The 57,671-nt window shown below is 69.0% G+C and carries 46 protein-coding genes and 1 pseudogene (1 of these 47 running past the window's edge); 29 read left to right on the top strand and 18 right to left on the bottom strand.

Going from position 1 to position 57,671, the window contains the following annotated elements; all coding sequences use genetic code 11:
- The 9 genes from ASF23_RS13515 to ASF23_RS13475 form a co-directional block, all read left to right on the top strand.
- Positions 1-10 carry the 3' portion of a M55 family metallopeptidase gene (locus ASF23_RS13515; RefSeq protein ID WP_055954621.1) on the top strand. It extends 824 nt beyond the left edge of the window, so only the last 10 of its 834 coding nucleotides appear in the window; its start codon lies beyond the left edge, outside the window; its stop codon occupies positions 8-10.
- Between the two features lies 1 nt (position 11).
- The gene (locus ASF23_RS13510; RefSeq protein WP_055954619.1) at positions 12-974 is read left to right on the top strand and encodes an isoaspartyl peptidase/L-asparaginase family protein; all 963 of its coding nucleotides are present in this window, start codon (positions 12-14) and stop codon (positions 972-974) included.
- Positions 975-1,118: 144 nt separating this feature from the next.
- Positions 1,119-2,087 carry a MurR/RpiR family transcriptional regulator gene (locus ASF23_RS13505; RefSeq protein ID WP_055954616.1) on the top strand — a complete coding sequence of 323 codons (969 nt, stop codon included), beginning with the start codon at positions 1,119-1,121 and terminating at the stop codon, positions 2,085-2,087.
- A complete protein-coding gene (locus ASF23_RS13500) occupies positions 2,084-2,830 on the top strand; it encodes an SDR family NAD(P)-dependent oxidoreductase (RefSeq protein WP_082474170.1) in 747 nt (248 codons plus the stop codon). The genes ASF23_RS13505 and ASF23_RS13500 overlap by 4 nt, the downstream gene beginning before the upstream one ends.
- Entirely contained in the window at positions 2,830-4,575 is a 1,746-nt protein-coding gene (locus ASF23_RS13495) for a DUF885 domain-containing protein (protein ID WP_055954613.1), read from the top strand. The genes ASF23_RS13500 and ASF23_RS13495 overlap by 1 nt, the downstream gene beginning before the upstream one ends.
- 55 nt (positions 4,576-4,630) lie before the next feature.
- Positions 4,631-5,596, top strand: coding sequence for a ketopantoate reductase family protein (locus ASF23_RS13490; RefSeq protein WP_055954610.1), 966 nt, complete (start codon positions 4,631-4,633; stop codon positions 5,594-5,596).
- 51 nt (positions 5,597-5,647) lie between these two features.
- Complete coding sequence (locus ASF23_RS13485) at positions 5,648-6,700, top strand: zinc-binding dehydrogenase (protein WP_055954607.1); 1,053 nt, start codon at positions 5,648-5,650, stop codon at positions 6,698-6,700.
- Between the two features lie 151 nt (positions 6,701-6,851).
- A complete protein-coding gene (locus ASF23_RS13480) occupies positions 6,852-7,415 on the top strand; it encodes a hypothetical protein (RefSeq protein ID WP_156364526.1) in 564 nt (187 codons plus the stop codon).
- A gap of 73 nt (positions 7,416-7,488) precedes the next feature.
- Positions 7,489-8,940 carry an NCS2 family permease gene (locus tag ASF23_RS13475; protein ID WP_055954601.1) on the top strand — a complete coding sequence of 484 codons (1,452 nt, stop codon included), beginning with the start codon at positions 7,489-7,491 and terminating at the stop codon, positions 8,938-8,940.
- Positions 8,941-9,032: 92 nt separating this feature from the next.
- Here the strand turns inward: ASF23_RS13475 and ASF23_RS13470 are convergent, their stop codons facing one another.
- The gene (locus tag ASF23_RS13470; RefSeq protein ID WP_235510899.1) at positions 9,033-10,127 is read right to left on the bottom strand and encodes a class I mannose-6-phosphate isomerase; all 1,095 of its coding nucleotides are present in this window, start codon (positions 10,125-10,127) and stop codon (positions 9,033-9,035) included.
- Positions 10,128-10,307: 180 nt separating this feature from the next.
- Positions 10,308-11,894 (bottom strand): phospholipase D family protein, encoded by a 1,587-nt coding sequence (locus ASF23_RS13465; RefSeq protein ID WP_055954596.1) that lies wholly within the window; start codon positions 11,892-11,894, stop codon positions 10,308-10,310.
- A gap of 187 nt (positions 11,895-12,081) precedes the next feature.
- On the opposite strand from ASF23_RS13465, the gene ASF23_RS13460 reads away from it, so the two are divergent.
- The 3 genes from ASF23_RS13460 to ASF23_RS13450 are packed head-to-tail and all read left to right on the top strand — an operon-like array spanning position 12,082 to position 15,081.
- Positions 12,082-13,020 carry a CPBP family intramembrane glutamic endopeptidase gene (locus ASF23_RS13460; protein ID WP_055954593.1) on the top strand — a complete coding sequence of 313 codons (939 nt, stop codon included), beginning with the start codon at positions 12,082-12,084 and terminating at the stop codon, positions 13,018-13,020.
- The gene (locus ASF23_RS13455; RefSeq protein WP_055954590.1) at positions 13,007-14,404 is read left to right on the top strand and encodes a sensor histidine kinase; all 1,398 of its coding nucleotides are present in this window, start codon (positions 13,007-13,009) and stop codon (positions 14,402-14,404) included. Before ASF23_RS13460 ends, ASF23_RS13455 begins: the two co-directional genes overlap by 14 nt.
- Complete coding sequence (locus tag ASF23_RS13450) at positions 14,401-15,081, top strand: response regulator (RefSeq protein WP_055954588.1); 681 nt, start codon at positions 14,401-14,403, stop codon at positions 15,079-15,081. The genes ASF23_RS13455 and ASF23_RS13450 overlap by 4 nt, the downstream gene beginning before the upstream one ends.
- 75 nt (positions 15,082-15,156) lie before the next feature.
- On the opposite strand, the gene ASF23_RS13445 is transcribed toward ASF23_RS13450, so the two are convergent.
- The 7 genes from ASF23_RS13445 to ASF23_RS13415 form a co-directional block, all read right to left on the bottom strand.
- Positions 15,157-15,888: a VIT1/CCC1 transporter family protein gene (locus tag ASF23_RS13445; protein WP_055954585.1), complete on the bottom strand. Its 732-nt coding sequence runs from the start codon at positions 15,886-15,888 to the stop codon at positions 15,157-15,159.
- A gap of 281 nt (positions 15,889-16,169) precedes the next feature.
- A complete protein-coding gene (locus tag ASF23_RS13440; RefSeq protein WP_156364525.1) occupies positions 16,170-16,667 on the bottom strand; it encodes a hypothetical protein in 498 nt (165 codons plus the stop codon).
- A gap of 319 nt (positions 16,668-16,986) precedes the next feature.
- Complete coding sequence (locus ASF23_RS13435) at positions 16,987-20,016, bottom strand: alpha-mannosidase (RefSeq protein WP_055954583.1); 3,030 nt, start codon at positions 20,014-20,016, stop codon at positions 16,987-16,989.
- A 43-nt stretch (positions 20,017-20,059) separates the two neighbouring features.
- A complete protein-coding gene (locus tag ASF23_RS13430) occupies positions 20,060-21,661 on the bottom strand; it encodes a glycoside hydrolase 5 family protein (RefSeq protein ID WP_055954580.1) in 1,602 nt (533 codons plus the stop codon).
- On the bottom strand, positions 21,661-22,650 hold the full coding sequence (locus tag ASF23_RS13425) for a carbohydrate ABC transporter permease (protein WP_200919366.1): 990 nt from the start codon (positions 22,648-22,650) through the stop codon (positions 21,661-21,663). The genes ASF23_RS13430 and ASF23_RS13425 overlap by 1 nt, the downstream gene beginning before the upstream one ends.
- Entirely contained in the window at positions 22,647-23,525 is an 879-nt protein-coding gene (locus tag ASF23_RS13420; protein ID WP_055954577.1) for a carbohydrate ABC transporter permease, read from the bottom strand. Before ASF23_RS13420 ends, ASF23_RS13425 begins: the two co-directional genes overlap by 4 nt.
- A gap of 73 nt (positions 23,526-23,598) precedes the next feature.
- Entirely contained in the window at positions 23,599-24,939 is a 1,341-nt protein-coding gene (locus ASF23_RS13415) for an ABC transporter substrate-binding protein (RefSeq protein ID WP_082474168.1), read from the bottom strand.
- A 243-nt stretch (positions 24,940-25,182) separates the two neighbouring features.
- Between ASF23_RS13415 and ASF23_RS13410 the strand changes: the two genes are divergently transcribed.
- Positions 25,183-26,244, top strand: coding sequence for a LacI family DNA-binding transcriptional regulator (locus ASF23_RS13410; protein WP_055954574.1), 1,062 nt, complete (start codon positions 25,183-25,185; stop codon positions 26,242-26,244).
- 80 nt (positions 26,245-26,324) lie between these two features.
- On the opposite strand, the gene ASF23_RS17940 is transcribed toward ASF23_RS13410, so the two are convergent.
- From ASF23_RS17940 to ASF23_RS13385, 5 genes are all read right to left on the bottom strand, one after another.
- A complete protein-coding gene (locus ASF23_RS17940; protein ID WP_082474167.1) occupies positions 26,325-28,076 on the bottom strand; it encodes an ATP-binding protein in 1,752 nt (583 codons plus the stop codon).
- Positions 28,073-29,287 carry a hypothetical protein gene (locus ASF23_RS18400; RefSeq protein WP_156364524.1) on the bottom strand — a complete coding sequence of 405 codons (1,215 nt, stop codon included), beginning with the start codon at positions 29,285-29,287 and terminating at the stop codon, positions 28,073-28,075. Before ASF23_RS18400 ends, ASF23_RS17940 begins: the two co-directional genes overlap by 4 nt.
- On the bottom strand, positions 29,284-30,381 hold the full coding sequence (locus ASF23_RS13400; protein ID WP_055954569.1) for a type I restriction endonuclease: 1,098 nt from the start codon (positions 30,379-30,381) through the stop codon (positions 29,284-29,286). The genes ASF23_RS18400 and ASF23_RS13400 overlap by 4 nt, the downstream gene beginning before the upstream one ends.
- A gap of 50 nt (positions 30,382-30,431) precedes the next feature.
- The gene (locus ASF23_RS13395; RefSeq protein WP_235510898.1) at positions 30,432-31,796 is read right to left on the bottom strand and encodes a hypothetical protein; all 1,365 of its coding nucleotides are present in this window, start codon (positions 31,794-31,796) and stop codon (positions 30,432-30,434) included.
- A 506-nt stretch (positions 31,797-32,302) separates the two neighbouring features.
- The gene (locus ASF23_RS13385) at positions 32,303-32,881 is read right to left on the bottom strand and encodes a hypothetical protein (protein ID WP_156364522.1); all 579 of its coding nucleotides are present in this window, start codon (positions 32,879-32,881) and stop codon (positions 32,303-32,305) included.
- 162 nt (positions 32,882-33,043) lie between these two features.
- On the opposite strand from ASF23_RS13385, the gene ASF23_RS13380 reads away from it, so the two are divergent.
- The 7 genes from ASF23_RS13380 to ASF23_RS13345 all read left to right on the top strand — a co-directional run bounded on the left by ASF23_RS13380 (position 33,044) and on the right by ASF23_RS13345 (position 41,590).
- Entirely contained in the window at positions 33,044-33,628 is a 585-nt protein-coding gene (locus ASF23_RS13380) for a hypothetical protein (protein WP_156364521.1), read from the top strand.
- A 176-nt stretch (positions 33,629-33,804) separates the two neighbouring features.
- Positions 33,805-34,884, top strand: a complete 1,080-nt coding sequence (locus ASF23_RS13375) for a LacI family DNA-binding transcriptional regulator (protein WP_156364520.1) — start codon at positions 33,805-33,807, stop codon at positions 34,882-34,884.
- A 134-nt stretch (positions 34,885-35,018) separates the two neighbouring features.
- Positions 35,019-36,383 carry an ABC transporter substrate-binding protein gene (locus ASF23_RS13370; RefSeq protein ID WP_055954556.1) on the top strand — a complete coding sequence of 455 codons (1,365 nt, stop codon included), beginning with the start codon at positions 35,019-35,021 and terminating at the stop codon, positions 36,381-36,383.
- Between the two features lie 10 nt (positions 36,384-36,393).
- Positions 36,394-37,353, top strand: coding sequence for a carbohydrate ABC transporter permease (locus tag ASF23_RS13365; RefSeq protein WP_235510897.1), 960 nt, complete (start codon positions 36,394-36,396; stop codon positions 37,351-37,353).
- A 40-nt stretch (positions 37,354-37,393) separates the two neighbouring features.
- Positions 37,394-38,308: a carbohydrate ABC transporter permease gene (locus tag ASF23_RS13360; RefSeq protein ID WP_082474166.1), complete on the top strand. Its 915-nt coding sequence runs from the start codon at positions 37,394-37,396 to the stop codon at positions 38,306-38,308.
- A gap of 248 nt (positions 38,309-38,556) precedes the next feature.
- On the top strand, positions 38,557-40,722 hold the full coding sequence (locus tag ASF23_RS13355) for a beta-galactosidase (protein ID WP_055954553.1): 2,166 nt from the start codon (positions 38,557-38,559) through the stop codon (positions 40,720-40,722).
- 613 nt (positions 40,723-41,335) lie between these two features.
- On the top strand, positions 41,336-41,590 hold the full coding sequence (locus ASF23_RS13345; RefSeq protein WP_055954547.1) for a hypothetical protein: 255 nt from the start codon (positions 41,336-41,338) through the stop codon (positions 41,588-41,590).
- An 81-nt stretch (positions 41,591-41,671) separates the two neighbouring features.
- On the opposite strand, the gene ASF23_RS13340 is transcribed toward ASF23_RS13345, so the two are convergent.
- Positions 41,672-42,184 carry a helix-turn-helix domain-containing protein gene (locus ASF23_RS13340; protein ID WP_055954544.1) on the bottom strand — a complete coding sequence of 171 codons (513 nt, stop codon included), beginning with the start codon at positions 42,182-42,184 and terminating at the stop codon, positions 41,672-41,674.
- A 185-nt stretch (positions 42,185-42,369) separates the two neighbouring features.
- Between ASF23_RS13340 and ASF23_RS18870 the strand changes: the two are divergent.
- From ASF23_RS18870 to ASF23_RS13330, 3 genes and pseudogenes are all read left to right on the top strand, one after another.
- Positions 42,370-42,981: pseudogene (locus ASF23_RS18870) on the top strand (3'-5' exonuclease); the annotation flags it as partial.
- 195 nt (positions 42,982-43,176) lie between these two features.
- Positions 43,177-44,007 (top strand): Lsr2 family DNA-binding protein, encoded by an 831-nt coding sequence (locus ASF23_RS18865; RefSeq protein ID WP_235510912.1) that lies wholly within the window; start codon positions 43,177-43,179, stop codon positions 44,005-44,007.
- Between the two features lie 91 nt (positions 44,008-44,098).
- Positions 44,099-45,334 (top strand): FAD-dependent oxidoreductase, encoded by a 1,236-nt coding sequence (locus tag ASF23_RS13330; protein ID WP_055954539.1) that lies wholly within the window; start codon positions 44,099-44,101, stop codon positions 45,332-45,334.
- Positions 45,335-45,635: 301 nt separating this feature from the next.
- On the opposite strand, the gene ASF23_RS13325 is transcribed toward ASF23_RS13330, so the two are convergent.
- Positions 45,636-48,350: an OmpL47-type beta-barrel domain-containing protein gene (locus ASF23_RS13325; protein ID WP_200919365.1), complete on the bottom strand. Its 2,715-nt coding sequence runs from the start codon at positions 48,348-48,350 to the stop codon at positions 45,636-45,638.
- 229 nt (positions 48,351-48,579) lie between these two features.
- Between ASF23_RS13325 and ASF23_RS13320 the strand changes: the two genes are divergently transcribed.
- The 5 genes from ASF23_RS13320 (at position 48,580) to ASF23_RS13300 (ending at position 52,537) form a co-directional block, all read left to right on the top strand.
- Positions 48,580-49,311, top strand: coding sequence for a TetR/AcrR family transcriptional regulator (locus ASF23_RS13320; RefSeq protein ID WP_055954536.1), 732 nt, complete (start codon positions 48,580-48,582; stop codon positions 49,309-49,311).
- Positions 49,312-49,420: 109 nt separating this feature from the next.
- Entirely contained in the window at positions 49,421-50,875 is a 1,455-nt protein-coding gene (locus ASF23_RS13315) for an MFS transporter (RefSeq protein WP_055954533.1), read from the top strand.
- A gap of 539 nt (positions 50,876-51,414) precedes the next feature.
- Positions 51,415-51,897, top strand: coding sequence for an FBP domain-containing protein (locus tag ASF23_RS13310; protein WP_055954531.1), 483 nt, complete (start codon positions 51,415-51,417; stop codon positions 51,895-51,897).
- Positions 51,898-52,079: 182 nt separating this feature from the next.
- Entirely contained in the window at positions 52,080-52,316 is a 237-nt protein-coding gene (locus ASF23_RS13305) for a hypothetical protein (protein WP_156364519.1), read from the top strand.
- Positions 52,313-52,537: a hypothetical protein gene (locus ASF23_RS13300; protein ID WP_055954525.1), complete on the top strand. Its 225-nt coding sequence runs from the start codon at positions 52,313-52,315 to the stop codon at positions 52,535-52,537. Before ASF23_RS13305 ends, ASF23_RS13300 begins: the two co-directional genes overlap by 4 nt.
- A gap of 109 nt (positions 52,538-52,646) precedes the next feature.
- On the opposite strand, the gene ASF23_RS18395 is transcribed toward ASF23_RS13300, so the two are convergent.
- Positions 52,647-52,820 carry a CsbD family protein gene (locus tag ASF23_RS18395; protein ID WP_156364518.1) on the bottom strand — a complete coding sequence of 58 codons (174 nt, stop codon included), beginning with the start codon at positions 52,818-52,820 and terminating at the stop codon, positions 52,647-52,649.
- 173 nt (positions 52,821-52,993) lie between these two features.
- Here ASF23_RS18395 and ASF23_RS13295 point away from each other — a divergent pair, with 173 nt between their 5' ends.
- Complete coding sequence (locus ASF23_RS13295; RefSeq protein WP_156364517.1) at positions 52,994-53,263, top strand: hypothetical protein; 270 nt, start codon at positions 52,994-52,996, stop codon at positions 53,261-53,263.
- A gap of 98 nt (positions 53,264-53,361) precedes the next feature.
- Here the strand turns inward: ASF23_RS13295 and ASF23_RS13290 are convergent, their stop codons facing one another.
- Positions 53,362-57,165, bottom strand: a complete 3,804-nt coding sequence (locus ASF23_RS13290; protein WP_082474164.1) for a TIM-barrel domain-containing protein — start codon at positions 57,163-57,165, stop codon at positions 53,362-53,364.
- Between the last annotated feature and the right edge of the window lie 506 nt (positions 57,166-57,671).

Genomic DNA, 57,671 nt, shown 5'->3' with positions numbered 1-57,671 from the left:
GGGTCGCTGACATGGGGCAGCTCGGTCCCGGCGAGGAGTCGATCGCACCGCCGCGGGACACCGTCCTGTTCGAGGTCCCGCCGATCGGGGACTGGTCCCTCGCGCTGCACGGCGGAGCCGGTGGCCGGATCCAGGAGCTCGCCACCGAGGAGCGCGAGGCGTTCGAGGCCGGGCTCAGCCGGGCCTGGGACGCCGGTGCCGCGGTGTTGTCCCGGGGCGGAGCCGCACTCGACGCGGTGTGCGCCGCCGTCGAGCAGCTCGAGGACGATCCACTGTTCAACGCCGGGCGCGGCGCAGCTCTGACGACGGACGGCGACGCGGAGCACGACGCTTCCGTGATGGACGGCGCCACCGGCCTGGCGGGCGCGATCGCAGCCTCCCGGCATGCCCGGAACCCGATCCTGCTCGCCCGCGCCGTGATGGAGCGGTCGGCGCACCTCTTCCTCGTGCACCCGACGCTGTCGCTCGTCGAGTCGTGGGGACTCGAGACGGCGGAGCAGGACTACTTCGTGACCGAGGCCCGACGGGCGCAGCTCGCACGCATCCTCGGCGACGGACTCGTCGCACCTCGTCATGGCACGGTCGGTGCGGTCGCACGGGACACCTCCGGGTCCGTCGCCGCAGCCACCTCGACGGGCGGCATGGCGAACCAGGAGGACGGCCGGGTGGGTGACTCCCCCGTCATCGGTGCCGGGACGTACGCCATGGACGGGCAGGCCGCGGTGTCGTGCACCGGCGAGGGCGAGGCGTTCATCCGCGGTGTGGTGTCCTACGACATCGTCGCGAGGATGCGGTACCTCGACGCCGGGCTCGCGGACGCGGTGACGGCGACGATCGCCGAGGAGCTCACGGCCGAGCACGCCAGCGGCGGCCTCGTGTCGGTCGCCGCGGACGGCCGGGTCGTCGTGGCGCACAACTCCCCGACGATGTTCGCCGCCTTCCACGACGGCAGCGGGCTCGTGCTGCGGACCTGACCTCCGCGTCTGCGGCGCTCCTCGTCCACAGCCAGCGGTGCCCCTGCGGTTGTCCACAGACGGGGGCGGACCGCTGCCCGGCACGTGTCGAGACCTGGAAGAGTCTCGATCTGCGCCCGATCCACTGAACACCTGGAGGAACCGATGCCGATCAACGACGAGATCTTCGCGCGGATGGACGAGCTGAGTCCTGCCGAGCGCAAGGTCGCGCGGGCGCTCCTGGCCTCGTGGCCGGCCGCCGGACTCGAGAGCGCGGCGAGCCTCGCACGCACCGCGGGGACGAGCACGCCGACGGTCCTCCGGCTCGCGAGCCGCCTGGGGTTCGGCAGCTACCCGGAGTTCCAGACCCGGATCCGAGACGAGATCGCCGACCACATGAACAGCCCGCTGCGGCGATCGCAGGCGGGCATCGCACAGGGCGACGGCAGCACGCTCGGGCGCGCGATCGCGGACCGGATCGCCCTCGTCGGCTCCCTCGCATCGAGTGTGCCGCCGAGCGAGTTCGACCGCGCGGTGGCGGTGCTCGCCGACCGTCCCAAGCACGTGGCGCTGCTCGGCGGGTACTTCAGCCGGTACTTCGCCATGGTGCTCGCGGGACAGCTCGACCAGATCCTGCCCAACGTCGACTTCGTCGGGGAGCCGCTCGGCCACGACGTCGGCACGTTCCTGCGGCTCGGTCGCGGGGGCGTCGCCGTGATCATGGACTTCCGGCGGCACGAGCTCGTCGCGCAGCAGGCCGCAGCGGCTGCCAAACGCCAGGGCGCCACCGTGGTCCTCATCACGGACACGTCGCTGTCGCCGGTCGTCGAGCACGCCGACGTCGTCCTGCCCGTCATGGTCGACGGCATCCCGTTCGACTCCATGGCCCCGCTCCTGGTCCTCATCGAGGCCCTGGTCGAAGGCGTGCTCCGAGCAACCGGCGAACGCGGGCTCGAACGGATGCGCCAGTGGGAGGACTCGGTGCGGATCACCCGAGCGGGCCGACCCGCGCACGCCGACGGTGCGCCGGACGACACCGGGCCACGCGAGGTCGGCGGGGGCACCGGTCCGCGCGAGGTCGGGGCCGGCACGGTCGACGCACACACGTTGGCTGCGGCCGGGAGCGAGTCATGAGCGGATCGGCGGCCGGCGCCGGCGTGGATCCGAACCGGAGGCACGACGCGCCGCTCACAGGACAGGTCGCGGTGGTCACGGGTGCGGCCCAGGGCATCGGATCGGCGATCGCAGACCGGCTCGAGTCGGACGGCGCCACCGTGCATCGCGTCGACCGTGACGAGGTCGACCTCAGCGTGACCGTCGACACCGAGGCGTGGTTCGCGGGGATCGGGCCGATCGACGTCCTGGTGAACGTGGCCGGCGGGGTCGTCGGGCAGACGCACACCCCGATCGACGAGCTCACCGATGACGCCTGGGACGCGGTGTTCGCCGCGAACATGACGACCACGCGGAACTGCACCCGCGCCGCCGCACGGGTGATGAAACAGCGCGGCTACGGGCGGATCGTGATGATCGCCTCCGGGGCCGGGCGGAGCGTCAGCCTCACCGGCATCCAGGCGTACACCGCGTCGAAGGCGGCCCAGATCGGGTTCACCCGGCAGATGGCGCACGAACTGGGACAGCACGGCATCACCGTGAACTGCATCGCGCCGGGCTTCGTCCTGTCGAACCCGACCACCGAGGCGCAGTGGGACTCCTACGGCCCCGAGGGCCAGCGGGCTCTCGTCGAGCGGATCGCCGTCCGACGCACGGGGACCGCCGACGACATCGCCCGCGGGGTGTCGTTCTTCGTCGCCCCCGACGCCGGATGGGTGAGCGGCCAGACGCTCTCCATCGACGGCGGGACCGCACTCTTCTGATGACCACCACCCCTGGAGACGCCATGACGGACAGCACGACCACAACCGCTGCCACCCGGCTTTCGGAGCTCGGCGAGGAGTACTTCGTCGCCGAGCACACCTACGACCCCTACAACGCGACCCTGCTCGGCATCGCGGAGTTCGACGGCCTCGCCGGGGACCCCTCACGCGCCGCGAGCGAGCATGCCGCACGGGTGCTCGGGGCCGTCGCGGACGAGGCCGCCGCACTGCCGGACGCCGAGCTCGACACGGCGCAGCTGGTCGACCGCGACGTCCTGGTCGCCCTCGCCCGCGGTGCCGCCGAGGACGCCCACCACGCGCTCTGGGCAGCCAACGTGTCCGCGAAGGGCTACGTCAGCCGGCAGGGCCTCGTGTTCCAGGCGGTCCCGACGATGACCGTCGCGGACCAGGACGCCGCCGACCGTTACCTGTCCCGGCTCGGCGGTCTCGGGACGATGTTCCGGGCCCTCGGCGAGCGCTACGCAGACGAGAGCGCCGACGGACGGGTCCCCACGCGGATGGGAGTCCTGCACGCGATCGAGCAGCTCGACGGGTACCTCGGGCAGTCGCTCGACGCCGATGCCCTGCTCGATCCCGCCCGGGGCGGGGCGGCGTCCGCGAGCCGCGCGACCCTGTTCGACCGGGCCAGGACCCTGCTCGACCACGAGGTCCGGCCCGGGATGGCAGCGCTGGCCGACCGCCTGCGCACCACGATCCTCCCGGCCGCTCGTGACGACGACCACGTCGGCATCACCGAGGTCCCCGGCGGGACCGAGGGCTACGCCGCTGCCGTCCGCCGACACACGACGACCGACCTGACCCCGGACGAGGTGCACCGGATCGGACTCGAGGAACTCACCATCCTGCAGCGCGAGGCCGCCGAGATCGGGGAGCGCCTGTTCGGGGAGCGGGACTTCACCGCGATCGCCGACCGACTGCGGCAGGACCCGGCACTCCGGTTCGACACGAGCGACGAGATCATGGCCATGGCGCACTCGGCGCTCGACCGGGCCGAGTCGGTGCGCGACCGCTACTTCCCGGAGGACGACATCTCGGCCTGCGTCATCGAGCCGATCAACGAGATCGACGCCGCCTCGAGTGCGCTCGGGTACTACCAGCCGCCCGCCGTCGACGGCTCCCGGCCCGGGACGTTCTTCGTGAACGCCTCGGCGCCCGCCACCCACTACCGCTACGAGTACGAGGCGCTGACCTTCCACGAGTCGGTCCCCGGGCACCACATGCAGCTCGCGATGGCACAGCGCCTGGACATCCCGCGCTACCGCCGGCACCTCGACGTCGAGGCCTGCAGCTTCAACGAGGGCTGGGGGCTCTACTCCGAGCAGTTCGCGGACGACGCCGGGCTGTACTCCGACGACCTCGCGCGACTCGGCATGCTCTCGATGCGGGCGGTGCGGGCCTGCCGTCTCGTCGTCGACACGGGCATGCACGCGAAGGGCTGGACCCGTGAACAGGCCGTGCAGTTCATGGTCACGAACACCGCCACGACCGAGGAGCACGTCCGGAGCGAGGTCGACCGGTACATCGCGTGGCCGGGGCAGGCGTTGGCGTACATGATCGGCCGGCGCGAGATCCTCCGGCTGCGATCGGGTGCGCAGGCCGCACTCGGTGCGGCGTTCGACATCCGCTCGTTCCACGGTGCGGTGCTCGGGAACGGGGCCGTGCCGCTCACGGTGCTCGCCGGGGCCGTCGGCCGCTGGCAGGACGGCGTCCTCGCCGCCCACTGACACCAATTCCCGACACCCACTGTCCGACACGATCCCGACCCTGAGGAGCCACCCCGTGGACATCACCATCATCGGCGCCGGCGCCATCGGCGGCACCATCGGCGCGCACATGGTCCGCGCCGGGCACGGCGTCCTGCTCGTCGACGCCGACACCGACCACGTCCGCGCGATCAACGACGGCGGACTCCGCATCGAGGGACCGGTCGAGGAGTTCACCGTCCAGGTCGACGCCGTCACCCCGGACGAGCTGGCGGCCCGGGTCAGCGCCGGCGGGATCGGCGCGGCCGTCATCGCCGTGAAGAGCCTGCACACCGCATCGGCCGCCGCCCTCCTGCCCGATCTGCTCACGGCGGACGGGTTCGTGCTCACCACGCAGAACGGCCTCACCGCGGACACGCTGTCCGCGGCCGTCGGTGCCGAACGGGTTGTGTCGAGCTTCATCAACGTCGGCGCGGACTACCTGGAGCCCGGGCGGATCCTGCAGGGCAACGTCGCCGCGTTCCGGATCGGTGAGCTGGCGGGCGGACCGATCACCCCGCGCGTCGGACTCCTCGCGGACTCGATGCCGTACGCCCTGCCGACCGACAACGTGCTCGGGTACCTGTGGGGCAAGGAGGCGTACGGCGCGATGCTCTGGGCGGGCGCCGTGTCCGACCTCACCATCGCCGACTCGCTCTCCCTCCCCCGGTACCGCGACCTGATGATCGCCGTCGCACAGGAGGCGATCGACCAGTCGCCCGTCCGTGTCGAGTCCTTCGACGGGTTCGAGCCCGACGACCTGCCCGGGTCGCTCGACCGCCTCGCCGCCTTCAACCGACGGAGCGCGAAGGCCCGCTCGGGCATCTGGCGCGACCTCATGATCCGGAAGCGCAAGACCGAGGTCGACGAGGTGCACAAGGACATCCAGGGGCCCGTGTTCGACCGGATCGTCACGATGATCCACGACATCGAGGAGGGCCGTCGCACCTGCGAGGCCCGGAACCTCGACGAACTCGCGGACTTCGTCGCCGCGCGGTCCTGACAGCGCACCCGTCGCCACCACCACCCCCCTTCCACACGAGGAGCACCAGCCATGCGCGCAGCCGTCTACCGAGCCGCCGGGAACGTGACCGTCGAGGACGTCCCCGACCCGTCCCTCCAGTCCGCCCCGGAAGGGTCGGCGACCGACGCGATCGTCCGCGTCCTGCGGTCCTGCATCTGCGGGTCCGACCTCTGGTCGTGGCGGGGCGTGATCCAGCGTCAGCCTGGGTCGCGGCTCGGGCACGAGTTCATCGGCATCGTCGAGGAGGTCGGGGCCGACGTCCGCACGATCGCGGTCGGCGACCTCGTCGTCGCACCGTTCCAGTGGTCCGACGGCACCTGCCCCGCGTGCCTCGACGGCATCCACACCCGCTGCGAGCACGGCGGCACGTTCGGCGCGCCGGGGACCGATGGCGGCCAGGGCGAGGCGGTCCGCGTCCCCGAGGCCGACGGGACCCTCGTGGTCGTCCCCGGCGGCGCGGACGAGTCACTGTACCCGGCGCTCCTCGCCCTGAGCGACGTCGCCGGAACGGGGCTGCACGGCGCGGTGCTCGCCGACGTCACGGAGGGCTCGACCGTCGCGGTCGTCGGCGACGGTGCGGTCGGTCTCGCGGCCGTCCTCGGCGCCCGGAACGTCCTCGGTGCGGAGCGGGTCATCCTGATGAGTCGCCACGAGGACCGGGCGGCGCTCGGACGCGCGTACGGTGCGACGGACGTCATCGCCGAACGCGGGGACGAGGGGATCGCCGCCGTGCGCGAACTCACGGGTGGCCTCGGTGTCCGGCACGTCGTCGAGGCGGTCGGGACCCCCGAGTCCTGGGCGATGTCGATCGGCATGGCTCGGGTCGGCGGCACGATCGGGGCGGTCGGTGTCCCGCACACCAGTCCGCAGCTCGGCATCTTCCAGCCGTTCGTGCAGCACCTGACGCTCCGGTTCGGGATCGCACCGGTGCGGCGGTACCTGCCCGACCTCGTCGAGCGCACCCTCGCGGGGACCTACGACGCCGGTGCGGTGTTCGACCTGACGCTGCCGCTCGAGCAGGTCGCGGACGGGTACCGCGCGATGGACGAGCGGCGGTCGATCAAGACGATGCTCGCCGGCTGACCGCTGACGGCCCGCCGGCGGCGTGCAGTGTTCTGAACACCCTCGTCCACTGCGAACACCCGACTCCGCGTGTTCCGACTGGACCCTCGTGTTCGGAACGCGCGGGGACGGTTCCGGTGCCGAAGGTCTGGCTCCGGCGTAGGTTCACCCCATGCGCGGAGTGGGGCCGATCGACGAGCGGGGACGGCTCGCGCTCGTGGGCAGCGGTCTGCTCGGCGCGGCGTTCGGGTTCCTCATGGTGGTGCTCCTCGTCACGGACTCCGCCGGCTCGCCGTCCCTGATCACCGGCATCGGCGTCCCCGCGGCGCTCGTGTGCGCCGCCGTCGGTGTGGCGATCCGGCTGTCGACGTGGCGCACCGACGGCGGCTACCCGGTCGTCGCCACGGTCCGGCAGTGGCTCGCCGATCGTCATGTCCCCGACGACGTCCCGGCAGCCGACTGGGTCCCGAAGCTCGAACGCGAGGCGGATCGGCGGTCGGCGGCGATGAGTCGGATCGTCCTCAGCGCGGTCATGCTCGGGCTGCAGGCACTCCGCCTCCCGTTCGACGGGCGCCCCGGTCATGTCGTGTACTTCGTCCTGGTCCTGGGCTTCTGGGGCGGTTCAGCCGTGTGGCAGCTGCTCGTGGTGCTGCCGCGCGCGAAGGCCGCGGCGACGATGCTCGCGCAGGGCGTCCACGGCCGCGAGACCTCCACGGAGGGCAACGTCGGGGAATGAGGTTCACGGCGGACTCGCAGCCGATCTAGAATCGGGGCTCCCCCACCTCCGACGCTCCGGGAGCCCCCACCACATGAGCACTGCGACGACCGGCCGTACCCTGAACGCCGCCGACCGCTACTTCGAGATCACGAAGCGGGGCTCCACCTGGGGCCGCGAGGTCCGTGGCGGCCTCGTCACCTTCGTCACGATGGCGTACATCGTCATCCTCAACCCGCTCATCCTCGGTGGCTTCTCCGGCGACCAGGCGGCCAAGGACATCGCCGGGCACTGGCTGCAGAACGCCCAGGTCGGTGCCGTCACGGCCCTGACCGCCGGCGTCATGACGATCCTGTTCGGGGTCGTCGCGCGCCTGCCGTTCGGACTCGCGGCCGGCCTCGGCATCAACTCGTTCCTCGCCGTCAGCGTCGTCAAGGACGTCACCTGGCCCGAGGCGATGGGACTCGTCGTCATCGAGGGCCTCGTCATCGTGGTGCTCGCGGCGACCGGGCTCCGCTCGCTCATCTTCCGCGCCGTCCCGAACCAGCTCAAGACGGCGATCAGCGTCGGCATCGGCCTGTTCATCGCGTTCATCGGCCTCGTCGACTCCGGTTTCGTGCGGTCGAGCGGCGAGGCGTCCCCGCCCGTGCAGCTCGGTGACGGCGGCTCGATCGTCACGCTCCCGACGATCACGTTCGTCATCGGCCTGATCATCATCGGCATCCTCGTCGCCCGGAAGATCCCGGCCGCGCTCCTCATCGGCATCATCGGCACGACGGTCATCGCGATCGTCCTCGAGGCGATCTTCCGCGTCGGTCCCTCGCTCGGCACGAACCCCGCCGGCTGGAACCTCAACGCCCCGGTGCTCCCGAGCGCGTTCGTGTCCCTGCCCGACCTGTCCCTCCTTGGCCAGTTCTCGTTCGGGGCGTTCGGCCGCATCGGCGGCGTCGCGGCGACGATGCTCGTGTTCACGCTCGTGTTCACGAACTTCTTCGACGCGATGGGCACGATGACCGGCCTGGCGAAGCAGGCGGACGTCGCCGCTCCCGACGGCACGTTCCCGCGCCTGCAGCCCGCGCTCATCGTCGAGGGCATCGGCGCCGTCGCGGGTGGTGCGGCGAGCGGCTCGTCGAACACGGTGTTCGTCGAGTCGGCAGCCGGGATCGGGGAGGGCGCCCGCACCGGGTTCGCATCCGTCGTGACCGGTGTGCTGTTCCTCCTCGCGATGTTCCTGACGCCGCTCACCCAGGTCGTCCCGCTCGAGGTCGCAGCCGCCGCGCTCGTCGTCGTCGGGGCGCTCATGGTGTCGCAGATCCGGACGATCGACTGGTCGGACTTCTCGGTGTCGCTCCCGGTCTTCCTGACGATCATCGTGATGCCGCTGACCTACTCGATCGCGAACGGCATCGGCGTCGGCTTCATCGCGTGGGTCCTCGTCCGGTCGTTCTCCGGCAAGGTACGCGAGATCAGCCCGCTGCTGTGGATCGTCGCCCTGGGCTTCGTCGTCTACTTCGCCCGCGGTCCGATCCAGGCCTGGCTCGGCTGACCCCGTCCTTCCGCGAAACACCAGGTTGGCCGCATGGCGCAGAGGTATTTCCCTGCGACGAGCGGCCAACGTGGTGTTCCGCGGATGGGGACCTAGGGCAGGGGCGGCATCGCGCGGATGAGGACGCCCTCACCGACCAGCTCCACCTCGCCGGCGCCGAACGGGACGAGGACGGTGTCGCCCGCCGCGACCGACAGTGAGCCACCGCTGTACCGGACGTCGAACACCCCCTCCGTCACGACGACGATGCTGTAGGCCGCCTCGAGCCGAGACGACCCCGAGACGTGGACACGCTCGGCACGGAAGAACCGGTCCGCCTCGGACGGGAACAACTGCTCGACGTCGGCACGGACCGGACGCGGGGCAGCGGCGAGGGATGCGACCTCGCTGGCGTCCCAGGCACGCCCGTCCAGCGCGGCGAGCGCCGTGGCGGGGTCGATCCCGAGCGTGGCGTCGTCGACCGTGAGCCCGTTGTAGCCGTCCCACTCCAGGAGGATCGACAGGTCGGTCGGCTGCTGCAGTTCCACGAGCGTGATACCGGGCCCGATCGCGTGCGGCACGCCAGCGGGGACGAGCAGCGTGCTCCCCGCGGCGAGCGGAACCCGGTGCATCGCGTCGAGCATCGCGTCGGCGTCCTGCTCGACGAACCACCGCGCGGCCTCCTCGGCCGACACCGGCCGGTGGAACCCGACCGCCGCGAAGCCGTCGACACCGTCCTGCACGGCGACGACCGCCCACGCCTCCGTCTTGCCGCGTGCGTCGTGGAGGTGCTCGGCCGCGAACCCGTCCGAAGGATGCAGGTGGACGAACAGCCGTTCGCCCGTGTGCAGGAGCTTGACGAGGAGCATCGCGTCGGCGCCGTACGCTGCGACGTGCTCCTGACCGAGGAACGCCACGGGATCGTCGAGGATCGCATCGCGGAGCGTCAGTCCTGGCTCGAGCGTGGTGAGCCCGACGGTCGCGGACCCGTGCACGGTCGTCGTGGAGCCGACGAAGTCCTCCGGCGTGTGCGGATCGGTGGCGTCGTACTCGCCACGCCGGAACGTCGCGATGCCCTCGCCGCCGCGGTAGGGCCGGTCCGCCGGTTGGTTCGGCTCGAGTACCGTCGGCGCCGTCGCCCAACGGCTGGACGGCGTCGACACGGGTCGGGATGCGTGGGTGGCGTCGCTGTCGTCTGCTGCAGTCATGGTGCCTCGAAGCGTAGACGCCGGTCCCGACGTCGCGTCCGGTGGATGGTGCCGATGCACCGGACGGGAGGCACGGTGCCAGACCGCGCCGTCCCTCCAGTCCGGCGGGCGGTTCCGGCATGCCGGACGGGAGGCGCGGTGCCAGACCGACCCATCCCTCCCGTCCGGAAGCGGACCGCCTCAGAACTCCGGTGTGCTGCGCAGGCGGCGCGGCCGCCCGTCCGGGTCGACCGCGAGGCGGCTGACCGGTGCCGCCCACAGGCGCTGGAGCGGTGTGACGGGTTCCGGCTGGTGGTGCCGGACACGGCCCCCGGGCCGTTCGCGGGGGAAGCCGTCCTCGTGCCAGTGGTCGAGTGCGTCTGCAGACCGGTTCCACAGGGCGAAGGCAGCCTCGGCGTCGAGGGGGCGCAGCTCGTCGGCGTCGACACCCAGGTGCTCCGACCAGAGCTGGAGTCGGAGGTCGTGGGCGAGCGGCGACAACCCATCGTCTCCCTCGGTCGTGTCGAGCACCGCGCACGTCAACTCGCTGTCCGTCGTCCACGACCGGCGGTTGAAGTTGTCCGAACCGCAGGTCATCCATGTGTCGTCGACGATGCACACCTTGGCGTGGATGTAGATCGGCGTCCCGGACTCGTTCTCGAGGTCGAACACCCGGAACCGGTCGCCTCCGGCCCGTCGCAGCATCCGGGTCGCGTCCACCTGACCGATCCGGCTCGGTGGGCCGGCCAGTGCGCCGTCGGAGTTCGGGTACCGCGGCACGACCGCGATGACGCGGAGGGTCGGGTTCCGCTCCAGTGCCTCGGCGATCCCGGCGGCGATCTCCCGCGACCACAGGTACTGGTCCTCGATGTAGATCAGGGACGCCGCGCGCCGGAACGCCTTCGCGTACGCCCGGGCGATGCTCCGTTCACCCTCGGGTGCGAACGGGAACGCGGGCTGCTTCCGCCCGTAGGTCCGCAGCAGTTGCACGACGTGCGGCCCGGCGGGTGGGGGCGGCGGCGTGGCGTCCGGCAGCGGTTTCGGGTGCCGGGGCATCCGCGCGAGGCGTTGGAGCAGCATCCGGTACGGGCTCCGGTGATCGAGCGGGGTCGGGTCGTTCCACCGCTCGGCGAACAGCGCGAGGACGTCCGTGACGACCGGGCCGCGGAGCTCGAGCGCGGCGTCGTGCCACGGCGGGGTGTCGCCGTACCGTGGGTCGAGGCTCAGCGCCTGCGGGTCGCCCCCGTGGTCGGCGTCGTCCCGCCGGCTGTGGCAGAGGTCGATCCCGCCGACGAACGCGACGTCACGGCCCGGGTCCTCGCCGTGGCGGAGCACGAAGAACTTCTGGTGGTGTGACCCGAACAGCCTCACGCGCTGGTCGAGGAGCACCTCGCCGCCGGCGTCGTTGATCTCACGGCCGAGCATGGTGTTGGCCTTGCCGCTGATCGACGACGACAGCTTCTCGCCGTGCGAGCGCCAGAGGAGCCCGCGCACCTGGACGCCGCGGCGGGCGAGCTGCGCGAGGAGGTCGCCGATCGTCGGACCGTCCGGCAGGAGCCGCTCGTCGGCGTCACCGCGCCAGTCGGTGAACCAGACGCTGTCGCCGGCGTCGAGGGCGGTGAGCTCCTCGTGCAGCCTGGCGAAGTAGGGCGCTCCGTGCACGATCGGGCGGACGAGGTTGCCGGTCGACCACGAGGTCCCGTCGCCGTCCGCATCGGCATGGACGTCCGTCGCGAGGTTGCCGCGTTCGTCGCCGCTCAGGAACCAGTCGGCAAGGCCATCGCTCATCCGCCGAACACTACGCCCGCCTCTGGTCGTTGCGCCGGCCGTTCGGTTGGTCGATCCGTGGGTCGTTCTGGGGTCGTTCCGTCGGCGATTCGTCGATCGTTCGCTCCTTCCATCGTTCGATGCAAGTCCGGCAGGTGCGTCCTTCCGCGGGTCGTCCCGTCGGGCCCGGCTTCGTAGCGTCGGAGCCATGATCAATCCCCCCGACAGCACGGCGGGTGTCCGCGGCCTCGTGGCCCGGAACCCCCTCCGCACGTTCTTCATCCTGGCGCTGGCGCTGAGCTGGCTGTCATGGGTGCCGTACATCCTCTCGCCGCACGGTCTCGGCGTCTGGGACATCCACTTCCCGGAGTTCCTCGGCTCCGCGCAGTTCACCGGTGTCCTCCCCGGGGCACTCCTCGGCCCACTCGGGAGCGCCTTCCTGGTGACCGCTGTCGCCGACGGACGCCCCGGACTCCGCCGATGGGTCGCCCGGCTGTGGCGCTGGCGGGTCGCCTGGTACTGGTACGCCCTGGCCCTGGTCGGGGTCCCGGCGCTCATCGTCGTGTCCGGTCTGCCGTTCGCCGGCGGGCAGGTGCAGGCTCCGAGCATCCTGGCGCTCACCGCCCTGGTGCCGGGGCTGATCGTCCAGCTGTTCACCACCGGCCTGTCCGAAGAGCCCGGCTGGCGCGACTTCGCACTCCCCCGCCTGCAGTCCCGGTTCGGTCCGCTCGGTGCCGCGGCGATCCTCGGGCCGATCTGGGCGCTCTGGCACATGCCGCTCTACCTCAGCGACTGGGGTGGCTGGCCGAACGCGCACTGGACCGAGCCCGTCGTCTTCGCCGCGTTCACGATCACCTTCAACGTGGTGATGATCTGGGTGTTCAACCGCACCGGCGAGAGCCTCCCCGTCGTCCTGCTGCTGCACGTCGGCGTCAACAACACGATCTCGACGCTCTGGGCCGACATGTACCCGGGGATGACCGCGGGCACGATGATGTTCGGGCTGACGATCCTGTCGACGATCGCGGCTGCGGTCCTGCTCGTCACGACACGGGGCCGGCTCGGTCTCCCCCGGGTCCCGGACCAACGACCGATCTCGACGGCCCCGGTGCCGGCACTCGTAGGATCGCACCATGGCACTCGCTGAGGCCGACGCACGACGTCGACGGACGGACGTGCTCATCGCGATCTTCACGGCGATCGTGTCCATCGGTCTGGTGATCGGACTGCCCCCGCTCGACACCGCCGACCTCGACGGGCCCGGCTCCGGGAGTTCGACGATCTACCCCGCCGTGGCGAGCCTGCCGTGGACGCTCCTCGTGGTCGCGTTGCTCGCACAGTCCGCTGTCCTCGTCGCCGCCAGACGAGCGCCACGAGCCGCCCTCGTGACGACGGCCGCGATCGCGGCAGCCGCCGCACTCGCACCGAGCACGCTGTACGGGCTCGTGGCGCTGCCGGTCGTGGTCGCGGTCGTCCTCGTCGGGCTGCGCGTCCAGCTGTCCCGGCTGTGGTCGGCGCTCGTGGCCGCCGCGGTGTTCATCGCGGTGGGTGCAGCGGCCGATGACGCAGTCGTCTCCGGGTCCTTCCGGGACGGCTGGGAGCGCGGACTCCCGGCGTCAGGGGCGCACGGCGTCCTGCAGGCCCTGAGCACGATCGCGCTGCCGCTCCTGATCGTGCTCGTCGTCCGTTCCCGTCGCGACGTCCGGGCGGCACGAACGGCCGAGGCCTCCGCCGTCGACCGCGAGAGCGACGCGCGACTGGAGGCCGCGATCTCCCGCGAACGAACTGCCATGGCACGAGAGCTGCACGACATCGCGGCCCACCACCTCTCCGGCATCGCCCTGATGTCGGCCGTGATCGACCGGCAGATCGACTCCGATCCGGAGCGCGCACACGAGGGTGTCCGGCAGGTCCGGGCGGAGAGCACCGCGGTCCTCGACGACCTCCGGCGTCTGGTCGGCCTGCTCCGCGACGACGGCCCGGCCGAACGCTCCGTCGAGACCGTGGCGGGCATCGTCGACCTGGTCGAGCGCGCCCGGTACCGCCACCCGATCGACCTCGACCTCCAGGTCTCGGACGAGCACCCGCTGGCGGTCGGCATCGGGCCGCTCGCACAGCTCGCCGCATACCGCACCGTGCAGGAGTCCCTGGCGAACGCGTCCATGCACGCACCCGGAGCGCAGTGCACCGTGAGGATCGACGATCGCGCCCCGGACCACCTCGTGGTCCGTGTCGAGAACGGGCTGCCGACCATGTCGTCGTCCGGCGGGTCCGTCACGACTCCTACCGCTGCCGGCAGGGGCGCTGTGGGCGGCGGCACTGCGGGCGGCGCCGCGGGTGGCAACGGGATCAGGGGCATGCGGGAGCGGGCGGACATCGTCGGTGCAGATCTCGTGGCCGGCCCGCGTGACGATGGCGGATGGTCGGTGGTCCTCACGGTCCGACGAGAGGACCGGGTCGTTTCCGGTGCGCTCGAGACCGCGGCAGAAGTCGCGCACGAGGCCCCCCTCGATCGGGACGAGCGATCATGAGCGACGTCATCCGGGTCCTCGTCGCGGACGACCAGCCGCTCGTCCGCGCCGGCGTCACCGCGCTGCTCGATGCCGAGCCGGACATCACGGTCGTCGGTGTCGCTGCAGATGGCGGCGAGGCCCTCGAACTCGCGCGGCTCCATCGGCCGGACGTCGCATGTCTCGACATCCGGATGCCCGTCCGGAACGGCATCGAGGTCGCCCGTGAACTCGGCGCTCCAGGGGCCGACCCCGCCGTGCCGGTGCTCATGCTCACGACCTTCGACATGGACGACTACGTGTTCGGCGCACTCGAGGCCGGCGCATCGGGGTTCCTGCTGAAGGACGCGGAGCCGGACGTCATCGTCGGAGCCGTGCGGCAGGTGGCAGCCGGCAACGGGACACTCGACCAGGCGCTCACGCGGCGCGTCCTCCGCGAGTTCGTCTCGCGTCGGAGTCTGCAACCGGTGACGGGAGACCAGGCTGACGGGGTGCTGACCGCTCGGGAACGGGATGTGCTCATGCTGTTGGCGCAGGGGATGTCGAACGAGGACATCGCCTCGGCCCTCGTCGTCGAGGTGTCAACGGTCAAGTCGCACCTCGCCCGGATGCTCCCGAAGCTCGGCGTCCGGTCGAGGTTGCAGGCGGTGGTCTGGGCCTACCAGAACCGCATCGTGGCCGTCCCCGACCCGGACTGACCGCGACGGGCATCCCGCGCCGGCTCCCGCGTGGGCAGCGGCTCCCGCTCCCGCGGGTGGGCGCCGCCGGTGGGCTCAGAGGCCGCCGGTGTGGCCGGTCAGCAGCATGCCCACCGCATAGGTCGCAGCGAGGGCGAGGGCTCCTCCGATGACGACTCGGACCGTTGCTCGGGTCCGCGCCGCACCGCCGAGGATCGCACCCGTGGCTCCGGTGATCGCCAGCGCGACCAGCACGGCGACGACGGTGATCCAGACGCGATCGGCCGCGGGCGACAGCAGCATCGCGAGCATCGGCAGCAACGCCCCGACCGTGAACGTCGCCGCCGAGACCCAGGCTGCGCGCCAGGGGCTGACGATGTCCTCTTCCGCTGCGGCGAGCGCCATCGCGGTCCGGCGTTCCCGGGCCTCGGGGCGGACGAGCTCCCCGGCGATCGCGCGGGCGACCTCCGCGGTGACTCCGAGGGACTCGTAGCGCTGGGTGAGTGCCGGCACGTCCTCGTCGTCGATCGTCGCGCGGACGGATGCTTCCTCGAGGCCGGTGCGCTGTGCGTCGCGCTGGCCGCTCACGGAGACGTACTCGCCGAGCGCCATCGAGATCGCACCGCCGACGAGGCCCGCTGTCCCGGCGGCCGCGATCGCCGCCGTGGATCCGGACGCCGCCGCGACACCGACGACGATCGCGGCGACCGAGACGATGCCGTCGTTCGCGCCGAGCACGCCCGCACGGAGCCAGTTGAGGCGACCGGCATCGGGCCGGGAGTCCGAGGAGCCGAGGTCGACGTGCGAGAGGTCCGCGATCGTGGTCATGTGCTGATGGAAGCACTCCGTGGCGACGAGCGCTAGCGAGGTAAGCCTGCCCTCACCAGGGGTTTTGGCGTGTTCACCGGGCTCAGGCCGACAGGCACATGTCCGCGACGCGCACTCCTGGCTGTGCGACGTCGACCCGTCATGCACGGCCTCGTCCTCGCACGACACCGCCCTCCGCACACGACACCGCCCTGCAGCGCGGTGTTCTGCCCACAGGGCGGTGTCATGAGGAGCCGGGTGTACCCCGGGGTGGGACTGGGTGGGCGGAGGTCGGCCGACGGTCAGTAGCCGGTCGCGGGGTTCACGCCGGTCTTCCGCGCCTTCACGTTCCGGAAGTACTCGTTCGACGGCGTGAGGAACATCAGGACCACCGCGACGATGCCCGCCACGACCCCGAGCGCGCCGACCCCGTATGCGCCGAGGACGCTCAGGAGGGACAGCGCGGTGAGGACGGTGAGGACGATGCGAGCCCAGTTCGCCCCGCGACGCATGAAGAAGGCGAACAGGACGAACGCGATCAGGAACAACACGCCGAAGACGATCGCTCCGATGACGCCGCCGGTGACGATCGTGTCCATCTGAGAGGACGACACCCCGGTTCCGCTCGCGTTCTTGACCGCCTGGTCCCGCACCGTGCCGATGCTCGCGAGGCTGATGATGATCGTGATCACGCGTGTGAGGGCGACGAGGAGGAACAGCAGGAACGCGATCTGCACCGGCCGGGGCGGAGCGATGGGCGTGGTGGGTGCGGTGGGCTGGGCGGCCGGGTACTGGGACATGGTCTCTCCTGGTTCGATGCGACGGTGCACGATGCACGATGCACGATGCACGATGCACGATGCACCGATCATCACGCGCGATCGGTGTCGCCACGCTACGGATGCAACGGGCTCGGGGGTCGACGTCTGTGTCCCGAGTGGTGGATTCTTGCGAGAAGCCGCACTGATGAAGCGCCCACCCCACCCCGACCGCCCCGTCGCGCTCGGGCACCGGGCACCCGGGCCCGCGACACCGCCCTCCGCGCACGACACCGCCCTGCAGCGCGGTGTTCTGCGCACAGGGCGGTGTCGTGGTGAGCGCGGGCGAGCCGCAGCGTGGTCAGGCCAGGGTGAACCGGATCGTCCGGACCTCGAACGCCGACAGCGACACTGCGACCGCGCCGGAGCCGTCCACCGATGCGTCCGCTGCCTGCGCGGGGTCGGTGATCGGACCCTCCAGCAGGGTGACGGTCGAGGCCGATGTGACCGGCGCCGACACCGTCACGGTCCCCGACGCACGCTGCCCGACGGGCTCGTACACGCGGACGACGAGGTCGCCCGAGCGGTCGTCGGCGAGCTTGACGCTCGACAGCACGAGGCCGCCGGACACCGACACGAGGGGCTCGAACCCGTGGTCGCCGGACACCGTGCGTGCGTCGAGGTTCAGGCGCACACCCTCGGCCGTCGTGTCCGCGAGGGTCGCTCCGACCACGAACCCGTACCGGTGCGTCTGGACGCCCTGGTCGGTCTCGGGGTCGGGGAACCGCGGCGCACGGAGCAGCGACAGTCGCACGGTCGTCGTGACGTCACCGTCGACGGCGTCACGCGAGACGTCGTACCCATGGATCGAGTCGTTGACGAGCCCGACTCCGAAGCCGGGCTCCTCGACGTGCACGTAGCGCTGCATCGAGGTCTCGAACTTCGCGGCCTCCCACGAGGTGTTCTGGTGCGTCACCCGCTTCTGCGCGCCGAACTGCGTCTCGGCGATGGTGTGCTCGGCGCGGACGTCGAGCGGGAACGCCACCTTGAGGAACTTCTCGGTCTCGCGCCAGTCCGTGACCTGCGCGATCTGGAGCGTCCGGGACCCGGGCGCGAGCGAGAGCGTCTGCGTGATCGTCGACTCCGAGAACACCCGCTCGACGACGATGCGCGCGACCCCGTCGTCCCCGAGGTCAGCACTGATGCTCGACACGTCCCGCAGGTCTTCGACGCGGTTCTTGTAGTACCGGTCGACGTCCCAGGCGTCCCACATGTTCGGGAAGTCCTGGTGCAGCTGCAGCAGGTTCCCGACCTGCCCGGGCGCGATCGCGTCCCTGCCGGACGCGAGGTCGACGGCGGAGGTGATGAGTCCCTCCCGGCTGATCGCGATCCGGACCACGTCGTTCGACAGGACATGCCCGTCATCAGAGCTGTCCAGCTGCACCGCAGCGTCGGTCGACGATGCGACGACGGTCGCGCCGAGCGCGGGCGCACCGGCCTGGAGGAACGGGGCCGGGTTCACGACGACGCTCGCGTCCCCGGAGCCGACCAGTGCGCGCACCGCCTGGCTGATGATCGCCGTGAGCCGGTCGGCGATCCGCGCGTACTGCTCGACGGCCTCGCGGTGGACCCAGGCAATCGAGGTGCCGGGCAGGATGTCGTGGAACTGCTGCAGGAGGACCTGCTGCCAGAGCGCGTCGAGCTCCTCGTACGGGTACTCGAACCCGGCCTGCAGTGCCGCCGTCGCGCACCAGAGCTCGGCCTCGATGAGCAGGTGCTCACTCCGACGGTTGCCCTGCTTCGTCTTGTGCTGCGAGGTGAGAGTCGCGCGGTGCAGCTCGAGGTAGAGCTCGCCGACCCACACGGGCGGGTTCGGCATCTCCGAGCGAGCGCGGTCGAAGAACGTGTCGGGGTGCTCCCACGCGACGCGGGCGCTGCCCTCGAGATCGGCGAGCCGCTCCGCCTTGCCGGTCATCTCACGCGTGGTGCCACCGCCGCCGTCACCCCAGCCGACCGGAGCGATCGAGCCGGTGGCGATGCGGTTCTCCTTGAACTGGCGGGAGGCCTTGGCGACCTCGGACCCGGAGAGCTGCGAGTTGTAGGTGTCCATCGACGGGAAGTGCGAGAACATCCGAGAGCCGTCGATGCCCTCCCACAGGAAGGTGTGGTGCGGGAACTTGTTGACCTGGTTCCACGAGATCTTCTGCGTGAAGAACCACTCGAAGCCCGCACGGCGCATGAGCTGCGGGAGCGCCGGCGAGTACCCGAAGCTGTCCGGGAGCCAGACGCCCTTCGGCTCGATGCCGAACTCGTCCTTGAAGAAGCGCTGCCCCTGCGAGAACTGCCGGACGATCGACTCGCCCGTCGGCATCACGGTGTCGGACTCGACCCACATGCCGCCGATCGGCAGGAAGCGCCCGGCGGCGACCGCTGCCTTGACGCGCTCGTAGACCTCGGGGCGGTGCTCCTTGATCCAGGCGTACTGCTGGGCGCTCGACATGCCGTAGACGAAGTCGTCGGTGGAGTCGATGAGCTCGGTCATGCTCGACGTGGTGCGGGCGACCTTGCGGATCGTCTCGCGTACGGGCCAGAGCCAGGCGGAGTCGATGTGCGCATGGCCGACGGCGGAGATGCGGTGCGCGGAGGCCTCTGCGGGCTGCGCGAGGACGTCGGCGAGCTCGGCACGAGCGGCCCCGGCGGTCTCGGCGAGGTGCTGCAGGTCGAGGACGTCGAGCGCGTTGTCGAGCGCCTGGAGGATCCGCATCCGGCGGGGGCCGGCGTGCAGCTCGTCCTGGAGCTCGAGCAGGACCTCGATGTCGAGGGAGAGCTCGTGCAGCTCCTGCTCGAACACGGCGAGGTCCATGCGCCGCGGCGTGTAGAGGCGCTTGGACGACGAGGTCTGGATGTCACCCTGCGCGGTCGGCAGGAAGGGGTGGTAGTCGAGCAGGACGGGGTTCGACGCGGCCTCGAGGTAGAGGTCGACCTTCTCGTCGCCCTGGGCGTCCTCCGCGATGAGCACCCACTGGTTGCGCGGGTTGATCGACTTGATCGGGGTGCCGTCCGGGCGGTACGCGAGGCCCTCGCACTGGAACCCGGGCATGTTGATGTCGAAGCCCAGGTCGATCCGGGCCTCGACACGCCTGCCAGCCCAGGCTGCGGGGACGGTGCCGGTCAGGTGGAACCACGTCGTGCCCCATGCAGCACCCCACGGCGCCCCGACCTCGTACGGCTCGAACGTCAGCGCGAGGCCCTCGGTCGGCGAGATCGGCTCCCCGGGGAGCTCGTTCCACTCGACGGTCAGCGGGACGGACTCCGCGTGGATCGCCGGGCGGATGCGCTCGTCGAGGACCCGCTTGGCGCGGCCGGTGGTGAGGGGGATGTCGTCGTGCATCGTTGCCTTTCGAGATGGATGAAGTGGTGACCAGTCTTGTCGGTCAGGGCATCGTCGCGGGGTGTGCCACGGACATGTGGATGGATTCCCCACCTGCGGGCACCCTGTGCAGGACGAGGCCGTCGGCCCGGATGGACGAGCCAGCCGGGGCGGACGAGCCAACCGGGACGGACGGGCCGGCCTGGAGGCCCGGCTCGGCCAGCCGGGACCGCAAGACCACGCGGGGTCCCCGGCCGAGCGCCTCGGCGAGGTCCACCCACGCGAGGGCGAAGCGCCCGCCCGGAGCGCACTCCGCGCGGAAGCCCGGGTTCGGTCGGCCGAGCTCGTCGACGTCGTCGAGCACGAGCGCGTCGACCGGCCCGGGCGACCCATCCCGGCGATCGTCGAGAATGCCGGAACCAGGAGTCCCGGCCGGGTCGGACCCCGAGTTCGTGCGTCCTCGAGCTGCAGCGAGCGCAGGACCTCGGTCGGAGCCGCCGAACTCCCGGGCCAGGGCGGCGAACCGCTCCCCGGTGGGCTTCAACTCCCCCGCGTTGGTGAACAAGCCGAGGTCGTACTCCAGCTCGGGGAAGTCGGCCAGGGACCGCGAGACGTCGTGCGAGCACCACCAGGTGATCCCGAAGAGGTCCTGCACGTCTGCCGCGTGGCGGATCGTCCCCTCGAGGAAGTCCGCCGCGTCGGCCACGGGGACCACGTTCGTCGGCGCTCCGACCTCCTGCAGCCAGTTCGGACGACGGGAACCCCCGGCACCCGCATCAGCATCAGCATCAGCACCCCAGGCCGCCGCGAGCTGCAACAGGTACTCCCCGTGCCGCACGCTGCCCGCGCCCAGGGGTCCGTGCACGCGCGCCGCCCCGTTGAACACCCACGAGTGCGTCACGGTCATGTCCCCGTGATCGGCCGCGTGGTCCGGCCCGAAGGGTTGTGCGTCGTCGTACCAGGCGGCGTCGTACTGTGCCAGCGTGACCCACGGTCCGTCGGACGCCGACGGGGCGGAGTCGAGCCGTCCCTCCAGTCCGTCGGCCGCACCAGCGTGCGCCGATCCGCCGGAGTCGAGCCGTCCCTCCAGTCCGTCCGGCGCAGCCAGCCCGGCCGGCACGGCCAGTTCGTCGCGCCCGGCCAGGCCGGCCCGCGCTGCGGCGACCATGGTCGCTGCCCAGGTGGACGCCTCCGCGGGCGAGACCGCGTGCGGAGTGGGGTGGGGTGCGTGGGCGAACTGGTTGACCTCGTTGCCGATGGTGATCCCGAGCAGGTTCGGCCGGTCCGCGACCGCAGCCGCCAGAGCCTCGACGTACGACGCTGTCGAGGCGACGACGGACGGTTCGGTGAACATGTTCCGCCGGTGCCACGACTCGAGCCACGACGGCACGAAGTCGAAGCTCGACAGGTGCCCCTGCAGCGCGTCGACGTTGACGTCGAGCCCGAACGAACCGGCGATGTCGACGACGGTCGCCACGTCCTCGAGCGCGGAGCTGCGGATGAGCGTCCGGTTCGGCTGGATCAGCGGCCACAGCGGGAAGATGCGCACGTGGTCGACCCCGAGTGAGGCGATCTGCTCCAAGTCGCGGGCGACGTCGGAGGGGGTGAAGTCCAGCCAGGAGTGGAACCACCCGACCGCCGGCGTGTAGTTGACGCCGAAGCGCATCAGCCCTTGACCCCGCCCTCTTCGACGCCCTTGAAGAAGAAGCGCTGCAGGATCGAGAAGATGACGGCGATCGGGATGAACGCGATCATCGTGCCCGCCGCGATCATGCGCTGATCGGTCGCGAACGACCCCTGCAGGTACTGCAGACCGACGGTCAGCGTGAGCTTGTCCGGCGACTGCAGGACAATGAGCGGCCAGAGGAAGTCGTCCCACGCGCCGATGAACGAGAAGATCGCGATGACGGCGATCGTCCCCTGGACGGCGGGCAGGGCGATGCTCCACAGCCGTTGCCACGCGTTCGCGCCGTCCATGATCGCGGCCTGGTCGATCTCCTCGGGGATCTGTCGGAACGCGTTGAACATGAGCAGGACGTTGAGCGCGGCGATCATGCCGGGCAGTGCGACACCGGCCAGGGAGTCGGCGAGCCCGAGGTCCTTGATGGTGACGAACTGCGAGATGATCGTCGCCTCGCCGGGGAGGACGAGCGTCGCCAGGAACAGGCCGAGCACGATCTTGCGGCCCTTGAACTGCAGGCGGGCGATCGCGAAACCGGCGAGCGTGGCGAACACGATGTTCCCGATGACGTCGATCGCCGCGACGATCAGGGAGTTCCCGATGAAGGTGAACACCGGGATCGCACTGCCGACCTTGAGGTAGTTCGCGATCGTCGGCTGCGTCGGGATGAACGACGGGTTGGCGGTGTAGATGTCCTCGCCGGCGCCCTTGAGCGACGTGGAGAACTGCCAGAGGAACGGTCCGACGGTGATGAACAGCACCACGATCAGCAGGACGTAGCGAAGGACCTTCTCGCGCGTCGTCATGATGCCGAACGACTGGCGCCTGCGGCGCACGCCGTTGCGGTCGCGGGTGTCGATGCCGTCGCGGCCGGTCTGCCGGGAGGCGCGGCGCCGGTCCGGTGCGTCGGCACCGCCCGCGATCCCCTGCACGCCCCCGATGACGGGTTCGCTGGTCGTGGAGGTGTTCGTCATCGTTCCGCCTTGCTGTTCATGCGGGCCAGGGCGAGCATCGGGATGAGCGTCACGACGAAGAGCAGAAGGCTCAGGGCGGATGCGTAGCCGAGGTTGCCGGTGAAGCCGCGGGCGTACTGCTGGATGAGCATGACGAGGGAGTTGTCCTGGCCGCCGGGACCACCGGTGCCGTTCGTCAGGATGTAGAGCTCGCTGAACACCCGGAGCGCCGAGACGCAGACCAGGATGCCGACGAGGGTCATCGTGCCGCGGACGCCGGGGACCGTGACCGACCAGAACCGGCGCGAGGTGCCGGCGCCGTCGATCGCGGCGGCCTCGTGGAGGTCCTTGCCGATGTTCCCGAGCGCCGCCAGGAAGATGATCATGTAGTAGCCGAGGCCCTTCCAGACCGTCAGGCTGATCGCGCTGAAGAGCAGGAGCCACCGGTCGGTCAGGAACGGGATGGTGCTCTGGACGACCCCGAGGTGCTGCGCCATCTCGTTGATGACACCGCGGTCGTCGAGGATCCAGTTCCAGATGAGCCCGACCACGACCGCCGAGGCGATCACGGGGGTGTAGTACGCCGTGCGGAAGAAGGCGATGCCGGCCATCTTCTTCTCGACGAGGAGCGCCATGAGCAGCGGCAGGAGCGTCAGCAGCGGCAGGCAGATCGCCATGTAGATGACGCTGTTGAGGAGCGCCTCCCACACCTGCGGGTCACCGAGCAGCGTCTGGAAGTTCTGCAACCCGACGTACCGGCTGACACCGCCGAGGGGACTCGCGTTCGTGAACGACAGGCGGATGGTGTTGATCGACGGCCAGAGGCTGAACGCCAGGAGCCAGACGAGTGCCGGCAAGATCAGGATCCACGGGGTGAACCAGCGGTTCGCGCGCATGGCGGACCTCCTTTCGGGTGAAGGCCCGGCCGGGCGCGTGTGCAGCCCGGCCGGACCGGCTTCTGGAGTCCGCTCAGCCGTTGGCGAGCAGGGTGTTCATCTTGGTCTGGGCCGTCTCGAGCGCCTTCTTCGACGTCGTCTGGCCCTTCATCGCGAGCGCGATCTGCTGGTCGAGGAACGTCGTCATCGCGTCGTTCGCCTCGACCGGGGACAGGTTCTCCGCGGTCTTCAGCGCCTTGTTCGCGAGGACGCGCGCCTTCGCCTCGGTCGTGCCGTCGTCCTTGGAGAAGTACGGGTCGGACTGCGACGAGGTCGTGGACGGGAAGATGCTCACGAGGTGCGCGAACTTCTCCTGGTTGGTGGCGTTCGTCATGAACTTCGCGAGGGCCTCAGCCGTCGCGATGTGCTTGCTCTTGCTCGACACCGACAGGCCCTGCACGTACAGCGGCGGGGTGTCGAGGGCCGGCGAGACGACGATGTTGCCCTTGAGCGACGGGTTGTTCTTCTCGAAGTCGGCGATCGCCGTCGCGCCACCGGTCGTCCACGCGACCTTGGTCTGCGTGAACAGCGTCGAGTTGCCGAGGTAGTCGCTGTTCAGCACCGACGACGGCATGTAGCCGTTCTGGTACGCCTTGGCGTACTTGTCGATGAGGTCAGCGGCCTTGGACGAGTTCGCGAAGGTGAACTTCGTGCCGTCGCTGTTGAGGATCTTGACGCCCGCGAGCGAGAAGTCGGACAGCCCGGGCTTCCGGCTCATCAGGTAGTCGTCGGGGCACTTGGCGTGCATCGTCGCGGCCTGCTCGAACAGCTGGTCGGTGGTCTTCGGGACGTTGTCGGGGTCGAGCCCGCACTGCGAGAGCATCGACTTGTTCCAGTAGTCGACGTCCGTGTTGAGGTACCAGGGGTAGCCGAACGTGCCGTCGACGCCCTTGTAGTTGTAGGCGCTCAGGGCCCCGTTGACGTAGGTCTTCTTCAGCGTGGAGTCGTCCTTGCTGATGTCCTGCAGGAACCCGCGCTTGGCGAGGGGCAGGGCGATGTCCGGCGGCAGGTTGATGACGTCGGGGAGCGAGTTCGAGCTCGCCTGGCTGAGGACCTTGTCGGAGTAGCCGTCGCCCGGCTGGTCGACGAGCTTGACCGTCGTGCCCGGGTACTTCTTCTCGAACGAGGACGCGACACCCTTGAGGTAGTCGCTGTACGTCGGGGTCAGCGCCCACGTCTGGAGCGTGACCGTTCCGGTGACCTTGCCGCTGTCGCCGCTGGCGCTGCTGTTGCCACTGGCGCAGCCCGTCAGGACGAGCGCGACCGCGGCTGCGCCGGCCAGGAGGCCCGCAGCGCGCTTGGTGGGTCGGCCGGTGGACCGGCGGGTGGTTCGGGTGGTTCGGGTGAGGCGGTTGCTGCTCTCGGTGCCTGGCATCGGTTCGGACTCCTTTGTTCGCGCGCTGCCTGCTTGAACGGTTTAGCAACCGCTGCTGCCACGGCGTCGCTACCGTCGATGAACGCCATAGTTCATCACTAAAGCGCTATAGTCAAGTCCGATGCGCAAGGATGTGCAGGAGACGCCGGGACCGGCTTCTGTGGAGGCCGGGACTGGTTTCGGTGAGGGCCGCAACCGGTTTCGGTGACGGCCGGGACCGGATTCCGTGAGGGGAGGGCTGCGATGACGCCGCCGAAACGAGCCACGATCTCGGACATCGCCGCGCGCGCCGGGGTGTCCGTCGGCGCGGTGTCCTTCGCGCTCAACGACCGCCCCGGGGTGTCCGACGAGACACGAGCCCGCATCCAGGGCATCGCGCGTGACCTCAACTGGCGCCCGCACTCCGCTGCCCGCGCCCTCGGTGGTGCGCGCGCGGGGACGATCGGCTTCGTGCTGAACCGCCCCGCCCGGACCCTGGGCACCGAGTCGTTCTTCGGTGACCTGATCTCCGGGATCCAGCTCGGGTTGACCGGGGCTGCGGCCGCCGGCGGCACCCACGTCGGCATGAACCTCCTCGTGGCGCGAGACCTCTCCGAGGAGCTCGACACCTACCGGGAGTGGTGGAGCGGGCATCGGGTGGACGGGGTGGTCGTCATCGATCCGCGGTCCTCCGACCCCCGCGTCGAGTTGCTGTCCGAGCTGGGGATGCCGGCGGTCGTCGTCGGGTCGCACCCCTCGCAGCCGGGCAATGCACCGTCGGTGTGGATCGATGACTCCGACGCTGCCGACACCGTGTTCGGGTACCTGCACGCTCTGGGGCATCAGCGCATCGCGCACGTGGCCGGGCGCGAGGAGTTCGAGCACACGGCGATGCGCGCCACGGCTCTAGCGCGGTTCGCCGCCTCCGTGGGACTGACGGCCGAGACGATCCCGACGGACTACTCGGCCGAGTCAGGTGCGTCGGTGACGCGGACGCTGCTGTCTCGTCCGGTCCGCCCGACTGCGATCGTCTACGACAACGACGTCCTCGCGGTGGCGGGGCTCGGGGTCGCGGCGGAGATGGGCGTGGCCGTGCCTGCTGACCTGTCGATCGTGTCGTTCGACGACTCGGCCATGGCGCGCCTGGTCCGCCCGGCGCTCACGACACTGACCCGTGACACGGTCGAGCTAGGGCAGCGGGCGGCGATGTTGTTGCTCGACCAGATCGAGTCCGACGCCCCGCTACAGTCCCGCCCGGGCCCCCCGCTGACCCTGAGTGTGAGGGACAGCACCGCGCAACTCGATCGCTTACGTCAGCGCATATGACCCCGTCGGACCCGGCGACGCCGGATACGGACCGACGAAAATACGACGCAAGCGCGAGGCGCGCTGTTCTCTGCAGGATCTCATCTTCGCCACACGTCCGTTACATCTTTGAGAGACAACTCCAGCCATCGCTTTCGCCATTCCTGCAGGAACGGGACGTCAGCTGAGGCGGGAAGATCAGCGATATCGTCAACCCGCACTAAAGTTGGCATCGACACCGCATCACCAATTATTACCGCTTCCTGCTGCTCTAAACTCGGCAAACCTGCGGTCCACACCGAAAGCTCGTCCGGAAGCAGGCGCCGAACGTACTGTTGATCACTCGGATTGGTGAGTCGCATAACGATGAAGTTGCTACATTGAGAAAGCACGGTCTCTGAGATCTCCGAAGGTCGCTGGCTCACCACCATTACAGCAACCCCATACTTCCGTCCTTCTTTCGCGACCCTCTCGATCGCTTTGCGCGCTGGAGCAAATCGCGCCGCGTCATTTCGCGAGACGTAGTTATGAGCTTCCTCGTACACCAGTAGGTAGGGCAACTCGGAACCGGCCTCAATACTTTCCTTCTTGCGCAGAAAGCAAAAAGTAAAAATCAATCTGGTCACAAGCGCAACGACAATGCTCAGCATCTCAAACGGTACTCCACTGAGATCGATAATCGTCACCTTCGTTTGTGCGTTATTCGAATAGCCTGTAATATGGGACAAAATCTCCGCGAAGTCAGCCGTTCCGTAGACCTCCCCCGAGGCGGAGCGAGGAGACAGAATGAACGCTAGGCGCGGGTCGTCTAGGGTCGCCTCTAGCCGCATCAATAATCGATTGAATTCACCTCCGAACGGCCCATTTGACGCCCTCGTCGCGTTAGCCGTACTCGTCTCGATGAAGTTGAGTCTTTCCGTGAAATAACTATCTTCCCGTGAGGTGATCAATCGTCCATCGGTCAATTTCGGGAGGCCCTCGCCGACGATCTTGCTGATAACCTCTGAATTTAAGTTCGAAAGATAATTCACGACTTCTCCGAGGTCGAAGAACACGGGCGAATCATAGGTACGAGCGTGTGGGTCGAGTGACGGGTTGTGCCGACGCTTATTCAGAATGACCGCACGGCGGAATTGGGAAACCTGATTGTGAGAGTTTTGTTCATTGCTCTCGATGAACATACTCTCTAACTCATCGGCAGTCAGCAGCCAGTACGGTAACGCCATGTCGTCGACCTGAATGGTTCGAGCGTCAGGGAACGCAGATGAGTATTCTCCATGCAGATCGAACATCACAGAGTGGGCATTATTCAAAACACCGTCTTCAGAACCGCGGATACCAGCTTGGATGACTGCTGCAACGGTAGAACTCTTGCCGCTTCCGCTAGAACCAAGAATCGCAACATGTTTCCCAAACAACCTGTCGCCATTCACACCGACTTCCACATTTGGGTCTTGAACAAGGTGACTGAAGACAAGTCTCTTAGGGGAAACTGGCCCGCCGTAGATAGAGGTGAGTGCCTCTTTGCCCACAAGAGTCACTCGCTTCGGCGGAATGGTTATCTGGTTCCCCCCACGCGTGAACTTGCCGTTGACCATCCGCCCCATAGGCTGCAGCGAAAGTGTGAATGTTGGACTCGTTGGCCCCTCTTCAGCTGGACCAATTCGATCCCGAATTCTATAGCTCTGGACCGAGGCAACCAGCCTGGTACCGGCGTCATCCTCGATCGCCAGAAGCGCACCAAGCTCGAGACTTATCCCGCTTCGTTCATATTCATCTGTTGATTCGATCTCGAGTTCAATCAGGTCCGGCCCGATATGAGTAAGTTTTGCGTAGTCGGAAAGATCGATCATGAAGAACTCCTGATGATACTGTTTATCTCATCGAGCGTGAGGGAATCACTGCCGACGTAGTCTCGAGCAGACACCAACTGGGCCACCTCTGACATCTGCCCGGAGGCCGCGACGAGGACATCGAGCGCGAGAATGTGTCCCGAATTGCGCAACGAGTCCAGGGTTACTACCCTGATCGCGTGACTGACGTGTACTAGCTTTGTGCCGGGCTTATTGACGGTCACGACTGGATCGATTTCAAATAGGGTGGCTGAGAACCCGAGCCATTCGAAGCCGTCGTTAAAACTGAGCCCGTGCTGCACTAGATACCTCTTGACAACTAATGCGACGGCGCTATCGGAGCAGATTATCGTCCACGGCTTGGTACCCACGAGAGCGCCAGGACCGAATTGTTTCGTAGCTAGCTCGTGCACAAGCGGCTGCAGACCCCCGTCGTTTAGCGACGCCCCGTCGAGGCAAAGACCGCGGACTAACGTGGCCCGCAAAGATCGCCGGATCCGCAACATCGCCTTGAGCGAACGCACCCACTGTTCTCGCGACTGCAGACGAGCGTGCCAGCCACTCCAGAGCTGCTTGCGCCTGTCCACTTTGTTTATAAACTCTTGTCTACCGATCGTGCGCTGACGCACATCGCGGGTCATCGCGATTTCGGCTATAACAGCGAGAGCAGTCGGATATAGTAGATGTTCGCACTCGTCATCAGTGGCATCCGTTGACGACCCGATCATTGCCATGACCTCCCGTCGCTGGGTCTTTCTATCTGGACCTTGAGAGATCTCTAACCGATCCGCGAAGCCTTGGATCACCTCCTCGTTTAGGGGTACCCAGTATCGGCGAATGCCACCACGAGACCGTTCGGTCAAGCAGTCCATGACCTCCGCAGTAGTCAGCGAGGTACCCAGGTTCTGTGATGCTTCGTAATGGGCGTGAAGTGTGAATGACTCCGCGAGGCCGTGTGCGTATGCGAAAAACATCTCTTTGATTGGATCACGCAGAGATTTGAGCCCATTGAAGCGAGCGGCCTCATGGTACTTCACTTGAACGGCGCGCCGCTCGTTGTTGATGTCAGTGATATCGATATCCTCTAGGCCCTCAATGACGAATTGATCATCGTCGCTTGAGCCCAGAATCCGCTTGATCGAATAGTCGAACTGGTAGACGTATCCCGCAATAGCTGGGCCCGCCCACCGGTTGCTAGGCGATGCAATCAAGCGATAACGCTTCGAACTGCCCTACGAATGATCTCAGAAAATTCATAGATATCTTCGAGTGCATCGATCGGGTGCTTCGTCTCCACTTTATTCTCGTCAAACAGGCCGATGTACTTCTGCTTCTTGCCGTTGAACCACAGGCGGGCGATGGGCTTGCGGTTGTTGTCGTCGAGCAGGATCGCGAAGTACGACTTCTGGTCGCGGTGCGCCACCCGGTACGGCTTGACCTCGCTACACGCGATCGCTTTGACGATCTGGTACCCCTCGAGCTCCTCCTGCGTGGTGACCACGTCGGACGCCTGCTCGAGGTTCTCCTCAGCGGCACCCTCGCTCTGGATCGTCGCCGCTGGGGCTTCCATCTGCGTACTGCCGACGAACGACGAGCCGAGAGCGGTCTTGAGCCGGTCGTTGACCTGCTCGTTGAGGAACTGCTTGATCGCCTTGGCGACGAGCGGCCCGAACTGCTCGCGGACCTTCTGCGTGTACGAGCCGTCATAGACCCTGGTGGTCAGGAACTTGGCGAACTCGTCGGACGGCTCGCGGAGCTGCGCAGACAGGGCTCGCTTGAGTGAACCGACGTACTTCAGCTCCTCTGCCGCGTTGATGACCGAGTCGAGGTCGAAGTTCTCCTTGCTCAGCTTCTGGAGCTCGGTGAGCAGCGTCTCGTCGATGTCCCCGAGGTCGAGCACGAGGAACGGCTTCGCGTCCATCTTGTTCGGGGCATCGAGGTCCGTGTAGAAGTTGTAGACCTCGCCGTTCGTCAGCACTGCGATACGAGCGTTCGTGACGGAGAAGTACCGAAACAGCTGCGATGCGTGCTCGATCTTCAACGGCTCGGTCGACTTCTTGCACTCGATGAGGATCTGCACTTCGCCGTCACGCATGATCGCGTAGTCGACCTTCTCGCCCCGCTTGACCCCAACGTCTGCCGTGAACTCCGGCACGACCTCCAACGGGTTGAAAACGTCGTACCCGAGGATCGTCGAGATGAAGGGCATGACGAACGCGTTCTTGGTCGCTTCCTCCGTCTGGATCGCCTCGCGCTGATTGCTGACCTTGGTCGCGAGTGCCGCGAGCCGTTCTTCGAATTCCATTGCTTCCCCTAGGTAGTCCCTCGTTGAGGGTAGTTGAGAGTCTGTCGGCATCACAGGTGCGGTGCCACCCCCGAACTGGATCTTGTGCCACTGCGTCCATCACCTGTCGGACGTTCCGCGAGCACGTGAAGCGCATCCAGCAACACCGTCCCGCTCGGAACCGGGAACAGTTCGACCTGCCCGCCATCCATCGGTCGAACACGGAAGTACCCGGCATCGCCGGCCGCAACGACGTCGACTCCGCGGCCCGCCCCGTCGCGCCACACGGTGATGCGAACCCACGCCGGCTGAGCCCAGAGCCTGCACATCGCCCAGTCGTCGATAGGTGACGGCCCCTCGGGTGCGCCTGGTTCATCGACGCGACGATCGACGAGGTCGGCGGGCAGCCTCAGCCGGGTGTCATTCCCGACCGTCCATGCTGGCGAGAGGCCCATCCAGGCGACCAGATGGCCCGCAGCACGGCCCAGACCAACCCGGTCGAACAGCGCTGGCTCAGATCGTGCACGACGCTGAGGGAGCTCGGCGACACTGGACTCCCCGCGGACAAGTCCCATCGTGCCGTCAGACCAGAGCGTCCATGAGATCTCTAGGCCTGCATGACGGGCCAAGGCCCCGAACCGCGCGGACGGCCGTTCGAGGAGCCGGGCGATGGCCAGCCCGTCGTTGACCGGAGCACCGAATCGGTTCGTGAGTCCGAGTTCACGTAACGACATGCCGTCCGCGCTCCTGCGGTCGGCGCCGCCGACCATTCCTCTCGCTCGGATCGCGAAGAGATGCTGCAAGGTCGAGTCGTTCATGAGCCACCGTCCGACGGGCCGTGGCTGCGCACCGGGCACTCCCGACAACGACTCGTACGACTCGTCGAGACGCGCGGACACCCGATCGTCCAGAGCAGGTTCAAGGACCGGGTCACTGTTCATCGCGCGAGCTCCAACGGACAAGGAGCGATCGGACGGGGAGTCCCCGGGCGCGATCACGATGCTCTCGGCGATCGCTACGAACCCAGAACGGAAGTACTCGAACTCGTCGACCGAGACACTCGCCGTCAGGTGCACCTGTTCCCGAGCCGTCACTGTCATCCACTGCTGCACAATGATCCACTGGCCGGCCTGCTCGTAGGCGTACCAGATGCATCGTCCCGGGCCGCCGAGCCGTTCGTCGGGTGTCACATCGAGCACCTGCGTCCGCGGCCGGATCGCGATGACTGCGGCGATGGTCTCGGCACACACCGCGTGGATCGGAGCCGGACGCGGAACTGTCGAGACCACGACGTTCGGGCGGAAGGAGCCATCGTTCCGTGCTGGCGTTGCAGCACCGACGATACCGAGGGGTGAATCGATCGCCACCCACCCATCGGGCACGGGCACGGTGACCGGCCCGACGACGAGGAAGGCAGCGGTTCCAGTCCCGGTCATCGGGCGGACTCCGCGCGATACCAGCGAGGCTGCAGCCATCGGGGCGTCCCCACGAGGAGGGAGTACAGCCCGATCGCCGCAGTGACACACGCAACGGCGAAGAATCCGAACGGGATCCAGCCCATCTCCTCCGGAAGGATCGAGAACAACGCTGCCGCGCCAGCAAAGACACCCGCGACCCCGTACCAGGCTGCCGCGAGCATGAAGGACGGGACCATCATCGACCTCGTCCATGAACGCCAAGTGCCGGCGTACACCGGGATTCCCACAGCAAGGAAAACGACACCCACGATCCCGGCGACTACCGCCGCCATCATCCGAAGAGGTCTTCCACGTAGAGCGCACTCATCGCCGCGAGCATTGGCACTCGCATTCCCGGCCGATGATCCTGTCGCAGCACTGCTTGCGACGCTCAGGTGACACGCGTTCGGGAACAGGCTGGCCTGCTGCAGCGCGGAGCATGGCATTGTGCCCGTCACACCCATCGACAGGAAGTCGCCGCAAGGTCACTTCCAGGTCGGGTTTCCTGCCGAGCAGATGAGCCCGAAGGTGGTGAGCGCGTGCCCACTGGCCAGCATCGAATTGATGGAGCCCGCCTGGTTGATGTCCTTCCAACCGGAGTTCCAGGACGTGCTCAGGGAACTGGCCAGGCCCGAGACGTTGTGCGCTGCGACACTGTTCGATGTCGAGACCGTGACCGACCAGACGTGGGAACCCGGCCGACCATGAGACTCGTAGATGGTGTAGCCGGTGCTGAACTTGCGGTTGGAACGGTTGCCCGCAACGTTCGCAGTCCCACAGTTGCCCACGACGGTTCCGCGTTGGCTCGGCGCAACGATGCCGTCTTTGGCCCGAAGAACGAGGCCGGAGGGGAATGTGACGACGTCTTCGCCAGCCTTCGTCGTGCGGATGTCGGCGCCGGCCGATTCCGCGACGGCGAGATCGATCCCGGTCACGATCAGCGGTGTGGTCGCTTCGGGCGACGTCTGATCCTGGGCGCTGGCGGATGCCGGCGAGATGAGCGCAACGGCAGCCACCGCACAGAGCAGGGTCGGCACCGTTATCTGATGACGGATCTTCAGCACGAGAACTCCTTCGTTTGTCGAGGTTCGAATCCTGTCACTATGAAACTTTGGATGTCAATGCATTGAATAAACATTACGTGTGAATGGATTGCGTTGGAGCGCTTGAAGACCTTGGATCGAACGAGGCCGACAGCAGTCGGCGTGATCGAGGAGGGGCCATTGATGCAGACCACGGATGCACACGGGGAGGGGCCGCTGACGGTGTGGCCGAGGGAAATGCTCATCGCGGAAGACCGCCAGGACAGCCGACTGCTGAGCCTGCTCTACGCACGCGACGCCTGGGGCATCTCGCCGTCGACGCCGCTCCCCGAGACCCTGCTCAGCAAGCCGCGACCGCAGCCGAGCCAGCCCGGCATCGACCGCGCGACGCTGACCGCGCGGTGGGACGACGACTGGCAGGCGCTGATGAACGGCTTTCGAGCTCGGCCAGACGACACCTCGTTCAGCAGCTTCTCCGCATGGGTCCGAGCGCTGCCGCAGTCCTGGGCCCTCCAGTTCGAGGACGTCTGGGACGACGTCGCCTTCGAAAGCTGGCGCGACGAGATCTCCCGGCCGGGCGAGGGTGACTTCGCACCGACAGTCATCCCCGACCTCATCGGAGCGTGGCGCCGAGGCCTCCGGTCCATCACGGTGCTGCCGTTCGCAGCAGACTGGGTCGTTCCCGTCGGGACATCCGAGCTGTTCGTCTCGCAGCCGATGCGAGATGACGCCGAGGCATTCGGGCGTGTGCTCCGGGACTTCGGCTGAACGGACAACCACGCGGGCGTCGTGGCGATCGTGCTCGTCGCAGCCAGGAACGCGAGGGAGACCTGAGCCTCACCCAGCATTCACGGCTGGCGGTGTTGACTACGTAGTCGGACCCGTGTTCTACTGCTCTGACGCAGCGCGGCCGCCCCCGGCCCGCGACCCCGAGGAGCTCGACGATGAGCAACACCACCAGCGCACGCCGGCCCCGCGCGACGTCGATGATGGACGTCGCCGCGCACGCCGGGGTCTCGCAGAAGACCGTCTCCCGCGTGGTGAACAACGAGCCCCACGTCACCGACGAGATCCGCGCGAAGGTCACCGCCGCGATCGCCGAACTCGGCTTCCGCCCGAACGCCGCCGCCCGCTCCCTCAAGGGCGCCCGCTCCCGCCGCATCGGCATGATGACCCTCGGCACGGCGCTGTACGGTCCGGCGTCGATGGTCGCGGGCGTCGAGCACGAGGCCCAGGCACGCGGGTTCGCCCTCACCGTCGTCCGGGCCGAGGGGACGGAGAAGCCGGAACTCCAGACCGCCCTCGACTCCCTGATCAGCCAGGACGTCGAGGCGATCGTCGTCTCGGAGCCGATCGACCACCACTTCCCCGAGCTCGACATCCCGGCCGAGCTGACGATCCTCACCCTCGGGACGCTCGAGATGCCCGACCGGCAGAACAGCCTCGCGGTCGGCCTCGACGAGGTGGGGGCCGCCCTCGCCGCGACCGAGCACCTCCTCGCCCTCGGCCACACCGACGTCCGGCACATCGCGGGCCCGTCGACGTGGACCTCGAGCGCCCGGCGGACGACCGGGTGGCGGAATGCCCTGCTCGACGCCGACATCGAGCCGCAGCCCGTGGTCGAGGGCGACTGGTCGCCGCGGGCCGGGTACGACGCGATGGACGAGCTGCTCGCCCGGGCCGGCCGCGGGCGCCTCCCGGACGTCACGGCGGTGTTCGTCGCGAACGACCAGATGGCGATCGGGGCCATGGCAGCCGCGCAGCACCACGGCCTGCGGGTCCCGGACGACATCAGCATCGTGGGGTTCGACGACCACCCCGTCGCCGAGTTCCTGACGATCCCCCTCACCACGATGCGGCAGGACTTCGACGAGGCCACCCGCCTCGCGATGCACCGACTCATCCGCACGCTCGACGGCCACGCGCCGATCGAACGGGAACGGATGGTCCCGGCCCAGCTCGTGGTCCGCGCGACGACGGCACCACCGCCACCGAGCCGCCCGCCGCTCCACGCGCTCGACTGAGCGCCTCCCACCCAGGCCGAACCGTCCCTCCAGGCCGATGCACAACTCGACCAGGTCACCGAAGTGAGCGCTCACCCGAGCGCTCACCAGAGCGCGAACCCTCCCTCTCCGCCACCGACGTCAGGAGAAGCACCATGACCCCACCCCCATCCGCATCACCACCGGGCGGACGCCCCGCCCTCTCCCGGCGGGACCTGCTCCGCTGGGGCGCGACCGCCGGCGGCGGCCTCGCCCTCGCCGGCCTCCTCGCCGGCTGCTCCCCCGAGAGCACGGCGAAGGTCGCCAGCGGCGCCGTCGACCTCTCGTTCTGGACCCACGACCCCGGGTACGAGAAGTTCTTCACCAAGGCGCTCCCTCTGGCGGCGAAGAAGTCCCCGTTCACCTACAAGCTCGACATCACGACGATCGCAGCCGGCGACATCCCGACGAAGCTCATCGCCCAGGCCGTCGCGAACACCGGGACGCCGGACGTCGTCGGCCTCGAGATCGGCGCCTTCTGCCGGATGCTCCGCGGCGACATCGCGTCAGAGCTCCTCACCGACCTCGGGCCATCGGTCGTGAGTCAGAAGGACGACCTCATCTCGGCGCGGCTGACGCCGTTCTCGAAGAACGGGCACCTGTACGCGCTCGACTCGGACACCCCGCTCTGCGTCTACTACTACCGCGAGGACCAGTTCCGGGCGAACGGCCTGCCGACCGACTTCGAGACGTGGGAAGACCTCGCCGCGGTGGGCGCGAAGCTCCACAAGGACAAGGGCGCGTCGATCCACGCGGTCGCCGTGACCGACCCGGGCGGCGCGATCCAGAACTACCAGATCCTGCTGCTCCAGCGCGGCGGGGACCTCTGGGACGCGGACGGCGGCCTGTCGATCGAGACGCCGGAGGCCGAGCAGACCCTGGCGTTCCTCGCCGACGGCATCCAGTCCGGCGCGATCGCCACGGTCGCGGACATGTACGGGCCGAGTCTGCAGGCGGGGCTCAAGAACAACTCGATCCTCGGCGTCGACATGCCGTCCTGGTACGCGAGCTACGGCATCAAGCCGAACGTGCCGGAGCAGACCGGCAAGTGGCGGGTCCGGAACCTGCCGGTGTTCAAGGACGGCGGCAAGGCCACGAGCGTCGGCGGCGGCACGGGCTTCGCGGCCCTGCGCAACAAGCCGCTGTCCAAGGCCGGGGTCGACCTGGTGCTCGCCACCTACCTCGACAAGGACCAGCAGGTGAAGCGGTACGAGGACCTCGGCTACCTGCCGACGCTCCGCTCGGTCTACGACGACCCGCGGCTGGCAGCCCTGCAGGACCCGTACTTCGGGAACCAACAGCTCTTCGGCGTCTACAAGTCGATCATCGACGACGTCCCGTCGCAGCACCAGAGCGCCGACGCGGCGATCCTGCAGACCGTCCTGAGCGGTTACCTGATCAAGGCGTACAAGGGCCAGCTCACCCCCAAGCAGGCGCTCAGCGCGGCTGCATCCGACTTCCGCGGTCAGACCCGCGCGTAGGGAGCGAGACATGTCCACCTCTGCCGCGACCGGCATCCCGGTCTCCGCTCAACCCGATCCCGCCGCCGACACCGGCAGCAGGACGAAGCGTCGCCGCCTGAACACGAACGGCGGGATGGCGCCGTACATGTTCATCGCGCCGTTCTACGTCCTGTACGGCCTGTTCATGATCGTCCCGGTGGGCGCCGCCATCTACCTCTCCCTCACGGAGTGGGTCGGCCTCGGCGCCCCGGAGTTCGTCGGGTTCACCAACTACGCGAACCTCTTCCGGGACACGAGCTTCGGCACCGCACTGACGAACTCGCTCATCTACACCCTGATCGCGGTGTTCATCATCGTGCCGTGCTCGCTGCTCGTCGCCCAGGCGCTCAACGCCAAGGGGCTCAAGGCGCGGGATCTGTTCCGGGTCACGTTCTTCATCCCGATGGTGCTCTCGCCGATCGTCATCGCGCTCGTCTACAGCCTGATCTTCGACACGAACTCGGGGCTGCTCAACGCGACCCTGAAGGCGCTGTTCGGACTCCCGAACACCGACTGGCTCGGCGACCCGACACTCGCGAAGGGCGCGATCGGCTTCGTGCTCCTGTGGCGCACGGTCGGCTACCTGACGATCTTCTTCCTCGCCGCGCTGCAGAACGTCTCGCCCGAGCAGTACGAGGCGGCGTCGCTCGACGGCGCCGGCCCGGTCCGCAAGTTCTTCTCGGTCACGCTGCCGGAGATCCGTCCGGTCACGAGCTTCGTCGTCGTCACGAGCTTCATCAGCGCCGCGCAGATCTTCGACGAGCCCTACCTGCTCACCCAGGGCGGGCCCGGCGAATCGACCCTGAGCGTCGCGATGTTCATCTTCCGCGCCGCGTTCCAGCGCCAGCAGTTCGGCTACGCCGCAGCCGCCGGTGTCGTCCTGTTCATCGTCGTCTTCGGGGTCAGCCAGATCCTCAACCGCGCACTCGCCATCGGGAGGACCGACTGATGCCCGCACTGCTCACCGAGACCATCGGGAGGACCGACTGATGACCACCACGACCCACACCGAGAGCATCACCACCGCCGGCAGCAGCGGTCGCAGCGGTCGCGGACCGAGGACCCACGCCCGGAAGTCCACCGGCTGGATCGCCCGCCGCGGACTCCTCTACGTCACGCTCAGCGTCCTGCTCCTCGTGTTCGTGTTCCCGCTCGTCTGGGCGATCTCCGGGTCGTTCAAGAACCGCGGCGACATCTTCTCGAGCCCGCCGACGCTCATCCCGAGCCCGGCGACGATCGACAACTACGTCAACCTGCTCACCACGCAGCCGTTCTGGAACTGGTTCGCGATCAGCATCGGCACCGCGCTCATCGCCACGACCGTGTCGGTGTTCGTCTGCGCCATGGCCGGCTACGGGTTCGCGAAGTTCCGGTTCCGCGGCAAGCGCGTCCTGTTCACGGTGATGTTCTCGTCGCTCTCGGTGCCGTTCGCCGTGATCCTCGTGCCGCTGTTCATCCTCGTGGTGAAGTCGGGCCTCTCCACGCCGTGGTTCTCGCTCGTCGTGCCGTGGGTCGCCCCGGCGTTCGGGATCTTCATGATGCAGCAGTTCATCGTGCAGTCGATCCCGGACGAGATCATCGAGGCCTCACGCATCGACGGCAACTCCGAGTTCGGCACGTTCTGGAGGGTGGTCCTCCCCCTCCTCCGCCCCTCCCTCGGTGCCCTCGCGGTGTGGGGGTTCCTGCAGACGTACAACTCGTTCCTCTGGCCGCTCGTACTCATCTCGAACTCGGACCAGTACACGCTGCCGCTCGGCCTGAACTCCGTGTTCGCCTCGGAGAACCGCTCGTACGACCTGGTGCTCGCGGGGTCCGTCCTCGCGTCGGTGCCGACCATCCTCGTCTTCCTGCTGCTGCGGAAGCAGCTGCTCGACGGCCTGACCGCGGGTGCGGTCAAGGGGTGAGGAACCGGTGACCACCTGACGGACTGGAGGGACGGTTCCAGTCCGCACCGTCCCTCCAGTCCGACGACCTGACGGACGGGAGGCGCGGTTCCAGCCCGCACCGTCCCTCTCCCCACCGACACGGCCGGACCGCCGCTGGCGCGTCGCTCCGGAACCGGCGGCGTGGGCCCAGTCCGCATCCGGATCCGTCCGGATCCCCGCGACCGCACCTGCTCGCAGAACCATCAACGACCTCCAGAAGGAGCACCATGCAGCACCTCACCGAGTCCGTCCGCTTCGGCGCCGCGTACTACCACGAGTACCAACCGACCACCGGTCTGGCCGAGGACATGCGCCTCATGCAGGAGGCCGGGTTCACCGTCATCCGCGTCGGCGAGTCGGTGTGGTCGACATGGGAGCCGGAGAACGGGGTGTTCGACCTCGAGTGGCTCGCCCCCGTGCTCGACGCCGCCGAAGAGCACGGCATCGGCGTCATCCTCGGCACCCCGACCTACGCGGTGCCGATGTGGCTCGCGCGACAGTTCCCCGAGGTCAACGTCGAGCGCGGCAAGTACCAGCCGATGGGCTGGGGCGCACGCCAGGAGATCGACTACGCGCACCCCGCGTTCCTGTTCCACGCCGAGCGGGTCATCCGGAAGATCGCCGCCCGGTACGCCGACCACCCCGCCGTCATCGGCTACCAGGTCGACAACGAGCCGGGCAACGAGCTCATCGCGAACCCGCAGGTGTTCCAGAAGTTCGTCGACCACCTGCGGCACACCTACGGCAGCGTCGAGGCGATCAACCGCGAGTGGGGCCTCACCTACTGGTCGCACAAGCTCTCGACGTGGGCGGACCTCTGGACCCCCGACGGCAACGTGCAGCCGCAGTACGACCTCGCGTGGCGGAAGTTCCAGGCGTCCATCACGACGGACTTCATCGCGTGGCAGGCCTCGGTCGTCCGCGAGTACTCACGCCCCGACCAGTTCGTGACGACGTGCATCGCCTACGAGCGGCCCACCGTCGAGGACGACGCCCTGACCGAGGCGCTCGACATCACCGCGGGCAACCCCTACTACCGGATGCAGGACGCCCTCGAGCTCCCCTCGACCGAGGACACCGAGCAGTACTGGACCTCCTCCGGGGCGTGGACCCTGATGGCGTCCGGCGACCGGATGTTCGGGTCGAAGCAGGCACCGTTCCTCGTCACCGAGACGAACGCGCAGGCGATCGGGTTCTCGTGGTCGAACGAGCCCGCGTACGACGGGCAGTGGCGGCAGGCGGCGTGGGCCCTCGTGTCCCGTGGTGCGACGATGATCGAGTACTGGCACTGGCACACGCTGCACTACGGCGTGGAGACGTACTGGGGCGGGGTGCTCCCCCACTCGCTCGAGCCCGGGCGGACCTACGGTGAGATCGCCACGATCGGCGCGGACTTCGCTCGCGCCGGCGACCGGGTGACCGAACTGCAGCCGCACTCGGACGTCGCGCTCCTGTTCTCGAACGAGAGCAAGTGGGCGTTGAACGAACACCCCGCGCTCGGTCGAGGTGGGGTCGAGCCGGACCGCCGGTCGTTCCAGACGGTGTTCGACGCCTTCGCCCGGGGGACGTTCGACGCGGGGCTGCAGACGAACACGGTGCACCCGTCGCAGGTGTTCGACCTGGATCCTGCCGCGTTCGCGGCGGCGCACCCGGTGTTCGTGGCGGCGGCGTTCACGATCGCGACGGATGCGCAGTTGCAGTGGCTCGACGCCTATGCGGCAGCGGGCGGACATCTGGTCGTCGGGATCCGGACCGGGTACGAGGACCAGGAGTCCCGTGCGCGGGTGGAGCGGAAGCCGGCGTTCCTGACTGCTGCGAGCGGCATCCACTACGACGAGTTCAGCAACCTGCACGTGGCGGTGCCGGTGGTGGCCGGGGCTGGTGCTGGTGCTGGTGCTGGTGGCGCTGACGGTGCTGGTGCCGGGGCTGGTGCTGGTGCTGGTGCTGGTGCTGGGTTCACGGTTCCTGCGGGTGCGACGGGGACGCGGTGGATCGACGGCGTGCAGGTCGACGACGCCGAGGTCCTCGCCGGGTACGACCACCCGCACTTCGGCAGGTTCGCCGCCGTCACGACCCGTGCGCACGGGGCGGGTCGGGTCACGTACGTCGGCACGGTGCCCTCGATCGACCTCGCCCGGGCGCTCATGGACTGGGCGGTCTCGGTCGGCGCGGGGACACCGTCGTGGCAGCCGCAGGTCGACACGCAGTCGGTGTCGAGCTCGGTGAACCGGCACGGGGAGACCGTGCACGTCGTCCACAACTGGTCCTGGACACCGAGCACCTTCACGCTGCCCGGAGCTGCGGACGACGTGCTCGGGGACGGTGGTGCGCTCGACGCTGGCGCGGAGATCAAGCTCGGGGCGTGGGACGTGCGGGTGTTCGCCGCGAAGTAGGCCCCGGCTGCTGCTCGGGTCACACCAGCATCGGCGCATCGCACCACTGATCCCCGGTGGTGCGATGCGCCGTTCGTGGTGCCATGCGCCCTCTGTGGTGTCCTGCGCATGGCGAGCGGTCGCAACAGACCGCTGGGCCAGCCCTTGCACAACTCATGTATCAGATACATGCTTGATCCACCCGAGCGAGGAACTGGAACAGGAACGAGGGATCACGATGCAGTCATCCACGACGACGACGCCACCACCACCACCACACTCCGCGCTCCGCGCCCCGCGTCATCACGGGCGGATCATGAGGGTCATCACGAACCTCTGGTTCGCGCTCGCGATGTCAGTCTCAGTCCTCGTCGCTGCGGTGACCTTCGCCGCGGCGACTGTCTCGACTGATTGGGCACTCGCGGGGACCGCCTCTCTCGGTCTGAGCGCCGGGGCTGGCGGATGCTATTTCGGATCCATGGCTCGCAAGCGCTACCGGCACCGCCATGTCCGGTAGGTCGTCGGAATCAGGTCCGGGTGAATGGTCGATCCACTCCGGCGCGGGCCTGAGGCAGCAACGAGGACTCCCGGCGAAGACGTGCACCGTCAGGCCGATCCGGCAGGAGCGCTTCGCATGACGCGCCGCGGCGTTGCCCTCACGGTCGTCGGCGGACTCGGCGCCGTCGTGGTCGCGTGGGTCACGATGGGCATGACGGTCGCGGGGATGATCCTCCTCGCGACGCTCGTCTTCGCCGCATCCGCACGACCCGTCGTCGGGAACACCCCGATCTCGGCGGGCACCACGATCGATCCACGCGCGGTTCGCCGGTACCGGGAGCAGCATCCCGGAGCGACCATCACGGATGCGATCGCAGCCCTGCAGCGATGATCGTTCGACCAGCACGCCGCCCGTTCGCGGGACCGGTCCTGAGCGCGGGGCTGCTCGCGTTCGCGGGGCCGGTTCCGTCCCTCACCGCAGGCCCGAGGACGACCGGTCCGACCGGCCGAACGACGGCTGCGACAGGGGGTATCGGACGTCGAGCCGCGGGTCGAGCACCGTCGTGATGAGGAAGCGCATGAGGATGCTGTCCGCCGCCCAGTAGAGCCCGACGAAGAGGAAGGCGACCCCGGGGATCGTGCGGGTGCTGGTCAGGACGATGAAGAGGATCGTGATCGCCACCCCGACCGCCGTGTAGAGACTCCGCCAGGCGCGCACCGTGGCGTCGCGGCGGACCTGCTGCACGGCGGTGCGTTCCTCGAGGCCGTCGACCGCCTTCTCGAATGAGGGACGCTCGACCGTGCCGAAGAGCTCAGTGGCCGGGACCTCGAGGGCGGCGGCCAAGAGCGCGACCGTCTCGAGGTTCGCGTCCTTGCCGGACTCGAGCCGCTGGATGGTGCGGACGGCGACGCCGGACTCCGAGGCGAGGCGCTCCTGCGTCCACCCTCGGGTGATCCGCAGCTGCTGGATTCGCGATTCGTTCATGCGGCCAACCGTAGGAGACCGGGACCCGACACCACCACGACACGGACCCGTCACCGACCCGCCATCGACCCGCCGTGACATGAGATCGCGCCAGGGAGGGCCAGAGCGTCCAGCGCCCGCGTTCGGGGGCATGCGCGACGGGGACCGAGACTGTCATAGTGAGTCGAACTCATACAGGGGGTCACATGGGGTTCTTCGACTGGCTGCGGGGCCGATCCACAAGACAGGAACAGACTGCGAGTTCCGTCGCCCCCGGGGCCCCCGCGCCGCCTCTGAGCGGCCGCGTTCCTCAGGCGACCTCCACTCCGACTCGTGTGGGTGGGCCGATTCGAACGCCGACGTATGCCGTGGTCGATGTCGAGACCACTGGTCTGTCGCCAAGACGTGACCGCATCATCGAGCTCGCGATCGTTCGGCTCGATGCTGCCGGTGTCGTGGTCGACGAGTCCGTTGGGCGGTTCGATCCGGAGGGGCCTGTCGGAGCGACACACATCCACGGAATCACGCAGGCAGATGTCGACGGCAAGCCGCGCTTCGCCGACGTCGCGCCGAGCATCGTCGCGGGGATCGCCGGTCTGCCAGTCGTCGCGCACAACGCGAAGTTCGATCTCGCCTTCCTCCGTAACGAACTCGAGGCAGCAGGCTGGGACGTGCCATGGGTTGACGGGTACTGCACGCTCGAGGCCAGCTGGTCCTACCTCCCCGAGATGGATCGACGCCGACTCGTGGACTGCTGCTGGGCGAGTGGCGTCGCCCTCGACGATGCACATTCGGCGCTCGGGGACGCGCGCGCGACTGCCGGACTCTTCCGCTCGTACCTGCGTGCCAACGGCGGTCCCGACCGGGCCATGGTCCAGGCCCAGGACAGCGCACGATCGACGAATTGGCCGAGCAGTCCGACACGGACTCCGCTGTCGCCGTCTGATCGCTCGTGGGATCAACGCCCGGCACCGATCCGTTTCTCACGATCGCGACCGACGATGCCGCCGTTGATGAAGCAGCTGACCGCACTCACGCTGCTCGAGGTCATCGACGAGGGTGCACCAGTCGGGACGACCGCGTACCTCGAACTGCTCTTCGATGCGCTCGAGGACGGTGACATCTCGGAAACGGAGTCGGATGCGCTCGCTGAGGTGCGCGCCGACTATGACCTCACTGCTGCCGATGTCACCGCTGCGCACGAGGCACTTCTCCTCGCCCTCGCGCACCGGGCAGTCGATGACGGGCATGTGTCGCACGAGGAGCGGCGTGAACTCCGGTCGGTCGCCTCCCTCCTCGGGGTGCCAGACGGCACCGTGAAAGCAGTCCTCAACCGTGCCGATGCCGCGCGCCACGCTCGGCTGAGCGCGGGTCTGGGTCCGCTGCCCGATCCGTGGCCGCACGGTGTCCCGCTCCGAGTGGGCGACCGGATCGCGTTCACCGGCTGCGAGGAGCGTCAACGGGAGCGACTCGAGAGACGCGCCGAAGAACTCGGCGTTCGAGTGTCGGGTGCAGTGTCCGGCCGGACGACGATGCTGATCACGGACGGGTCGTTCTCTGGTGGGAAGCTCGCGCGTTCGCTCGAGCTCGGCACCCGCACAGTGCATCCGGACGTGTTCGAAGTCCTCCTCCGACACCTTCAGCCTGCATCTGCCATCGGCATGATGCCGGCTCCGTCGGTCACAGCCCCGACCGCGATCTCGAGCCGTTCCGGTGCGCAGGACGAGATCGGAAGACCGTCTCCGTCAGCGATCCGGGCCTGGGCAGTTGCGCAGGGGTACGAGGTCGGCGTCCGCGGTCGACTCCCGCGCGAAGTCCTGGACGCGTACGCGAAGGCAGTGTGACGCTGGGACATGATGTAGCGATCCGCCGCCACGCGCAGCACCCACCCGGGGCGAGCAGGATCGAGAGCACCCTCGGACGGAACAGGTGCGCATGACTACGGACAGCACGACCACCCACACCTCGGTCTGCATCGCGGGCGGAGGTCCCGCGGGGATGATCCTCGGCCTGCTCCTCGCCCGCGCCGGCATCCGGACGACGGTCCTCGAGAAGCACGACGACTTCCTCCGCGACTTCCGCGGGGACACCATCCACCCGACGACGCTCGACCTCCTCGCGGACCTCGGCGTGATGGACGCCCTCGAGCAGATCCCGCACAGCGCGGTGACGACCCTCGACGCGGTCGTGAACGGGGTCCGCTTCCGAGCCGCCGACTTCACGAGGGTGGCCAGGAGCGGGCAGCTGTGGTTCATGCCGCAGTGGGACCTCCTCGACACGATCGCGAGCGCCGCGCAGGAGCTGCCGTCCTTCACGCTCATGATGGGCACCACCGCCCACGAGGTCGTCCGCTCCGGCAACCGCGTCACCGGCGTCCGCGCCGATGGACCCGACGGACCGGTCACGGTGTCGGCCGACCTGACGATCGCTGCCGACGGCCGGAACAGCACCCTCCGCGGGTCGGCCGGCCTTGGCCTGCACGAGTCGGGCGCGCCGATCGACGTCCTCTGGTTCCGGGTCGACCGACCGGCCGCGACACCGCCGGACACCATCGCGTACCTGGCGTCGGACACGATCATCACGATCCCGCGCACCGACTACTACCAGTGCGCCCTGCTCATCCCGAAGGGCGAGATGACCACTGTGCGGGACGAGGGGCTCGACGCCTTCCGTGCCCGCGTGGCGAGTGCGGTGCCGTTCCTCCGCCCGACGATCGACAGCGTGGGCGCGTGGGAGGACGTCAAGCTCCTCGACGTCCGCATCGCCCACGCACGTCGATGGCACCGCCCGGGCTTCCTGCTCATCGGGGATGCCGCACACCCGATGTCCCCGGCGTTCGGCGTCGGCATCAACTACGCGATCCAGGACGCGGTCGCCGCAGCGCGGGTGCTCGTCGGAGCAGGAGTCGGGATCCGCGCCGACCTCGGGTCGCTCGACGAGGCGGTGCTCCGGCGGATCCAGCGCCGACGAGCGCTCCCGGCCCGGCTGATGCAGCAGATCCAGCGGATCGTGCACCACACCGTCGGCCGACCGCAACGGGGCCGACGCCTCCCACCGAAGGCGCTCCTGCGGATCGGGACCCCCGTGGTCAGCGTGCTCGTCCGACACGTCGCGGGCAGGCTCGTCGGCGCGGGCTTCCGCCCCGAGCGGCTCGACCGGCCCCGCCAGTAGGACTGGTACAGCGGCCGCACGGGTGCGGCTGCACCACCTGCCGGACTGGAGGCACGGCACCCGTCCGGCACCGTCCCTCCAGTCCGTCAGGTGCCGGGCCACGCTGCTCGCGAGCCGACCTGCTCGCGCTGCCCGGCCCGCTTCCGGCGCGCCGATCGCCCAGCGGCACCACTCTCGGCGCATCGCATCCCCCTTCACCGGTGGTGTGATGCGCCGATCGCGGTGCAACGCCTGGATGGGGGTGAGATACCCAGATGGGGGTGCGACGCGGCAAGCCCGGGCAGCCCGGGCAGCCCGGGCCTCAACGCCGCGCGCGTCGCCTCCGGAGGACCATGAGCAAGAGCCCGGCGGCGAGCAGGGCCGATCCGATGCCGAGCGGCAGCGCGGCCTCGGAGCCGGTGAAGGCCAACGCACTGCCGCCGTTCCCACCACTCCCGGTCCGCACCGCGACCGTGCCGGCAGCCGCCGGGGTCGACGGATCGGCGACCGGGACGACCGCCCCGTCGGACACCGCGATGCTCCCGACCGCGCTGACGTTCCCGGCGACGTCGGTTGCGCGGAACGAAACGGTCCGCGAGCCGGACGGCGGGGTGACCGCCGAGCCGTACGCCGTCCACGTGGTACCGGCAGTGGTCGGGTCACCGAACGTGTACTCGATCCCCGCGACCCCGGACCCCGCATCGGTCGCCGCGAGGGTCACGGACACCGACGGCGTGCCCTGGTCACGGACGGCGGCCTGGACGACCGGTGCGGACGAGTCGACCCTGCCGCTCCAGGTCTGTACGGCCGAGACGTTGTCGGCCGCGTCGGTGGCCCGGAACGCGACGGTGTGCTGCCCGTCCGGGACCGTGAACGCACCCGTGAGCGGCGTCCAGGCTCCCCCGTCGACCTGCACCTCGACGGTAGCCGCCGGGGTGAAGTCGTCCGAGGCCGTCGGGGTGAGGGTCACGGCCCGGTACCACCCGGCGGCGTTCGGCTGCGTGGTCGACGGCGTCACCGTGAGCGTCGGCGCGGTGGTGTCGAGGCCCGGGAACGACGACAGGTACGCGGTCGAGGTGGGGTCACCACCGGTCGTGTCGGCGCTCAGGCCCTCGCCGTCGATGATGTGGCTGATCCCGCCGTTCTGGGCGAGGAACCGGGTCATCGCGTCGGTGAACCGGACGTTCGCGTTCCGCGGGGTGTCGATCGCGTTCTCCTCGACGATGCCCGGGTTGTCGAAGTTCGAGTACACCCCGAGGCCGTAGGCGTGGTGGCTCGCTACGTCATCGGCGACCTTGTAGCTGGCGTACCCGTTCTCGGTCCCGTCCATCCACGCGGCCTGGCTCGGCACGTCGTACGGGATCTCGCTCTGGTAGAAGATCGTCGTGCCGCCGTCGCCGTTCCAGACGACCTGGTTCTGCTGCCAGTGCTCCACGGCGAGGCCGTCCGCGGTCACGTCGTCGCCGTTCACGACGAGGCCGTTCACGCCGGTGTTCGCGGTCCACCCGACACCGCTGCCGTGGTCTGCACGCCAGACCCAGATGTCGTCGAGGACCGTGTTCGGCGAGTTCACCTCGATGCCGGTCCCCGCGGATCCGGCGTGCGGCCCACCGACGCGGACGAACACGTCCGTCAGGGTCGTCGGGTCGGTGGCGCTGCCGCTCGTCGCACCCGTCGGGCCGACCTGGAGGAGGACGTCCGAGGTCGTGGCTCCCGCGTCGACCGTGAACCCGGAGAGCTGCACGCCGGACACGTCGCCGACCGTGAGTGCCGCCGTGCCGTTCGTCGGCGTGATCGCCGCCATCCCGAGGCCGAGCACCACGGTGTCAGGCCGCGTCACCCGGATGGCGTCGCCGTACTGGTACACGCCCGGCGTCAGGATGAGGTCCTTGCCCGCGGCGAGCGCGGCGTTCACCGTCTGGATCGAGTCAGACGGCTGCGCGACGAAGAACCGGCTGAGCGGGAGGGCTGTCCCGGCACCGGCACTCGTGGCGGTCCACTGCACACCGCTCGCGTTCGTCCTCGCCGCGGGCACGAACACCGAGTACGCGCCGTCCGCACCGAGCGTCAGGAACGGTGCGTCGCGGGTGGTCGGGGTCGTCGGGAGCGTGGTCGTCGGCTGCGCTCCGACGGCGGCCCGGCCGTCCGGGAACGACTGCGCCGGAGCCCCCTGGGTCCCGGAGAACACCATGTTCCAGACCCCGCCCTGCCAGGCACCGATCTGACTGTCCTGCGTGTAGAACTGCTGCTGCGAGCCGGAGACGACCGTGCCGGACACCGCCGAGTCGGACATGAACCCGCCGCTCGCCTGCTCGCCGTACTGCCCGAAGAGCGTCAGGTTCGCGGCCGGGGTCGTACCACCGGCCGGGTTGCTCTGGATGTCGACACGACGGAGCGGTGCGGCCTGCGACACGGCCCACCGGAGCTGGTGCGCGTCCGCCTGGCCGTAGGTGAACACGTTCTGGGCGTTCTGTGCCGCGGTCGGCTGCTGGATCGGGTTGATCTGGACGTTGCTGAGCGAGCGCCAGAACGTGTCGAGGGACCCGGGGCTCTGGTTCTCCCACGGGTTCTGCGTGCCGGGTGCCTGGTAGGGCTCGACGTGCAGCGCACCGTTGATGTGCACGCCGTCGGGCGAGGGTCCGAGGCCCGCGACGGTCTCGTAGAAGCCGACCGTGCCGTTCACGATCCCGGTCGCGGTCGACGGGTCCGCCTGTCCGGCGTCGCTGCCGTACGTTCCGGGCTTGAAGAACACCGCGTGCCGACCCATGCTGAACTCCGTCTCGCCGGACGCGGCCGCGAGCGTGGTGTTGATCGCGTCGGTCGACATGCTCGGATCGAGCACCGAGACGTTCGGCCAAGTCGACGGGTCTGCCTGGTCGAACGCCGGGGCAGCACCGGCCGGCGCCGCGCCGATGCCCCCGAGGACGAGTGCGGTGGCCGCGGCTGCGGCCGCGAGGGATCCGATGAACGGCTCGCGCCACGCGGCCCGATCCCGTCGATGATCGGTGTCCGGACGGCGGATGTCGAGGTGGGTCACAGCGTTCTCCCTTGAACGTGGACGGGGCACGGAACGGACACTCGAGGTACTCCCCGGTGCCGTCCGGCCACAGGCGGAATGTATCCGCAGACGTGAGATCGCGTCAACGCCGACGCGTCCCGCGGACAGGTGTCCCGCTTTCGGGGACTGCAACTCCGCCCGCCGATCCGCGATGCTGGGTCGGTCGTTCCCTTCTTCCCGGAGGGGCCCGCTGGAACCTGGACTGACCATGACCCTCGATGCCACCTCGGCCTCCACCGCCACCTCCCACCACGATGACCCGAAGCACGCCGCTGACCCGCAGCGCACCGCTGACCCGCAGCACACCGCTGACCCGCAGCAGGCCGTGGCCCTCCGCGCCCGCATCGCCGACGCCGCCATCGAGGCCGTCCGCCGCCACGGCACGCTGACGCCCGACAGCGCCACGGTCGCCACCATCGCCGGGGTGAGCGCAGAGGTCGTGCAGGCGCAGTTCCCGACGTGGGACAGCCTCATGACCGTCGCGATCACCCGCTGGCACGAGGCACGCATGGCCCCGCTCCACGCGGTCGCCGCGAACGCCGGGGCCGTCGCGTTCCTGCAGAAGATCGTCGAGTCGAACGCGCAGGACCCCCACCTGATCCGCCTGCTCATCAACTCCCTCACGGTGGGTTCCGATCCGTCGCACCCCGCATCGGTGTTCCTCCGCCACCAGTACGAGTCCTTCTACCGGGCGATCCGGGACATCCTCGTGCACGACATCGCCGTCGGCCGCGAGCCCGCGACGCTCGACCCCGGCCGCGGTGCGGAGCAGCTGATCGCGCTGTACGAGGGGCTCCAGATCCAGGCGATGCTGCGATCGGGTGTCGACGTCGTCGCGACGTTCCGACGCGCGATGACCGACCTCCACGACGGCTGGTCGGCCCCGAAGGAGTCGAGCAGCCGCACCGCGGAGACGTTCAGCGGCGTCTACGAGATCTGAGACCGGCACCGCGCTCGACGTGCGGTCCGTGGCGGGCGCGCACCGTCCCTCCAGTGCGGTGCGCGGCTGGCGCGGAATGGACCGGCGTGGTTCACGCTTGGATGGTTCCATGTCCGAACGATCAAGCGGGGTCGGCCTGCGCTCCGAGCGTGGACCGATCCTCCTCGCCCTCATGCTCGCCACCGCCCTGGTGGCGCTCGACTCGACGATCATCGCGACGGCGTCGTCCTCGATCGCCCGTGACCTCGGCCACTTCCAGCAACTCCCGTGGCTGTTCTCGGTCTACCTCCTCGCGCAGGCGGTGAGCGTCCCGATCTACGGCAAGCTCGCCGACGTCCTCGGACGAAAGCGCCTCCTGCTCCTCGGGATCGGCCTGTTCCTCGTCGGCTCGGTCCTCTGCGGCGCAGCCTGGTCGATGCCGGTGCTCATCGGCGCCCGTGTGGTCCAGGGGCTCGGTGCCGGCGCGGTCCTGCCGATCTCGATGACGATCACCAGCGACATCTACACGCTCGAGGAGCGCGCGAAGACCCAGGGCTACCTCGCGTCGGTGTGGGGCATCGCGTCCGTGGTGGGTCCGACGCTCGGCGGGCTCTTCAGCGAGCTCGGGGCCTGGCGCTGGATCTTCTGGATCAACATCCCGCTCGCACTCATCGCGGGCTTCATGCTCTTCCGTGCGTACAAGGAGAGCGCCCACGCGGTGTCGCGCGAGCGGATCGACTTCCTCGGTGCGGGCCTCCTCGCCGGCGGGACGACAGCCCTGCTGCTCGGACTCCTCGAGGGCGGCACGACCTGGGCCTGGAACTCCCCCGCGAGCGTCGGCATCTTCGCTGCCGCAGCCGCCCTGCTCATCGCGTTCGTGGTGGTCGAGCTCCGGGTGGAGCATCCCATCTTCAACCTCGGCCTGCTGCGGCGGCGCGTGGTGCTCGCGTCGACGATCGCCTCGCTCGTGATCGGCGTCATCGTGATGGGCCTGTCGACGTACGTGCCGATCTACGCGCAGGACGTCCTCGGTGCCTCAGCCCTGATCGCCGGGTTCGCCCTCGCTGCCCTGACACTCGGCTGGCCGATCTCGGCGTCGCAGGCCGGACGCTTCTACCTGCGGTGGGGGTTCCGGGTGACCTCGATGATCGGGGCGACACTCGTGCTCGTCGGCGCGGTGCTGACGATCACCCTCGCTGCGGAGTCGCCGATCTGGCTCGTCGCGGTGTTCTGCTTCGTGATCGGCGGCGGGATGGGGCTCACCGCGGTGCCCACGCTCATCGCGGCGCAGGCGTCGGCGGGGAACAACGAGCGCGGGGCGGTGACCGGGACGAACATGTTCGCGCGGTCGATGGGCTCGGCGATCGGCGTGGCGGTGTTCGGCGCGGTCGTGAACTCGCACGTACGGCTGAACGCGTCGGGTGTCCCCGAGGGCGCCGGCCTCATGACGGCGATGCACCTGGTGTTCATCGCGATCGCGGCCGTCGCGGTGGTGCTGCTCGTCGCGGTGACGTTCATGCCGGCGCACCGACGGCAGGAGCGGAGCGCGGTGGCGGGAGCGGGTCCGGAGCCGGCGACCGCCTGACCGGCCGGCCGCCTGACGGCGTGACCACCATCCGGACTGGAGGCACGGTGCGAGGCAGCCACGGGCCTCCCGTCCGTCGTCGGTGTGGCGGCGCCGCGTGTTCGCGCTCGTCGGCTCGGGCCAGTGCGCCTGGCTTCAGCGTGCTTCCGCGCGTTGGCGTCCGATGCGGAGATCCTCGAGGCGGCGCGGACGGCTGCCCTCCGGTTGACCTGAGCTCCAACTATTCTGCTTCGTCTTCCAGAATATTGGGAGCACTGGCCTCGGCCGCTTCGTGCCGAGTGCCGACGTCCGACGTCCGACGTCCGACGGCCGACGTCCGATGGCCGACGGCGCAGTCGAGCAGTTCCTGTGCATGACGCACGACCGCGCTACGCTTGCCCCATGACTTCCCAGGAGGTGGTCGGCGCTCTCCACGCCGGCATCAGGGCCTGACGCCCACGGTCGCGCTCCTCGGTGCGGCCGACCGAGTCGTCCCCTGAACCCTCCCGCTCGTGCGGCGCCGTGTCATCGTGCGCCCGAGCGTCATCGAAAGCGAACCCATGCTCCCCATCACGGAGAAGTCCCTCCGCGCGTCCTTCGTCAACGCCTCCCGCAAGGAGTCGACCGACCTCGTCCTCCCCGCCGACTTCGAGACCATCGACTGGTCGACGCGCGACTACCTCGGGTGGCGCGACCCGAAGATCGGCAAGCGCGCCTACGCCATCGTCCCGACGCTCGACGGAGAGCTCATCGGCATCCTCTTCCGGCAGGCGGACGCGTCCCCGCTCTCCCGCCCGCAGTGCTCGTGGTGCCAGGACGTCAAACTGCCGAACAGCGTCGTGTTCTACAGCGCGAAGCGGTCAGGGCCGTCCGGGCGGAACGGAAACACCGTCGGCACCCTCGTCTGCGAGGAGTTCCAGTGCTCGCACAACGTCCGGCAGCTCCCACCGCCGGCCTACGAGGGCTACGACGTCGAGGCGGCCCGCTTCCAGCGCATCGAGGACCTGCAACTCCGCGCAGCGTCGTTCGCCGCGGCCGTCTGACCCGCTGGTCGCGACCGGACACGATCGGACTGGAGGCACGGTTCGGGCTGGAACCGCGCCTCCAGTCCGGTACGCGTCCGGTACGCGGTCGGTTGACGTCCTCGGCGCTCGAGGCGCCCCCGGCGCCGCTCCCGGCCCCACCGGCCCCACCGGCCCCACCGGCCCGGAGTAGCGTCCTCGGCGTGGCAGTGAAGTGGATGGATCGGCAGGGTCGGACCCCCGGCGGGGTCGTCGGTGCCTGGTGGAACGTCGTCGTCTGCGGGGTGATCGCCGTCGGGTCACTGGTGAGCGCGCTGACCGCTGGTCACGGTTCTGAGAGGCTGTTCTTCGGCATCGGTGTCTTCGTCATCACCGCTGCCTTGGAGGTCGTGTTCGTCCGGAACCTCCGGCAGCAGATGGCCCGACGGCGGGGCGAATGAACCCGCAGCTGATCTTCGGCATCGGTGGTGCCGTCGCCGCCGTCTGGGGCGTGATCATCGCGATCTGGAACGACTGGGCACAGTCCATCGGTGGCGATCAGCTCGCGAACGGCCGACCGCTCACACCGCGCTTCGTCCGGGTGATCGGAGTCTTCCTGGCCCTCGGCGGGACACTCTTCGTCGTCCTGGCCCTGACCGGCGTGATCCCGGACCACGGGTGACTTTCGCCGCTCCGGCCTTGACACAGAGGTGGCGCTCCGGGGGAGAACCTCTCCCGGACACGACGAAGGCCCGGCAGCAACTGCCGGGCCTTCGTCGTGCTGCAGGGACCTACTCGTGCGTCGAGTCCTTGGCGTCCTCGACGTTCTTGCGAGCCTCGCCCATGTGCTGGTCCTTCTGGCCCTGCGCGGTGAGCTCTGCGTCGTCGGTCTTCTTGCCGACGAACTCCTCAGCGTGGCCAGCGGCCTTCTGCGTGAGGTCCTTTGCCTTGTCTCCGAGCGACATGACGTTCCTTTCCCGAAAGCGATCGCCGAGGAATCCCGGCTCCTCGCTGACAGTAGGCGCACGTCCTGATGTCACTGCCAGGCGTTGTCCCCCGCTCACCTGCTCGAGCGGCGCGTCGACGGTGATCGGGCGCGGTGTTCCGCCTGGACCTGAGGATGCACGATGATGGCTGCGTGACCACAGAACGACCACGAGCCGTGGTGGCAGCAGTCCTCGCGACCTGGGTCGGCTCGGCGATGTTCGTCGGAGGGCTCGTCGTCTTGTTCCACCGCTGGACCCATCCCGTGTCCTCCTTCGGCTGGTTCGCCTACGCACCGTTGAGCGACACGGTCTTCACGCCGGGCCTCAGCCCGGCGCTCGTCGTCGGCTCCGTCCTGACCGTGGTCGGTGCCGCGCTCGGAGCCTTCGGAGCGGGCATGCTCATCGGACGACGCTCGCGCTGAGGACCATGAGCGGCGCGGTGCGGGACGGACCCGCACCGCGCCTCCAGGCCGAACGGGGACCACCCGCCGGACGTGACGTCCGCGGGCGGTCCCTCCCCCTAGTTCGACCGGCGCCGCCGGACCCGGAGCAGGACCCCACCTGCCGCCAGCAGCGCAGCTGCGATGAGCCCGATCGGCACGATGTCCGCTCCCGTGAAGGCGAGCAAGCCGCTCCGGTCCGGATCGTCACCGGCGGCCTGACCGGAGCCGCCCGGTGTCACCCCGACACCAGACCCCCCGGCCCCACCCTGGCCGGGCGTCCCGCCCTGGCCCGGGTTCCCGCCCTGACCCGGCGTTCCGCCCTGGCCGGGGTTCCCACCGCCTGCCGCAGCAGTCACGGTGAACGACGCCCGCGCGACCTCGGCCCCACCGACCGAGGCGATCACCTCGACCGCACCCGATGCCGTCGCGGAGACGGGCAGCGAACCGGTGAAGGCGCCGCTCCCGTCGGTCCGCACGGTCACCTGACCGACGTCCGGCGAGGTGGTCAGCACCACGTCGGTGTCCGCGGGGAACCCGCTGCCGGACACGGTCTGCGTCGTCCCCGCCGCGACGGACGGCGAACCGACCTGCAGCTGCGGCGCCGCGACGGCCGCGGTGGAGAACGCCACCGTCGTCCGCTCGGACACCGACCGCGAAGCGACCGGCACCGTGATGGTGCGCGTCCCCGCGTCGTAGGTCCACGCCGTCGCTGGGACAGCCGACCCGTCGATCGTCACCGAGGTCGGCCGATCGGCGTTCGTGAAGGTCGCCGTCCACGCCCGGTCGTCCACCTGGCCGGCGAACGAGCCGTCCGCCGGAGCGATGTCGAGCGATCCGCCGGCGGACTGCTCGGTGTACCGGACGGCCGTGGTCGCCGATCCGGGGGTGGCCTTGCCGGTGGAGGTCGCGTCCTCACCGGCGTCCTCGTGCAGGTCGAACGTGCCGTTCGCCCCGGTGGCCACCGTCAGTGTGACCGCGTCGAGCGGTGCGCTGTCGTTCGCGACGTGGTCGGTGCGTGTCGGCACCACCCCGCCGCTCCGCACGAACACCGGCATGGACTGGAGGTCCGTGGTGACCGCCGCCGTCGTCCCACCCTGGTGGGTGGTCCCGGTGAACAGGTCCGTCCAGCTGCTGCCCGCCGGGAACCACACGTTCGTGGTCGCGGTGTCGCCGGCGGTCGTGACCGGCGCCACCAGGACGTCGGACCCGTAGAGGTACTCCGACCCCGCCCTGGCGTACGCCTCGGCCTGGTCCGGGTACTGCAGGTAGAGCGGCTGGACGATCGGGGTGCCCGTCGCGGTGGCGTTCGCCGCGAGGGTGTACGTCAGGGGGACGAGGTCCTCGCGGAGGTTCAGGAACTTCGACGCGGACGCGTTCGCGGCGGCCGGGTACTGCCACGGCAGCCGGTCGCTGTGGTTGCTGTGCAGGCGGTCGATGGGCTGGAACGCCCCGAGCTGCACCCACCGGGCGTAGAGGTCGGCCGGCAGCTGCGTCGAGTCGGGTTCAGCGCCCGCGATGCCGTACTGCGCGCCGTTGTGCCCGCCGATGTCGTGGCTGATCGCCGCGAGGCCGGTCGATGCCGATTCACCGGGGGTGTACCCGACCTCGGCCGCGAGCATGTCCCACGTCGAGGTGGTGTCCCCCGTGAAGTGCAGCGTCGTCCGCTTGTCGGCCCATGGTCCGGTCGCCACGGCCTGCGGGTTGCCGTAGCCGCCTGCGGTCAGCGAGCCGTACGCCCGCGAGAATGCGAAGCCGCGGCCGCCGAGCGCCTGGTCCGTGTACTGCGCGTACTGCTGGTTGATGAACGCGTCGGGGGTGACGCCGTTCGCGGAGTACTTCGAGTTCTCGCTGCAGCACCAGTCGAGCCACCAGCTGTCGACCCCGTCGGCCTTGATGCTCTCGTGCAGGTCGAGGTACGCCTGCAACTGGTCGGGGTCGGACCAGTCGAACAGGTAGTTGTCCCCGCTCTTCGTCAGCTTGCCCTTCGCGGTGGCCTGCGCCTCGGCGAACTTCGGGTCGGTCGCGGAGATCGTGGGGTGGATGTTGAGGGTGTTGTGGATGCCCTCGGCGTGCCACTCGGCGAGCAGGGCCGCCATGTCCGGGATGCGGGCGGGGTCGACCTCCCACCCGTTCCACTTGCTGCCGAGCTTGTAGTCGGTGTCGATCGCCATGACGTCGACCGGGACACCCTGCTGCGTGAACTCCTTGGCGATGGCGGAGTAGTCGGCCTGCGAACGGTCGTAGTACTCGGAGTACCAGACGCCGTAGGCCCAGCGCGGCAGGAGCTTCGTCGGGCCGGTGAGCACCGACAGGTCGTGGAGCGCGGTCGTGTAGTGGTTGCCGTACCCGAACACGTAGCCGTCCTGCTCGGCGGCACCGCCGGTGGTGGGCCGCTGCCGGACCGTCTCGGTCGCGGTGTCGTAGAGCGCCGAGGCGGAGTCGTCGAGGAGCGACCAGCCGTCCTGGTAGAGGATCCCGGGGTTCGTGCTGACCGTGCCGTTCGCGGTGTCGAGGTCGCGACGGTAGCCGCCGAGCGCAGCGTGTGGGGCGAGGACCGGCGAGTCCGCTGCGACGGCCGCGACGGTGTCGACGTTCACGTTGCAGTTGTTCGCCTCGGTCGGGCAGCCGAGGGTGACGTCGTTCACACCCGCCTCCAGGTGCACCGGCACCGCGACCGTGTTCCAGTAGTCCCACCCGCTGGTCGGCGGGAGCGAGGTGGTCGTGGCGGTGCCCGCCGCACCGGTGGTCGCGGCCGCACCGGTGGTCGCGGTCAGGGTCGGCGTCGCGGGGAGTCCGTTCGCGTAGCGGACCTGGAGCACGTAGTCGCCGGCCGCAGGGACCCCGGTCACGTGTTCGGTGAGCGCGGACCCCTGCCCCCAGAGCCCGGAGGCGAAGCCCGTCCCGGCGTACCCGTTGTGGTCCATGGCGGTCATCGCGTTGCCGCTGCGTCCCGCGTCCTCGGCCTGGCAGATCGACCCGAAGGCGCAGTCCTCGCCGCTCGTCGTGGGTGACGGCGCGGGCAGGGAGGCACCGGTCGACACGAGTGCGAGGCTGTCGACGTTCACCTGGCCCGAGTCGGACGCGGCGCGCTCGATCCGGATGGTGTGCGTCCCCGCTGCCAGGTCGAGCCCGGTCGAGGCGGTCAACCAGTCGTCCCAGCTCGTCCCCGCCGGGAGGCTCAGCGTGCGGGCGGGCTGGTCGTCGACCACGACGCTGAGCGTCCTGGTCGTGACCTGTCCGTCCCCGCCCTGCGAGTTCGCGTAGCGGAGCACGAGGTCCCGCTGGCCGGCGTCGGCGGCCGCGACGGTCGTCGTGAAGGTCATCGCGTTGCCGACGGACTCGTACCCCGCGGCGAAGCCGGTCCCGGTGAACCCGGTGTGGTTCGTCGCGGGAGACAGGCCCTCGAGTCCGAGCGACTCCGCCTCGCAGAGTGCGCCGAGGGTGCAGGACGGTGTGGACGCCGAGGTCCACGGGGTCCCGGTCACCTGCTGTCCGGCGTCGGTGGTGAGCGCGACGGACAGGTTCTGCTGGTCGAAGGCGCCGGAGCCCTGCTTGTACCTGACCACCATCGAGCCGGTGTCGATCGTCAGCCAGCCGTCCTCGACGCGCTGGGTGAACGGCGTCGCGGGGAACCCGTCACGTCCGACGGCGTTGAAGGTCGCGTCGTCGGTGAACGCTCCGTCGACGGCGTGTTCCGTGCGGATCAGCGTCGGCGAGAGGACCTGGAAGCGGGCGTCGCCCGACACGACCGTCTGGCTCGCGAGCGGTGCTGCCGCTGCTGCCGGGAGCGCGGCGACCCCGACGAGGCCGAGGCCCGATGCCGCGACGAGGATCGCGGCGAGGACCCGCCGACGGTTCGAGCGTGTCGGTGTGTGACGCAATTGGTTCTCCTGCTGGACGTCGTCGTCCGGTCGTTCCGGCGTGAGCCGTGGTCATCCGCTCGCTCGAGGAGCGCTCGTTTACAGCGCTGTAAGCATAGGACCTGTTAGGAGATTCAGGGAAGCCCGCCGAGTAGACGGGAGCGGGATCCGGACTGGAGGCGCGGTGCGGGCCGGTCCCGTCCCTCCAGTCCGGTGGCGGGACGGACTGGAGGAGCGGTGCGGGCCGGTCCCGTCCCTCCAGTCCGGTGGCGGCGCCAGCCCACGATGGCCGCCGGCACCAGCCGGATCCTCCGGACACGGACGAAGGCCCCACCGCATGCGACGGTGAGGCCTTCGTGTGATCGCTGTGACGATCCCCTGGTGAGGGTGTGCTGCTACAGGATCCGGGTTACTTGATCTGGGCGGTGATGGTGGCGGTTCCGACGAGGAGGCCGGCCTTGACGGCGTCGGTGCTGAAGGTCTTGTTCAGGAGGCCTGCGGCGTCGGCGGAGACGTGGACGGTGGTG

It is taken from the genome of Curtobacterium sp. Leaf261, from assembly GCF_001422205.1.
In the GTDB taxonomy this organism is placed as follows: domain Bacteria; phylum Actinomycetota; class Actinomycetes; order Actinomycetales; family Microbacteriaceae; genus Curtobacterium.
Note: the sequence above shows the minus strand (reverse complement) of the source record. Positions and strands in the feature narration are given on the sequence as shown.

Coding starts and splice junctions, on each gene's coding strand:
- ASF23_RS13510 (WP_055954619.1), top strand. CDS start 12: ATGGGGCAGCTCGGTCCCGGCGAGGAGTCGATCGCACCGCCGCGGGAC.
- ASF23_RS13505 (WP_055954616.1), top strand. CDS start 1,119: ATGCCGATCAACGACGAGATCTTCGCGCGGATGGACGAGCTGAGTCCT.
- ASF23_RS13500 (WP_082474170.1), top strand. CDS start 2,084: ATGAGCGGATCGGCGGCCGGCGCCGGCGTGGATCCGAACCGGAGGCAC.
- ASF23_RS13495 (WP_055954613.1), top strand. CDS start 2,830: ATGACCACCACCCCTGGAGACGCCATGACGGACAGCACGACCACAACC.
- ASF23_RS13485 (WP_055954607.1), top strand. CDS start 5,648: ATGCGCGCAGCCGTCTACCGAGCCGCCGGGAACGTGACCGTCGAGGAC.
- ASF23_RS13480 (WP_156364526.1), top strand. CDS start 6,852: ATGCGCGGAGTGGGGCCGATCGACGAGCGGGGACGGCTCGCGCTCGTG.
- ASF23_RS13475 (WP_055954601.1), top strand. CDS start 7,489: ATGAGCACTGCGACGACCGGCCGTACCCTGAACGCCGCCGACCGCTAC.
- ASF23_RS13470 (WP_235510899.1), bottom strand. CDS start 10,127: ATGACTGCAGCAGACGACAGCGACGCCACCCACGCATCCCGACCCGTG.
- ASF23_RS13465 (WP_055954596.1), bottom strand. CDS start 11,894: ATGAGCGATGGCCTTGCCGACTGGTTCCTGAGCGGCGACGAACGCGGC.
- ASF23_RS13460 (WP_055954593.1), top strand. CDS start 12,082: ATGATCAATCCCCCCGACAGCACGGCGGGTGTCCGCGGCCTCGTGGCC.
- ASF23_RS13455 (WP_055954590.1), top strand. CDS start 13,007: ATGGCACTCGCTGAGGCCGACGCACGACGTCGACGGACGGACGTGCTC.
- ASF23_RS13450 (WP_055954588.1), top strand. CDS start 14,401: ATGAGCGACGTCATCCGGGTCCTCGTCGCGGACGACCAGCCGCTCGTC.
- ASF23_RS13445 (WP_055954585.1), bottom strand. CDS start 15,888: ATGACCACGATCGCGGACCTCTCGCACGTCGACCTCGGCTCCTCGGAC.
- ASF23_RS13440 (WP_156364525.1), bottom strand. CDS start 16,667: ATGTCCCAGTACCCGGCCGCCCAGCCCACCGCACCCACCACGCCCATC.
- ASF23_RS13435 (WP_055954583.1), bottom strand. CDS start 20,016: ATGCACGACGACATCCCCCTCACCACCGGCCGCGCCAAGCGGGTCCTC.
- ASF23_RS13430 (WP_055954580.1), bottom strand. CDS start 21,661: ATGCGCTTCGGCGTCAACTACACGCCGGCGGTCGGGTGGTTCCACTCC.
- ASF23_RS13425 (WP_200919366.1), bottom strand. CDS start 22,650: ATGACGAACACCTCCACGACCAGCGAACCCGTCATCGGGGGCGTGCAG.
- ASF23_RS13420 (WP_055954577.1), bottom strand. CDS start 23,525: ATGCGCGCGAACCGCTGGTTCACCCCGTGGATCCTGATCTTGCCGGCA.
- ASF23_RS13415 (WP_082474168.1), bottom strand. CDS start 24,939: ATGCCAGGCACCGAGAGCAGCAACCGCCTCACCCGAACCACCCGAACC.
- ASF23_RS13410 (WP_055954574.1), top strand. CDS start 25,183: ATGACGCCGCCGAAACGAGCCACGATCTCGGACATCGCCGCGCGCGCC.
- ASF23_RS17940 (WP_082474167.1), bottom strand. CDS start 28,076: ATGATCGATCTTTCCGACTACGCAAAACTTACTCATATCGGGCCGGAC.
- ASF23_RS13400 (WP_055954569.1), bottom strand. CDS start 30,381: ATGGAATTCGAAGAACGGCTCGCGGCACTCGCGACCAAGGTCAGCAAT.
- ASF23_RS13395 (WP_235510898.1), bottom strand. CDS start 31,796: ATGACCGGGACTGGAACCGCTGCCTTCCTCGTCGTCGGGCCGGTCACC.
- ASF23_RS13380 (WP_156364521.1), top strand. CDS start 33,044: ATGCAGACCACGGATGCACACGGGGAGGGGCCGCTGACGGTGTGGCCG.
- ASF23_RS13375 (WP_156364520.1), top strand. CDS start 33,805: ATGAGCAACACCACCAGCGCACGCCGGCCCCGCGCGACGTCGATGATG.
- ASF23_RS13370 (WP_055954556.1), top strand. CDS start 35,019: ATGACCCCACCCCCATCCGCATCACCACCGGGCGGACGCCCCGCCCTC.
- ASF23_RS13365 (WP_235510897.1), top strand. CDS start 36,394: ATGTCCACCTCTGCCGCGACCGGCATCCCGGTCTCCGCTCAACCCGAT.
- ASF23_RS13360 (WP_082474166.1), top strand. CDS start 37,394: ATGACCACCACGACCCACACCGAGAGCATCACCACCGCCGGCAGCAGC.
- ASF23_RS13355 (WP_055954553.1), top strand. CDS start 38,557: ATGCAGCACCTCACCGAGTCCGTCCGCTTCGGCGCCGCGTACTACCAC.
- ASF23_RS13345 (WP_055954547.1), top strand. CDS start 41,336: ATGACGCGCCGCGGCGTTGCCCTCACGGTCGTCGGCGGACTCGGCGCC.
- ASF23_RS13340 (WP_055954544.1), bottom strand. CDS start 42,184: ATGAACGAATCGCGAATCCAGCAGCTGCGGATCACCCGAGGGTGGACG.
- ASF23_RS18865 (WP_235510912.1), top strand. CDS start 43,177: ATGAAGCAGCTGACCGCACTCACGCTGCTCGAGGTCATCGACGAGGGT.
- ASF23_RS13330 (WP_055954539.1), top strand. CDS start 44,099: ATGACTACGGACAGCACGACCACCCACACCTCGGTCTGCATCGCGGGC.
- ASF23_RS13320 (WP_055954536.1), top strand. CDS start 48,580: ATGACCCTCGATGCCACCTCGGCCTCCACCGCCACCTCCCACCACGAT.
- ASF23_RS13315 (WP_055954533.1), top strand. CDS start 49,421: ATGTCCGAACGATCAAGCGGGGTCGGCCTGCGCTCCGAGCGTGGACCG.
- ASF23_RS13310 (WP_055954531.1), top strand. CDS start 51,415: ATGCTCCCCATCACGGAGAAGTCCCTCCGCGCGTCCTTCGTCAACGCC.
- ASF23_RS13300 (WP_055954525.1), top strand. CDS start 52,313: ATGAACCCGCAGCTGATCTTCGGCATCGGTGGTGCCGTCGCCGCCGTC.
- ASF23_RS18395 (WP_156364518.1), bottom strand. CDS start 52,820: ATGTCGCTCGGAGACAAGGCAAAGGACCTCACGCAGAAGGCCGCTGGC.